This window comes from Methylobacterium sp. JK268 (assembly GCF_054052225.1).
On the sequence record NZ_JBSVZN010000019.1, the window covers coordinates 1 to 56767 of the forward strand.

Here is a 56767-nt window from a genome sequence, read left to right on the forward strand (position 1 = left end):
ACGCTCGCCCGCTTCTGCCGGGACAACCACGTCACCCTCGTCGCCCTGGAGGCCACCGGCGGCTACGAACAGCAGCCCTTCCGCCTGCTCTGGGCGGACGGCCTGCCCTGCGCCCTCCTCAACCCCCGCCAGGTGCGGCGCTTCGCCGAGGCCATGGGCATCCTCGAGAAGACCGACCAGATCGATGCCGGCGTCATCGCGCGCTTCGCCGAGGTGCGCCGGATCAAACCCCGGCCGCCGGCCAGCCCGGCTCAGGAGCGGCTCAGCGCCCTGGTCACGCGCCTGCATCAACTGGTCGAGGCGCGCACCGTCCAGACCAACCAGGGCCGCCTCGTCACCGAGCCGCAGGTGCGCACCTCGGTCGCCGAGATGGTCGAGCTGATCAACCGCCAGATCGCCGCGTTGGAGGAGGCGATCACCGCCCAGCTCAAGGCCGATCCGCTCTGGGTTGCCCTCGATGCGACCTTCCGCACGATCAAGGGCGTGGCCGACCGCACGATCGCCCGCCTGATGGCCGACCTGCCGGAGATCGGCACCCTCTCGGGCAAAGCCATCGCCAAGCTGGCCGGCTTGGCACCCATCGCCCGCGACAGCGGCCAGAGCAGCGGCCGACGCCCCGTGCGCGGCGGACGGGCCGACGTGCGCGCCATCCTGTTCGTGGTCACCAGCTGCGTGCGGCGCTTCGATCCCGACTTCATCGCCTTCGACCAACGGTTGCGCCAAGCCGGAAAGCCCCCAAAGGTCATCCGCATCGCTCTCGCCCACAAGCTGCTCGTGCGCCTCAACGCCAAGGCCCGTGATGTCCGCGCCCAACTCGCCGCCCAGACTTGACACGCCAGACAGTCGCTCACCTTCGAGCCGATCGCTTCGCGGTCGCTGCGCCGCCTCGTCTCGCCCCCTCCAAAGGGGGGCTCGACCCTCTCCCCGCACGCGGGGAGAGGGCATGCGCACCACCCGAAGTGTGAATCCGCAAGCCCACTCGGGAGAGGAGATGCCGCGCGAGCTGAATTCGCGTCGTTCGTTGAGACGATAGCCGTTCCAGAGATCAAGGCGCATTCCAGCGAGCCTTTGATATCCCCCGGATCGCCATCCTTTAGGCTGGGGAGGGTCTGAACGGTTGTTCCGCCGCCCGGATCGGGCCGGCGGGGCCAGCGGCAGCACGGCGAGCAGGAGCCCGAATCCTGCCGCTCGGTCAAATGATCCGGTCGCATCGGGACCGCAACCGCGTCGCGCCGAGCGTCTTGCCTTGGCCGTTCCGGGAGCCCATCTCCGCGCCATGCCCGACCTGCTCACGACCGACCGACCCACTTCCCCGCCCACGGTCGAGGCGGACGGGTCCGAGGCCGCGGACATCCCGATCGGCCTGTTCCGGGCCTGCGTGGCCCTGCGCGACTGGCTGCTGAGCGAGGGCGCGCGCATGCCGGAATCGGGCGACCTGCTCGCCGGCCTCGCGCTGCGCCTCAACGACCTCGGCGTGCCGGTCGACCGCGCCACCACGGCCATCGACGCGCTGCATTCGGAATATACCGGCGTCGGGCGCTTCTGGACGCGGGAGGGCGGCCTGTCGTTCCGGCTGTTCCCGCACGGGGAGGCCACCGACCGCGCGCTCGCGCGGAGCCCCTTCGCGCATATCTACGCCACGGGCGAGTGGCTGATCCTCGACCTCGACCAGACGCCCGACGACCGCTTCAGCATCATCCCGGAGCTCAAGGCGGCCGGCTACCGCCACTACGTCGCGATCCCGATCGTCTTCACCAACGGCACCAACAACGGCGTCACCTTCGCGACGCGCTCCCCGGGCGGGTTCACGGCGCAGAACCTCGCCATTCTGCGCTTCATCGTGCCGACCCTGTCGGCCGTGATGGAGATGCGCGGCCTCAACACCCGCCTCGACCAGGTGCTGCGGATCTATGTCGGCGACGGGCCGCACCACGCGATCCTGTCGGGCTCGATCCAGCGCGGCCAGGTCGAGCGGATCCGCTCCGCGATCCTGTTCGCGGACATGCGCGGCTACACGGCGCTCACCGCCGGGCTGACGCCGGAGGCCTCCGTCGAGCTCCTCAACACCTATTTCGACTGCCTCGTGCCGCCGATCGAGAGCGAGGGCGGCGAGGTGCTGAAATACATGGGCGACGGTCTGCTCGCGATCTTCCGCGAGAGCGGCGACGGGCTCGGCGGCGCCGCGCAGAGCGCGCTCACGGCCGCCCAGACGGCGTTGCGGCGGATCGACGAGGCCAATGCCGCCGGGCGCTTCCCGTCGCCGATTGCCGCCGGCATCGCGCTCCACCACGGCGAGGCCGCCTACGGCAATGTCGGCTCGGGGGCGCGGCTCGACTTCACGGTGATCGGCCGCGACGTCAACCTCGCGAGCCGGCTCGCCAAGCTGAACAAGCAGCTCGGCGAGCCGCTGCTGATGTCGCGGCCCTTCGTGGAGTTCCTGTGGGGCGACCCCGAGCCGGTCGGATGCCACGCGATCGACGGCTTCCCGGAGAGGGTCGCCCTCTACCGGCCGGCACGGGGCGGTTGACGCCCGCCCCGCGAGCGCCCACATTCCGGCCGTTCCAGGGAGATCCCCGACAAGGGGCTGAGACACCGATGGACCGGCCGCCCGGCCGGTTAGCGCGGAAATCCTTCGAACCTGATCCGGCTCATACCGGCGTAGGGATTGGACGGGGTCCGCGGACCCGGGCGCTTCATTCGATCGGCGGCGCAGATCCAATCTCGACGGGCGACCGTGGAGACGAGGGTTCACGCATGTCATCGCCATCCCCGATCGGCCGCCGCCGCGGCGCGGAGGAGGATCCCGCCACCGACCGTCTGCCCGAACGGGCGGACGTGGCGGTGGTGGGAGGCGGGCTGATCGGGCTGTCGATCGGCTGGCGCCTCGCCGCGGCCGGCCTCGCCGTCGCCGTGCTGGAGAAGGGCCGGGCGGGGGACGGGGCGAGCCTCGCGGCCACCGGCATGCTGGCCGCCGCCGCCGAGCTCGAGCCGGGCGGCGACGCGCTGCTGCCGCTCTGTCTCGAGAGCCAGCGCCTCTGGCACCCGTTCCGCGACGAGCTGGAGGCCGCCTCCGGCCTCTCCATCGACTACCGGCGCGAGGGCACGCTCGTGGTGGCGCTGGGGCGCGACGAGGTCGAGCGCCTGCGCTTCCGCCACGACCTGCAGCGCCGGTCCGGCCTCGACGCGGCCTGGCTCTCCGGGCCGGAGGTGCGCGCCCGCGAGCCGTTCCTGCGCCCGACCGTCACCGCCGGCCTGTTCTGCCCCGCCGACCACCAGGTCGATCCCGCCCGCACGATGGCGGCCCTGCGCCGCGCCCTGCGCGCGGCCGGCGGGCGCCTCGTCGAGGATTGCCCGGTCGAGGGCCTGGAGCGGGCCGGGGGCCGCGTCGTCGGCGTCGCGACTCCGGCCGGGATTCTGCGGGCCGGAACGACGATCCTCGCCTCGGGGGCCTGGGCGGGCAGCGGCAGCCTCGCCCCGGACCTCGCCCTGCCGGTGCGCCCGCTCAAGGGTCAATCCATCGCGCTGAAGGTCACGGGCCGCAGCGGCCGGCTCGACCACGTGGTCTGGACCGAGCAGGTCCACATGGCGCCCAAGGGCGACGGCCACCTCATCGTCGGCGCCACCGTCGAGGAGATCGGCTTCGACCCGAGCCTCACCGCGGGCGGGCTCTTCGCCCTGCTGGAGGGCGCCCGGCGGGCGCTGCCCAGCGTCGAGGAGATGAGCGTCGCGCATGTCTGGTCCGGCTTCCGCCCGACCTCGGACGACGACGCGCCGATCCTCGGCGAGGCGCTGCCGGGCCTCGTCCTGGCGGTGGGCCACCACCGCAACGGCTACCTGCTGGCACCGGTCACGGCCGCCGCGATCGCCGGCCTGATCGCCACGGGCGCGCTGCCGCCCGTCGCCGCCCCCTTCGGCCCCGCCCGCTTCGCGTCGCCGACGGCGCACCTCCGGAGCCTGCCATGAAGCTCACCGTCAACGGCGAGCCCCGCGAGAGCGCGGCCGCCACCCTCGACGCCCTCTGGCGGGAGGAGACCGCCGACCTCGACCTCGCCGGGCCGCAGGGCTTCGCCATCGCGCTGAACGGCGCGGTGGTGCGCCGGCCCGACTGGGGGACGACCCGCCTGAGCGAGGGCGACCGCGTCGAGATCGTGCGGGCCATGCAGGGCGGCTGACCCTTTCAGCGTGACAGGAGTATCCCCATGAGCGTCACCCCCTTCGAGCGCGACGACGACCCGCTGGTCATCGCCGGCACGCCCCTGCGCTCGCGCCTGCTGATCGGCACCGCCGGCTACCCGACGCAGGCGATCATGGCCGAGGCGGTGCGGGCGAGCGGCGCCGAGGTCGCCACGGTGTCGATCCGCCGCGTGTCCCTGCGCGGCCACGGCTCCGACACGGTCTCGCTCCTGGCGGGCACCCGCTTCCTGCCGAACACCGCCGGCTGCGAGACCGCCCGCGACGCCGTGATGACGGCGGAGCTCGCCCGCGAGGCGCTGGGCACCAACTGGATCAAGGTCGAGGTCATCGGCGACCGCGAGACTTTGTACCCGGACGCCGCCGAGACCATCGAGGCGACGCGCCAGCTCGTCGATGCGGGCTTCGTGGTGCTGCCCTACTGCAACGACGACCCGGTCGTGTGTGCCCGCCTCGCCGATCTCGGCGCCGCCGCCGTGATGCCGATGGGCTCGCTGATCGGGTCGGGCATGGGGGTCGCGAATCCGGCGAACCTCGAACTGATCTGCCGCCGCTCCCCGGTGCCGGTGATCGTGGATGCAGGGATCGGCACCGCCTCCGACACGGTGATTGCCATGGAGCTCGGCGCCGCGGCGGTGCTGCTCAACACGGCGGTGGCGAAGGCGGACGATCCCGTCCGGATGGCCCGCGCCATGCGGCACGCGGTCGAGGCGGGCCGCCTCGCCCACGGCGCCGGCCGCATTCCCCGGCGGGCCCGGGCCGAGCCGTCGAGCCCGCAGCTCGGCCTGGTCGGCTCGTGAGCGCGCTGCCGTCCCGGCTCCTCCTCGTCACCGACCGGCACGGGTCGCAGCGGCCCCTCGCGGCCCGGGTCGCGGCGGCGCTGGCGGCCGGCGCGCGCTGGATCTGGCTGCGCGACCGCGACCTGCCGGAGGCGGAGCGGGCGGCCCTGGCCGAGGATCTGGCGTGGCATGTCCGCGACGCGGGCGGGGCGCTGACGATCGGGCGAGACGTCGGGCTCGCGGCGCGGGTCGGGGCGGCGGGCGTGCAGGTCGCGGGGGCGGAGGCGGTGATCGCGGCGCGGGCGCGGCTCGGGTCGCGGGCGCTGGTCGGGGTGTCGGCGCATTCCCTGGCCGATGTCGCGGCGGGGCGGGAGGCCGGCGCGGACTACGCGACGCTGAGCCCGATCTTCGCCACCGCGAGCAAGCCCGGCTACGGCCCGGCGCTTGGGCTGGCGGCGCTTGCGGAGGCGGCGCGGATCGGGCTGCCGGTGGTGGCGCTCGGCGGCATCGCGGCGACGAATGCGGGCGCCTGCCTCGACGCTGGGGCGTCCGGCATCGCCGTTATGGGCGGCGTGATGCGGGCGGCGAGTCCGGGGGAGGCGGTCGGAGAACTGCTCGCGATCAGCCATTTTAAATGAATTTTGATATCAAAATAGTATTTGTGTAAATCCGAATGTAAATTATTGCCTTTGCGCATTATCGAATTCTTATTCTTCACATCGCTTCACTCATCCTATGAAATCAAACTTACACAAATTCCGCTACAATAAATGCCGCCGATGAAGATGTGATCCCTACAATGAATTTGCGCGGTGCCGGATTGAAATCCGAAATCCGATCAATCATTTTGGAATGTGAAATATCGACTTCGTTCCGGCGCGGATCCGGCGGGCAATTGTATCATTGGCGCAGCACAAGCGAATAACATATTAATTAGTCAGATTATTATCCAAATGCGTTGGAAGATGGCCAACAATGATAATACCTTCATCCTCATACCACGTAAAGTAAATCCGAAACATATTCCTTGGATCGGTTCCACCACCTCGTTTTACATGCAGGTCGCACCAAAATTTTTCGCCGTTGTAAATGACCGAATAAGCAGGATATCTTTTTATATCGCCGCTCTGAGAGAAGCATTCCGAGATTGTTATACCTAGTAGCCTAAGTTTTTCTTCCAGCTGCAATCGTAATTCACTATCAAAATTGCGTCGCATTGACACATAGAAATCATCCATTGCAAACAATGCGTCTCCGATTTCTTGCGGATTTCTATATATTCCGTGCCTCTCAACTTCCTTGATTGCTTTTGGCGCAATCCAGATGTTTGGACTAAGATTTTCTTCCATCCACTCTCTGAAATTAGCTAAATCGTCTAACGGCTCTCGACTGATGGTCGCACCGCTATTTTCGAGCGTGTTTCTTAATGTGTTTATCTGAGATTTGTAACGATGGATTTCCGCCCTCATTTCAGAAAACTGGCGCTCGAAGGCTATCCTATCGGCTTCAGCGTCTGACAACCATTGATTATGCTCATTCCTAAGATCGTCCAACGCTTTACGTAAGCTAGAATTCTCCTCCTCGAAGAGTCTGGCCATTTCGGCATCAGAACTATTGCTACGTAGTGTGCTGAGCTCATTCTGAGCAACCGCCTGTCTGACTGCCTCGAAACGCGGATAATCGGTAGTTCCCTTGTTAATGCTATGAAGAAGAACATGAGAGGTGATAGCAGCATTGCCCCACGCAGCTGTACGGCCCGGTGTTGGAAGCCACAAAGGATGTGAGTATGGGTCAGCTTTATCAAATTGTAGATTAGTGCGAAAAAGGCGAACCGCACCATCAAAAACGGCCAACTCTCGCCCGGTATATTTCCTAAACTCACCATTTAATCTGCTGCTAACGCCAACAACATGTGCCGCACCACATACTGATCTGGCCAATGTATTTAAATTAGTGACCGGGACTCGGCTGATTGCCTCACCCATGACAACTACCGGCAACTTTCTCGCAGGATTTTCAATTAAAGCGACCAGCCATTCAAGATCGGTGTCATTATTGATGTAAATAGGCTCACTGCGAAGCAGAACTCCATCTGCCTTGCAAATAATACTATTTACAATATTTCTTACAATACGAGGTATACTCGGGACAAAAGGATCATCGGAATTTCGCGTCATATTGAGAAGTCTTGCGCCAAAATGAGCCTCGCCATTTCGACTTGCGACTGTGATTTCAGTTATCCAAGTGCGACCCAAAGTCGACTTGTCCGGATCATCAACTGTCGACGACCAAATCTTCACGTCTGAAAAATTAAGCGATACGGCGCGAGCCGGCTGAGTACCGCCGCCACCCACATCAAATGGCTCTCCGTTACTCGCCTCTCTGGGGATCGCTGGGTTTAAAACTCTCATCCACTCAGCGGATAAAGCGACAGCCCCATCAAAGGCATTTTCTCCTTCGATAGCAAAGGCGACACTTGATACCGATCTTACAATATTATTCGGCGACCTACTCTGCTGTAGCAAACTCGTTGCAGTCATGGCGAAACGAGACCCTTATGCAAATGCCTGATTATCTCATACGTCGTTTTGAATGATGCACCTAAACAGGCAAACTTATCAAGATGCCCAGAAAAAAATCGGGCCACATCAGTACTTTGCGTTGATTATAGAAATCCCAAAAATGACGCGTCTTGTACGTGGCATGCACAAAGGGAGATAAAAATCGCGAATGCCAATCTCAGTATCTATATTCAAATTTTTACAAAGGTCGAATATTTATTGAAATTTCGACAAAATCGCGCAACGCAAGTGTCAGGAAATTCAGTTGCGTCAAAATAGTCAAAAATGAAGATGCTGTTCGACTGAGAACCTAATTTCATCTGCGAGTAATATATTATCAGGTTAGAATAATAGGCTTGTGATTTTTGTGAGTTTACGAGTCAAATGCAGGCAAATCCAATTATCTTTGCATCATTTTCGCCTACAATCAGTGACGAGCGCGTCTGCAATCGTTCCGAACCCCTCGGTCAGCGGTTGGCTCTAAAATTCTCGCCTCACCCCTCGCCCGGCGGCCCGTAGGGCGGGCGCGGGATCGCCCGGTGCGCCGCCCGCAGCGCCGCCGACCAGCGCTCGCGCAGGTCGTGGAAATACGGCTCGCCGGCCTCGATCCGATGTATCACCTCCATCCGGCAGGTGTTGCGGCGGATCACCACCAGGTCGATCGGCAGCCCGACCCCGAGGTTCGACCGCATGGTCGAATCCATCGAGATCAGCCCGACCTTCAGGGCGTCGTAGATGTCGGTCTTGAAGGTCACCGCCCGGTCGAGGATCGGCTTGCCGTATTTGTGCTCGCCGATCTGCAGGAAGGGCGCGTCCTGGCTGCAGGCCATGAAGTTCCCGGCCGAGTAGATCATGTAGAGCCGCATCGGCCCGTCGCCGATCTGGCCGCCGAACAGGAACGACACCTCGAAGCGCAGCTGCGCCGCCTCGAACCCCTCGCGCTCGATGGTCCGCACGCGGCGGATCGCCCGGCCAATCAGCTGGGCGGCCTGGAACATCGTCGGAGCCTCCAGGATCGTCTCGAGCGTCCCGGTATCCGGGTTGGGAACCCCCTCGGTCAGGAGCGCCACCACCGACTGCGTCACCGACAGGTTGCCGGCGGAGGCGAGCGCCATCACCCGCTCGCCCGGGACGTTGAACAGGTGCAGCTTGCGGAAGGTCGAGATGTCGTCGAGCCCCGCGTTGGTGCGGGTGTCGGCGATCATCACGAGACCCTCCTCGACCAGGATCCCGACGCAGTAGGTCATGGCTCAGCGCTCCCCCGGCGACGGCCGGCGCAGATCCGCACCACCCTCTCAGAGGCGTCGGACCGGGTCCAGAGATGAAGGGCGGCGCGGCCCCGCGCGGCGCGAGGCCGGTCCGGTCAGCGCAGACCGAGGAAGCGCTGGACCCGGTCGAGCCAGCGCCGCCCGGCGGGTTCCACGGACTCGGCCACGAGGGCGCCCGCGATCACGGAGGCCGACATGGCGAAGAGATGCGCGAGCGGCAGGTCGAACGGAATGGCGGTCATCGGCGTCGTCTGAGCGGCGGAGACACCCACCGTCGAGGCGGGGCCGCGCCAAGGCAAGGTCCGCGACCGGCGGCGCGGCGGAATAAGAGCGCCCGTCGCAATTCCGCCACGGAAGCGGCCGTCAGGACTGGGACTGTCCTTGCGATGGACCGTCGGACGCGCGCTGCGACTGCATCTGGGCCTGCGCCTGGGCCCGGGCCTCGTCGACCACGACCCGCACCGTCAGGGTCTCGGTGCCGCCGCCCATCCGGCTGCCCCGCACCGGCGCGGCGTCGAGGTAGTCGAGCCCGATCGCGACCCGCAGATGCGCCTCCGTGACCGAGATGCCGAAGCAGGGATCGAACCCCACCCAGCCGAGGTCGGGCACCCGCGCCTCGACCCAGGCGTGACCCGCCTCCTGCGCGGGGGTGCCCTCCCGGTAGTAGTAGCCGGAGACGTAGCGGACCGGGATCTCCAGGTGACGCGCCGCCGCGATGAAGACGTGGGCGAGGTCCTGGCCCACGCCCTTGCGCAGGGCGAAGGCCTCGGCGGCGGTGCTGTTCGAGTGCGTTGGGCCGCCCGGCGCGTAGGCGACCTCGCGGTGGATCCCGTCCACCAGGGCGTGGAGCCGGGCCAGGGTGTCGGTCTCGCGCCCCACGGCGTCCTCCGCGAAGGCGCGGATCGCCGCGTCGGCGACGGCGAAGCGCGATTCCCGCAGGTAGAACGGATCCGGCAGACGCTCGACGGCGCCGCGGATGACCCCGTGGGTCTCGCTGGTCTCGACCTCGCCGGTCACCCGCAGCACCAGGGCCTCCTCGGGGCCGTCGGCGCTGAAGACGTGCACGACGTTGCCGAACCCGTCCTCCCGGCGGCCGAGCCGCCCGTCCGCGGTCGGCTCGATCCGCCAGGAGCGGACGTGCTGGCCGTCATGGCCGCGGGGGGTGAGCCGCAGCATCTGGATCAGGCCGCGGGCCGGCGAGTCGTACTCGTAGGCCGTCTCGTGAACGACGCGGATGCGCATGGTGTCCCATGGGAAGGCGTGGAGATCCGGGGAAGGGGCGCGGGCGGGAACCCGCGCCGCGGATCCGTCAGACGAGGTACTGCTCGGCGATGGCCGCGCCGAGGCGGTTGTTGTCCTGGATGAAGCCCTGGATGAACTCGTGCAGGCCGCCCGCGAAGACGCTCTCGACGGTGGCGCCGTCGAGCTTCGCCCGCATGGTGCTGGCGAGCCGCTGGCTCGGCCCGCGCCGGCCATAAGCGTCCGCCACCAGATCGAGGTGGCGCACCAGCATCTCGTAGCAATTGGCGAGCGAGCGCGGCATCTGCCGGTTGAGGATCAGCAGGTCCGCCACCAGCCAGGGCTTGATGCTCTCCCGGTAGACCCAGTGATAGGCCGTGAGCGCCGAGACCTCGCGCAGGATCGTGGTCCACTGGAAGTAGTCGAGGGTGCCCCCGACCCGCTCGGTCTCCGGGAGCAGCACGTGGTACTTCACGTCGAGGATGCGGGCGGTGTTGTCCGCCCGCTCGATGGCGACGCCGAGCCGGGTGAACCAGTAGGCGTCGTTGCGCAGCATGGTGCGGTAGGCCGAGCCGTCGAAGGCCAGCGACACGCCCTTCACCCAGTCGAGGAAGCGCGCGAATTCCTCCCGGCTGAGGTCGCGCCCCTCGTAGGAGCGCATCGTCAGCCACGCCTCGTTGATCGATTCCCACATCTCGACGGTGAGCGCCGTGCGCACCGCCCGGGCGTTCTCGCGGGCGACTTGCAGGCAGGAGCGGATCGACGAGGGGTTGTGCGGGCTGAAGGCGAGAAAGTCCCGCACCGTGTGCTCGTTGACGCTGTCGTAGAGCGGCTTGAACACCTCGGCGCTGCCCGCCGACGCGAGGGCCGAGTCCCACTCGTTGCTCTCGCCGCCGCCGTAGCTCGCCGGGAGCGCGGTGAGCCGGAGCGCCGCGTCGAGGATGCGGGCGATGAAATCCGCCCGCTCGGTGTAGCGGGAGAGCCAGTAGAGGTTGTCGGCGGTGCGGGAGAGCATGGGGAGCGCGGCGCTTCAGGAGAGGAGAGGGTCATAGGCTTGACGGGACGCCCCGTCACGCATCGAGCACCCAGGTGTCCTTCGTGCCCCCGCCCTGGCTCGAATTCACCACCAGCGAGCCCTCCTTCAGGGCGACCCGGGTGAGGCCGCCCGGCACGATGCGGATCTCATCGGCCCCCGCGAGCACGAAGGGCCTGAGGTCCACGTGGCGCGGCGCCACCCCCGAGGCCACGAAGGTCGGGCAGGTGGACAGCGCCAGGGTCGGCTGAGCGATGAAGCCGTCGGGCGCGTGGCGCAGCTTGCGGCCGAACTCCTCGATCTCGCGCTTCGTCGCGTGCGGCCCCACCAGCATGCCGTAGCCCCCCGAGCCGTTGACCTCCTTGACGACGAGGTCGCCGAGATTGGCCAGCACGTGGGCCAGCGCGTCCTTCTCCCGGCAGCGCCAGGTCGGCACGTTGTGCAGGATCGGCTCCTCGCCGGTGAAGAAGCGCACGATCTCCGGCATGTAGCTGTAGACCGCCTTGTCGTCGGCGATGCCGGTGCCGACCGCGTTGGCCAGCGTCACGTTCCCGCTCTGATAGGCGCTCATCAGCCCCGGCACGCCGAGGACCGAATCCGGCCGGAAGACCAGCGGGTCGAGGAAGTCGTCGTCGATGCGCCGGTAGATCACGTCCACCCGCCGCGGCCCCTCGGTGGTCCGCATGTAGACCACGTCGTCCTTGGTGAAGAGGTCGGAGGCCTCGACCAGTTCGACGCCGAGCTTGTCGGCCAGGAAGGAGTGCTCGTAGAAGGCCGAGTTGAAGCGGCCGGGGGTGAGCAGCACCACCGTCGGGTCGCGGGCGGCCCGCATCGGCGCGAGGCTGCGCAGGGTCGCGAGCAGCGCGTCCGGATAGGCCTCCACCGGCGAGACCCGGTGCTTGGAGAACAGTTCCGGGAAGAGCCGCAGCATCACCTCCCGGTTCTCCAGCATGTAGGAGACGCCGGACGGGGTGCGGGCGTTGTCCTCCAGCACGAAGAACTGGTCCTCGCCGGTGCGCACGATGTCGATGCCGGCGATGTGGACGTACTTGCCGTGCGGCACCTCGAAATCCCGCATCTCCAGCCGGTAATGCGGGTTGCGGTAGACGAGGTCGCCCGGGATCACCCCGGCCCTGATGCATTCCTGCGGCCCGTAAATGTCGGCCAGGAAGGCGTTGAGCGCGGTGACCCGCTGCTTGAGGCCCCGCTCCAGGAACCCCCATTCGGGCTTGGTGAGGACGCGGGGAATGATGTCGAACGGGATCAGCCGCTCGGTCGATTCGTTGTCCCCGTAGACGGCAAAGGTAATCCCGATGCGCCGAAAGAACAGCTCGGCCTGGCTGCGCCGGGTGTTGAAGTGTTCGGGCGGCGTCGAATCGAGCCAAGTCTTCAGCGCCGCGTAGGCATTGCGGACCGAAGCCTGGTCGTGCGCGCTCCCGGGAAGACCGTTCATCTCGTCGAACGCGCTGAGCGGCATGGGCGTCCCTCTCTTTGGCCCGAAAGCTAGACGCAAGACGGGGGCCAAGGCAAAGGAAATGCGCTGAGACCGCCGGGGGTTCTTGCGACACGTGCGGGAACGCGGCGCCTCGGGCGCTGAAGGCGGCACCGAAACTGCACAATCCGCAGGCAGATCGGATTCGCCGGCCCGCCGGACCTCCCCGCGGGCGGGGGCGAGGGGCTCAGATCAGCTTCAGTCCCTTGAAGCTCGCGTGGCCGTCGCGCCCGACGATGATGTGGTCGTGGACGACGATCCCGAGGGGGCCGGCCGCCGCGACGATGTCCCGGGTCATCTTGATGTCGGCCTGGGAGGGGCTGGGATCGCCCGACGGGTGGTTGTGGACCAGGATCAGGGCGGTGGCCGAGACCTCCAGGGCGCGCCGCACCACCTCGCGGGGGTAGACCGGCGTGTGGTCGACGGTGCCGCGCCCCTGCACCTCGTCGGCGATCAGCCGGTTGCGCTTGTCGAGGAAGAGGATGCGGAACTCCTCCCGGGGCGCGAAGGCCATGGCGGCCCGGCAGTAATCGATCACCGCGCTCCAGGAGGAGAGGAGCGGGCGGTCCGCGACGGCGCCGCGGGCGAGGCGCCGGCCGGCCGCCTCCAGGATCTTCAGGTCCTGGACGACCGAGGCTCCGATGCCGTCGACCTCCAGCAGCCTCTCCGCCGGGGCGCTGATCACCTCGGCGAAACTGCCGAAGCGGGCGATCAGCGCCTTGGCGATCGGCTTCACGTCCCGGCGCGGGATGGAGCGGAACAGTACGAGTTCGAGGAACTCGTAGTCCGGCAGCGTGTCGCCGCTCGCGAACCGGGCGCGCAGGCGATCGCGGTGGCCGTGATAATGCGGCGCGGCCTCGGCGGGGGGCGGAACCGCGGCCTCCGCGAGGGCGCCCGGCCGCTCCGGAGGCGCTCCGCCACCCACGGCGACGCCCTCAGGCGGGCTGGTGCGGGAGGTCGAGGCCCTTCGGCGACAGGGTGAAGATCTCGACCCCCGTCTCCGTCACCGCCACCGTGTGCTCGAACTGGGCCGAGAGCGAGCGGTCGCGGGTGACGGCGGTCCAACCGTCGGAGAGCACCTTCACCTGCGGCCGGCCGAGATTGATCATCGGCTCGACGGTGAAGAACTGGCCGGGCCGCAGCACCACGCTGTAGCTCGGCTCGACGTAGTGCAGAATGGTCGGGGCGTCGTGGTAGATGCGCCCGAGGCCGTGGCCGCAGAAGTCGCGTACCACTGAGCAGCGCTCGGCCTCCGCGAAGGCCTGGATCGCCGCGCCGATATCGGTCGTGGTGGCGCCCGGCTTGATCGCCGCGATGCCGCGCATCATCGCCTCGTGGGTGATCTCGCACAGGCGGGCGGCGCGGCGGGGCACCTCGCCCACATAGGCCATGCGGCTCGAATCCCCGTGCCAGCCGTCGACGATCAGGCAGATGTCGAGGTTGACGATGTCGCCCTCGCGCAGCGGCTTGTCGTTGGGGATGCCGTGGCAGACGACGTGGTTGATCGAGGTGCAGATCGATTTCGGGTAGCCGCGGTAGAACAGCGAGGCCGGGTAGGCGCCGTGATCCATCGCGAAGGTGTAGGCGAGCTTGTCCAGGGCCTCGGTGGTGACGCCGGGCGCCACCGCCTCCATCAGCAGGTCGAGCGCCTCGGCGGTGAGCCGGCCGGCCTTGCGCATGGCCGCGAAGGCCTCGGGACCGTGGATCGGCGGTTCCTGCCGACGGCCGCTCTCGGCCGTCCTCTGCTCGTCGCGACTCATGGAACCGGATCCGGCTTGCTCGGCACGTGGACTTGCGGGCGTGAGGTCGATGTAGGCGCTTCCGAGGCGGAAGCCAAGCGCGCCGCGCGCGAGCGTGCCCTGTCCCACCGTCAGTGCGGATCGACCCAGCGGGTGGAGGCGGCCGGCGCGGCGCGCTCCGCGATGCGGGCGGCCGGCGCCTCGCGGGGAGGGGCCGTCCCGTGCGCGGAGGCGGCGCGGCGGGACGCGACCCGGCGGGGCGCCCGGTGCCGGACGTGGCGGGACCGCGCCCGCGCGGTCTCGCCCCAGGCCGCGCCGACGAGCCCGCCGACCACGGCGCCGATCGGCCCGGCCACCACGGCGCCGGCCACCACGCCGGCGCCGGCCCCGATCGCCGTGCTGCTCTGGGCGGAGGCCGCCTGGGGCGTCGCGAGCGCCGCGGCGAGCAGCACGCGGGTGAGCCAGGTCGTCACGCGGGTCGTCATGGAATCCTCGACGCGTTGCGGGGGCGCAGCCCTCGCAGGCGATCGTGACGGCAGCGGGGCAGGGCTCTCGGCGCGTCAGCAAGGCGCTAGAGGCTGTTATGGCCTCTAGGCGCCCCCGGCGGGAGCGGCTAGAGGGTGGCCCGAGAAGCCAGGCTCCAGGCAGGATCCCCGCGATGGCAGACAAGGCCGTACCCCACTTCCACAACCAGGACGGCGCGCGCGTCATCCACGTCGGGTCGAAGGAGTTCATGTGCATCGGGGCGCTGCCGCCCTTCGACCACCCGCACGTGTTCCTCGACATGGGCGCGGAGAGCGAGATCATCTGCCAGTACTGCTCGACGCTGTACCGCTATCGCCCGGACCTGAAGCCGGGCACCGCCGACCCGGCCGCCAGCGTCTGGGACGACCGCGCCCGCCTTGCCGCCGAATAGGCCCGTCCCGGACCGGCCGGGGCTCGCGGTCGCGGTCGCCGGGGCGGGGATCGGCGGCCTGACGGCGGCGCTCGCCCTGGCGGCGCGCGGCCACGCGGTGACGCTCGTCGAGCGGCGGACCGCCTTCAGCGAGGTCGGGGCGGGGCTCCAGCTCTCCCCCAACGCGAGCCGGATCCTCACCGATCTCGGGCTCGGCCCGGCCCTGCGCCGGGCGGCCACGGAACCGCCGCGGGTGCGCATCCGGGGGCTGGCGAGCGGCCGGGATCTCGGCGAGGTGGCCCTCGGGCCCGCGATGCGCGAGCGCTTCGGCGCGCCCTACTGGGTGATCCACCGGGCCGACCTGCAGACCATCCTGCTCGACGCCGTGCGCGGGCGCCCGGGGATCCGGCTCCTCATGGGCCGCCGGGCGATCGCCTGCGCGGAGGAGGGGGCCGGCGCGCGCCTCACGGTGGAGAGTGCGGGCGGCCGGGCCGAGACCCTGGACGCCGACCTCGTCGTCGCGGCCGACGGCATCCGCTCGACCCTGCGCGCGCGGCTGGACCGCCGCCCCCTCAGGCCGGCCGGCGTGGCGGCGTGGCGCGCGACGCTGCCGCGCGCCCTGGCGCCGGAGGCCCTGCGGGGCGACGAGACCGGCCTCTGGCTCGGGCGCGGCCGCCACGTGGTCCACTACCCGATCGCCGGCGGCGACCTGATCAACCTCGTGGCGGTGCTGCCCGACGCCCGGGACGAGGCGGATTGGGGGCTGCCCGGCGACCCGGCCCGGCTGCGGGCGGCCTTCGCGGACGCCGCCGAACCGCTCGCCGGCCTCCTCGCCCGCCCGGAGACGTGGCTGCTGTGGACGCTGGCGGACCGGCCGGCGGCAAGGCGCCTGGCCGGGGGGCGCCTCGCGCTGCTCGGCGATGCGGCCCATCCGGTGCTGCCCTTCCTGGCGCAGGGGGCGGCGCTGGCGATCGAGGACGCGGCGGTGCTCGCCGCCGCCCTCGGGGCGGCCCCGGTCCCGGAGGCGCTGGCGGCCTACGCGGCCGCCCGCCGACCCCGGGCCCGGGCGGTACAGGACGCGGCGCGGCGCAACGGGCGCGTCTACCACGCGGGCGGGCTCGTGGCCGCGGCGCGCGACGCGGTGATGCGGCGCCTCGGCCCCGCCCGGATGACGGAGCGCTACGCGTGGCTCTACGGTTGGACGCCATCCGGCGCTTGATCTGCGCCCCGCCGCCGGAGTAACCCGGACGGGCGCGGACGTGGCGGAACCGGTAGACGCACGAGACTTAAAATCTTGCGGCCGCAAGGCCGTGCGGGTTCGAGTCCCGCCGTCCGCACCACCTCTCGGCGCTGCGTCGCGGATCCCGCCGGCCGGGACGCGCCCGTTCAACGCCGACCCCAGGCCGTGTGATGGCGCACACCGTGGAATGCGCTCGGCGCGCCCATGTCGCATCGTTGGGCCGCGCGATGCGGCTGTCCGGGCGGCCAACGGCTTCGCCCGGCCCAGATCATCGAGAGACCAATGCGAGATCTCTGTCGGTTTCTGATCCACAAATCCTAGAGTGATTACGGATCTCTGACTGTTTTTTATTTCTGCTGAGATCAAAACCGACTTGAACTGATCTTTTCATGCGGTCAAATGATTGATTATTTTTGAAATTTATGACTGATACAAGTAGTTGCGTTATCAAATCACTCAAATCAAATACGGCTCACGGTTCCCAAATCGCGGCGTATTCGATCCATCACAGCAACACATCAGCCTCATTCATCGTGAGACGTCCATCTTTTCGGCGGCCAGCGGCGTCGAATACGATACGCTTGGGGCGCAGCCCGGGTCCAATAACTCGACCAGCTTCCGAACTCCTTAATCCGACGTTTGGAAGTCCAAATTTCAAGATACTAACATACGTCAGCCATCCCGCCTGTCAGTCCGCGGCATTCACAGGGCCGAGACCGCCTGCGTAGTGCACAACTCTGCCCACTTCGCGCCCAAAAGCTTGCAGAGTGTTTAATGATGGCTTAATGTGCCATATCGGTGAGGTCACAATCGGAGAGCTTACAGCATCATCTGTAAGTTGTTGGCGACACCTGCAGGCTCAGACCGCCCGCAGATGAGACAGGCTTGCGAAGAACGGCTCGAGAGCGACGCCATACGACTTGCTCCGAGTTGATAAAAACTCCGATCCCCAACGTCTGGACACAATCCCGGCCGCGGCACTCCAGTGTCGTCGCCATGCATGCCTCAACTATCAGTTGCAGGGGAGTATCGACGTGGGCAACATCGATCGACGCATTCTCGGTCTCTACGCAGGGTTGGTGAGCAACAAGACCAACACCGACGACGACGCGCTCGCAGCCCTCGGACCCGACGGACTCGCGCCGGGCCAGGACCTGACCGACTGGGCACTGCTCCCGCCGCTGCCCTACGAGCCGGCGGACACCGCCTTCGGATCCGGCAAGGCGCCCGAGCAGGCGCCGCTACCCGCGCTCTCCGCCAAGGCGGCAGCGCCCGGACCGGACACCGCGCCCGCCATCGCCGGGGCCCCGGGAGTTGCCGCGCCCGAGGCCGGTCACCCGGAGGTCGCGCCCGCCGACCCGGCCCAGCCGCCGAGCTTCGGCGCGTCCGTCGGCCCGGCCGCCGCCGGCGACCCGGTCGCCCCGTCGCTGCTTCCCGTCGAGGCCGCGCCGGTCACCTCCGCCCCCCCGGTGGCTGGGACGACCAAGGCCAGCGGCGACGGCGCGGCCGCCTCCGCCGGTGGAGCCGACGTCGCCGCCATCCTGGCGCCCGCCGCCTCCAATCCCACGGCGGCGCAGGATGCCGGGACCGAGTCCGACAGTGGGGCCGCTTCCGCGGCGCAGCAGGACGTGTTCCCGGTGCCGCAGCAGTCGGCCGAAGCGGCGACGCTCTCGCCCGACGCGGCGGCCGCCCTGATCACCGGCGACGCGCCGCAGGATGACGCCACGGGGCCCGACAAGCCCGATCAGCCCATCGCGGCGAGCGACCCGGGCCTGTTCGCAGATGGCCCCAAGGATGACGGCACCGCAACCAATCCGTCGACCTCGGCCGGGCTGCACATCAACCTCATCGCGGACGACAACAACGTCAACGCGCCGGCCGGGTGGGCCGCGGCCGTCCGCCAGGCGGCCGACATCATCGAGCAGAATTTCAGCGACCCGGTCACCATCAACCTCCGCTACGGCTACGGCTCATTCCGCAACGTCATCGACAACAGCCTGACCGGATCGGGCGGCGCCTACGCCAACAGCGACGCCGGGACGACCGGGAACTACACGACCGTGACGGGCTGGCTCGTCAACGACCGCACCACCGCCGACGATTTCAGCTCGTACAACGCCCTGCCGAACAACAGCTCGTCCTTCCCCGGCGGCGCGAACAACTTCTACGTCCCGAACGGGGAACTCAGGGCGCTCGGCCAACTCGCCAACAACTCGACCATCGACGGCTCCGTGGCTTTCGGAACGGGGATCAGCCTCAGCAACATCATCCCGGTCGCGCTGCACGAGATCACCCACGCGATCGGGCGCCTGACGATGCACTACACGCCGGGCGGCCTTCCGGTCATCGCCGACTGGTTCCGCTTCGGCTCGGCCGGCAACTTCCAGTGGACGGAGGGAAGCAGCAGCGCGTCGCCCTCGTATTTCTCGATCGACAACGGTGCGACGCGCCTGTTCGACTTCGGGCAAACGTCCGACTACAGCGACTATCTGAATTCCGGCGTGCAGGGCAGCGACGATCCGTTCAACGAATTCTACAGCGGCAGCACCCTGCACTCGCTGACCACGGCCGACCTGCGGGAGATGGACGTCATCGGCTTCAACCGGGTCGACGACTACGTCCAGAACCACACCACCACGGGCGTGATCGCCGTGAACGGTTCGTCGACCGGCACGATTTCGCCGGGCGGCGACCACGACTGGTTCCGCGTGACGCTGGCGGCCGGCACGCATTACCGGTTCGACGTGCGGGGCTCTGCCGATGGGGGCGGGACCAACCCGGATCCCACCCTCAGCCTCTACGACGGCGCCAGCAACCTGATCGCCAGCGACGACGATTCGGGGGTCGGCCTGAACGCGAGGCTGTTCTACACCCCGACCTCGTCCGGGACCTACTACCTCGACGCTGGCGCCTTCGGTAGCAACACCGGCACCTACACGGCGTCGGTGACCACGGACGACTACGACAACACGCCCCTGACCACCGGCTCCGTTGCGGTCGGCGGCAGCGCGAACGGGAGTATCGAGGTTGCGGGCGACGAGGACTGGTTCCGGACGCAGCTCGTCGCCGGCCACAACTACGTCATCAACCTCCGGGGCAGCCCGACCGGCGCCGGGACCCTGAGCGACCCGGTCCTCACCCTCTACAACAGCGCAGGCGCGACGCTGACATCGAACGACGACGGCGGCTTCGGGCTCGAGTCGCAGCTCGCCGTGCACGCCAATTCCAGCGGCACCTACTACCTCGGCGCGCGGGGCTTCTCGACGCGGACCGGAACCTACCGTCTCGAAGTCAGCGACACCGGCACGACGAGCCGGTTCGAGTCGCCCCACGCGGGCCTTGCCGCCCTGACGCAGAACAACGGCGGCTGGACCACCGAGGACCGCTACCCCCGCGTCCTCGCCGATGTGAACGGTGACGGGCAGAAGGACATCGTCGCCTTCGGCGAGACCGGAATCTACGTGGCGCTCGCCACCGGCGGCGGCAATTTCGCCACCCCGACCTACACCCCCTCCACCTTCACCCCGAGCGGCGGCGGCTGGACCAGCGACACCATCTACCACCGCGAGGTCGCCGACGTGAACGGCGACGGCAAGGCCGACATCGTCGGCTTCGGCAATGCCGGCGTCTACGTCGCGCTCGGCAACGGCGACGGCACCTTCGGGGCCGAGACCTTCGCGGTCGCCAATTTCGGCGCCAGCAACGGCTGGACGTCCCAGGACCGCTACCCGCGCCACCTCGTGGACGTGAACGGCGACGGCAAGGCCGACATCGTCGGCTTCGGCGAGAACGGCGTCTACGTCTCCCTGGCCACCGGCGGCGGCAACTTCGCGGCCCCGACCTTCACGCCCTCGACCTTCACGCCGAGCGGGGGCGGCTGGACGAGCGACACCACCTACCACCGCGAGCTCGGCGACGTGAACGGCGACGGCAAGGCCGACATCGTGGGCTTCGGCGAGGCGGGCACCTACGTGGCGCTGGGCAACGGCGACGGCACCTTCGGGCCGGAGACCCTCGCGGTGTCGAATTTCGGGGAGGGCAGCGGCGGCGGCTGGTCCTCGCAGGACCGCTACCCGCGCCACCTCGCGGACGTGAACGGGGACGGCAAGGCCGACATCGTGGGCTTCGGCGATGCCGGGGTGTACGTGTCCCTGGCCACCGGGGGCGGCAACTTCGCGGCGCCGACCTTCGAGCTGGGCGATTTCGGCGCGACGGCGGGCGGCTGGAGCAGCGACGACAGCTACCGGCGGGTGCTGGGGGACGTGACCGGGGACGGGCGGGCCGACATCGTCGGCTTCGGCGCCAGCAACGTCCTGGTCGCAGCCTCGCACGACTACTTCGCGGTGGGCTGAGCGGAGCGCCGCGGCGGCGGCCGCCGCCACCGAGAGAACGGGCGGGCTCCGATCGCGACGCGGTCGGAGCCCGCGCCTCGTGGAAGGCCCCGCGCGAGCACGCCGCGTCCCGGCCCTATCCGGCCCATCCGAAAGAGGCTACGTCTTCCGAGAGATGTCGCGGGCGAGGCCGGCCGCGATCGACGGGCCGAAGGCGCGACCATGACGGCAGCGGAGATCGAGGCCCTGACGAAAGCCCGGGAGCAGCTCGCCCGGAGCCGGCTCGCCCTGGCCCGGACCGTCGCCGCCTCCCAGGTCCTCGACCTCCCCAGCGTCCAGGCCCTCACGACCGTGATCGCCGCCATCGAGAGCATCGATCGCGTGCTCCTAGATTCCGGGCACCCCTACATGCCGGGCTCGCTCTTCGAGGACGCCGCGTCCTAGAGCAGTATCCGATCACGTTGCAATCGGACGCTGCTCTGGGTCTGTGAATTTTTGCGCATTCCCTGCGACGAACCGGCATCCACTCTGTCGGAAAATGCTCTCGAGGCTGCCACGGCCCGGGAGGAGCGCAGCGCGGCCGGAACGAAGCGGTCCCGGCCGGGTTGTCGGCTCGGCCTCACGCAGATCACGGCAGGGTGATGAACCGACCCGACACGGCCGTCCGCGCGAAGCGGGACAGCATCGTCACCCTCGTCCTCGACGCCGTGGCGCAGACCAGCGACCTCGTGACGATGCATCTCGACCTGCTCGGGGCCGAGCTCGACGGGATCGGGCGGAGCCTCAGGCTCGTGGTCTCCTCCGTCGGCGGCGTCGTGACCCTCCTGTGCTGCGGGGGCTTTCTGCTGCTGATGGCGGCCGTCAAGGCGCTCGCGTGGCTGACCGGGTCGGAGGTGCTGGGCGCCATCCTGGTCGCGGCGCCGTTCGCCGCCGCGGCGGTCGGCCTCGCCGCCTGGGGGATCGGCAAGATGCACGCGGTCGGGCACCGGGCGCGCTGAACCGCGATCGCCTCGCGGTCGCCTGCGGGATGCCCTACCGGGTGTTTCGGACCTGACCGACGCGGCGAGATTCCCGATGCACGACCCCATCGCCTTCCTGGGCACCCTGGAGCCCGACGACGAGGCGGCGTTCCTCGCGGCCCTGGCCGCGGCGCTGCCCGAGGAGACCATCCGTCCCTTCGCGCAGCTGAGCGCGACCGAGCGGGAGACCGTCGCGATCGCGATCGTCGCCAATCCCGATCCCGGAACGGTCGCGCGGCTGCCGCGCCTCGCCTGGATCCAGAGCCTCTGGGCGGGCGTCGAGCGCCTCGTGCGCGATCTCGGGCCGACGGGCGTGCCGATCGTCCGCCTGGTCGATCCGGAACTCGCCCGAACCATGGCCGAGGCGGTCCTCGCCTGGACCTACTTCCTGCAGCGCGACATGCCCGCCTATCGCCGCCAGCAGGAGTCCGGGCTCTGGCACCCGCGCCCCTACCGGGCGCCCGCCGAGATGACGGTCGGGCTGCTGGGCCTCGGCGCGCTCGGGACCGCCGCCGCGCACCGGCTCGACCAGGCGGGATTTCAGGTCGCCGCCTGGACCCGCACGCCCCGGTCGGCCCCCGCCCCGCTGACCGCCGACCGGGCGTTCAGCGGGGCGGAGGGCCTCGCGCGGCTGCTCGGGCTGAGCGACATCGTGGTCTGCCTCCTGCCGCTCACGGCGGAGACGCGCGGCCTGCTGGATGCGCCGCGATTCGCCGCCATGCGGCCGGGAGCCGCCCTGATCAATGTCGGGCGCGGCGCGATCGTCCGGACCGACGCGCTCCTCGCGTCCCTCGATGCCGGGCACCTCTCGCACGCGGTGCTCGACGTGTTCGAGGTCGAGCCCCTTCCCGCGACCTCACCCCTGTGGCGGCACCCGGGCGTGACGGTCCTGCCGCACGTCACCGGCCCGACGACGCCCCGCACGGCGGCGGCCGTCGTCGCGCAGAACGTCCGCGCCTACCGGACGACCGGACGGGTGCCCCCGGCCGTGGACGTCACGCGGGGCTACTGATCCGCCTGTCGGTCAAAGCGGATCAGGTGAGGATCCGCCTGGTTGCGGCCTCCTCCTGTCCGGATCGCCTCGTGGCGCCGCACGCGTCCGGCCGGGGCGGAGCGTGATCCCGCAGGCCGCAGGGCCGCCCCGCGGGACGGCGGCTATCGCGGCCCGGCGGGTCCCGCCGCCGGGAGCGGCAGACCGACCGAGTCGGCGGCGGCCTGGGAGCGGGCGTTCCGCAGCCACCAGCCCCAATCCTCCGGGACGAGCGAGAAGGGATCCGGGTGGCCGAGTTCCCGCGCCGCCCAGACCGGCCAGTGCGGATTGGCGAGGGCGGGACGGCCCAGGAAGACGAGGTCGATGAGGTCCTGGCGGATCGCCCGGTCGGCCTCCGCCGGGACGCCGAGGTTCCAGCTCACGCCCACCGGAATGCCGACCTCGCGCCGGACGCGCGCCCCGCGCTCGACCATGAACGACATCCGTCCGAAGGGTGGATCCGTCATCTCGTCGGTGTTGAAGCCGAGGCTGAGGTCGGCGAGGTCGAGCCCGTGCTCGCGCATCATCGCGATCGCCACCACCGCCTCGTCGAACTGCACGCCGCGCGCGTTGAGGTCGTCCGACCCCAGCCGCATCGTCAGCGGCAACCGCTCCGGCCAGACCGCCCGCACCGCGTCGAGGGCCTCCAGGTGGAAGCGCAGCCGGTTCTCGAGGGAGCCGCCGTAGCGATCGGTGCGCCGGTTGGCGATCGGCGAGAAGAAGCTCGCGCCGAGATAGCCGTGCGCGAAGTGCATCTCCAGCCAGCGGAAGCCCGCCTCCAGGGCGCGCCGGGCGGCCTGCGCGTAGGCGCGGTGGAGGTCGTGGATCTCCGCGACGGTGAGTTCCTCGACCGGCTGGGTGAACTTGCCGCCGTAGGGGATCGGCGAGGGGCCCTTCACCTGCCAGCCCTCGGGATGGTCGGGCGGGAGCTGGATGCGCCCGAGCCAGGGGCGCGTCTCCGAGCCCTTGCGGCCCGTATGGCCGAGCTGGATCGCCGGCACCCCGCCCATCTCCGTGACGATGGCGCAGACCCGGGCGAGGCCCTCGACCTGCGCGTCGTCGTAGATGCCGCCGCAATGCACCGTCGTCCGGCCCTCCGGCACGATCGCGAGCTGCTCGGGGAAGACGAGCCCGAAGCCGCCCGCCGCGCGCGAGCCGTAGAGCATCACGTGGAAGTCGCTCATGTGCCCGTCGCGGGAGCGGTGCATGGTCATGGGCGACATCGCGATGCGGTTGCGCAGCGTGACGTCCTTGAGCGTGAAGGGGCTGAACAGGTCGGGCATCCGGCACCTCGGGCATGGGCGGGCGCCCGGGCGGCGCCCGCCGACGGGCCTTGAGGGAAGGCAGAGTGGTGCACGATCCCGCCGCGCGCCAGACCGTCTCCCGCCATGCCCGCCCGGGCGCGCAACCACCGGGCCGCGCCAACTCTTGTTAACGAACGCCGCGCGCAACGACCGGCGAGGGAGACACGCCCATGACCACGATGACGGCGCAGACCGGCCGACCCGCGGGCACGCGGCCACCCGAGGGCCCGGCCGAGGCCGTCGGCGGCCTCGCGCGGCTCGGCATCCGCTTCACCGCCTGGGCCGAGCGCTGGTTCCCGGACGCCTTCATCTTCGTCGCGATCGCCGTCGTGATCGTGGCGCTCGGCGCCCTGGCCATCGGCGCCCCCGCCTCCGCGGTCGCCAAGAGCTTCGGGGACGGGTTCTGGAGCCTGATCCCCTTCACGATGCAGATGGCCTTCGTGACGATCGGCGGCTACGTCGTGGCCACCGCGCCGCCGGTGCAGGCGATGATCGATCGCCTCGCCCGAATCCCGCGCACGGGGCGGGGGGCGGTGGGCCTCGTCGCCATCGCGACCATGCTGTCGTCCTTCCTCAGCTGGGGCCTCAGCCTGATCTTCGGCGGCCTCCTCGCGCGGGCGCTGGCCCGTCGGACCGAGCTGCGCATGGATTACCGCGCGGCCGGCGCCGCGGCCTATCTGGGCCTCGGCGCGACCTGGGCGATGGGCCTGAGTTCCTCGGCCGCCCAGCTCCAGGCCAATCCGAAGAGCCTGCCGCCGAACGTGCTGCCGATCACCGGCGTGATCCCCTTCACCGAGACGATCTTCCTCTGGCAGTCGATGCTGATCGCCCTCGTCCTGTTCGGGCTCTCGGTCGTGATCGCCTACGTGTCGGCCCCGTCCCCGGCCGGCGCCGTCACCGCGCAGGATCTCGGTGTGGACGTCGCGGCCCGGGAGGAGCGGCGCGGTCCACCGGCGCAGCCCGGCGAGACGCTGGAGCACTGGCCGCTCCTGACCCTCTTCCTGGTCCTCATCGCGGGCGGCTGGATCTGGCAGGAATTCGCGCGGCAATCCTGGATCGTCGCGATCTCGAACCTGAACACCTACAACCTGTTGTTCCTCACCCTCGGCCTCCTGCTCCACTGGCGCCCGCGGCGCTTCCTGGACGCGGTCGCCCGGGCGGTCCCGGCCACCTCCGGCGTCCTGATCCAGTTTCCTCTCTACGCCGCGATCAGCGCGATCCTCACCGGGGCCAAGAACCCGGCGGGCGACACGCTGTCGGAGGCGATCAGCCACGCCTTCGTGAGCGTCAACACGGCCGGCACCTACCCGCTCTCGATGGGCGTCTACTCGGCCGTGCTCGGCTTCTTCGTGCCCTCCGGCGGCGGCAAGTGGCTGCTGGAGGCGCCCTACGTGATGCAGGCGGCCAACGAGCTGAAGGTGCATCTCGGCTGGGCCGTGATGATCTACAACGCCGCCGAGGCGCTGCCGAACCTCATCAACCCGTTCTGGATGCTGCCGCTGCTCGGCATCCTCGGCCTCAAGGCGCGCGACATCGTCGGCTTCAGCTTCCTGCAACTCCTCGTCCACCTGCCGGTGGTGCTGTTCCTGCTCTGGGCCCTGGCCTTCACGCTGACCTATCACCCGCCCGTCCTGCCGTGAGGAGCGCGGGCGCCGGTCACGCGCCGAGGACCGCGGACAGGCGGGCCACCGCCTCGCGGGCCAGGGACGGGCTGATGGCGAAGCAGAGGCGGAGGAACCCCTCGCCCGCCGGGCCGAAGGCGGTGCCGGGCGCGACGCCGACCTTCGCCTCGCGCAGGAGACGGAGCGCGAGGTCGAGGCTCGGCTCCCGGCCCGCCACGTGGACCATCAGGTAGAAGGCACCGTCCGGCACCGCGACGGTGACGCCGGGCAGGCGCGACAGGCCCGAGACCAGGATCTCGCGGGCCTCCGCGCAGCGCCCGACCATGGTGCGGATGAAGCCGTCGCCCTCGTCGAGGGCGGCGACGGCCGCGTGCTGGACGAAGGTCGGGATCGAGGTCGTGTTGTACTGGCCGAGCTTGGCGAAGGTCGGGGCGAGGCCGGCCGGGAAGACCAGCCACCCCGCGCGCCAGCCGGTCATGGCCCAGTTCTTCGAGAAGGTGTTGGTGACGATCAGGCGGTCGTGCTCGGTGCAGATCTGCAGGAAGGACGGCGCGATGGCGTTGCCGTAGGTGAAGTGCGCGTAGACCTCGTCCGACAGGATCCACAGGCCGCGGGCGCGGGCGAGGTCGCGCAGGGCCGTCATCTCGGCCTGAGGCATGATCCAGCCGGTCGGGTTCGAGGGCGAGTTCACCACCAGCACCCGGGTGCGCGGGGTCAGCGCCGCCTCGATGTCCGCCAGCGGCAGGCCGAAGCGCCCGTCGGGCATCACCCGGTAGGGCACCGTCACGGGCACGCCGCCCGCGATGCGAACCGCCTCGGCGAGGTTCGGCCAGGCCGGGGAGGGGATCACGACCTCGTCGCCGGGCTCCAGGAGCGCCTGCGCGGCCTGCATGATCGCGTTCATGCCGCCCGCCGTGACGGCGAAGCGCTCGGGCGGGACGGCGACGCCCCAGTGGCGGGCATGGTAGGCGCTCAACGCCTCGCGCAGGCGCGGCAGCCCGAGCGAGGTGGCGTAGCGCGTGTGGCCGTCCAGCATGGCCCGGTGCGCCGCCTCGACGATGAAGGGCGGCGTCGGCAGGTCGCCCTCGCCGATCCACAGCTTCACCACCTCGGGGTCGTCCCGCCCGCGATCCGCCACGAGGCCGATCTGGCTCGTGCCGAGGCCGAGGATGCGCGGGGAGAGGTCGGCGGCGCGGTCGGCCGCCGGCGCGGGAAGGTCCGCAAGGCTCATGGCTGGGATCGGTTCCTGGTTCGGGATGCCGCCGGGCGGCGGCGAGGCGCACGCGTCCGACGCCTTGCGTCGGTCGGGGCGCGTCGCGGGGCCGGTGCATGCAGGATGCGAGCCGGCCGCGCGAGAGAGGGGTCAGGCGGGCGTGAGCACGTGGATCACCCGCGAGGCGACGAGGTCCTTCGTGCGCGCCGCGTAGGCCGCCATGTGCGGCGCGGCCGCGTGCGCCCGCAGGGCGTCGAGGCTGGCCCAGGTCTCGATCACGACGAAGCTGTCCGGCCCGAGCGGCGTCTGCAGCGGCCCCACCCCCTGGGCGTCGATGGCCGGCGCGTAGGCGATGCAGCCGTCCTCGGCGTGGACCGCCGGCATATTGGCGCGAAAGGCCTCGAGCACCGCCTCCCGCTGGCCGGGTTTGGTGGTGATGATGGCGAGGACGTGGATCACGGCGATTCCTCCGATTCGGGGTCGACAGGGTGAGGGTCCCGGCGGCACCGATCAACGGATCGGCGCGGCGTCGGGCCCGCGATGGGGGCGCAGGGTCAGTCGCCAGCGGATGGCGGCGCCCCGCAGCACGAAGCCCGCCGCCGTGCCGATCAGGGCCGGCCAGGGATCGGTCAGACCCGCCGCGACAAGAACCACGAACAGGCCCGCCGCGGCCAGCGCCGCCGTCACGTAGAGCTCGTGCCGGATCAGCACCGAGGGCACGCCGGCCGCGACGTCGCGGATCACGCCGCCGAGGCAGGCCGTGGTGATCCCGGCCGCGGCGGCCGAGATCGGCGCGACGCCGAATTCCAGCGCCTTGCCGGCCCCGTAGACCGCGTAGGCGGCGAGGCCGGCGGCGTCGAGCCATTCGAGGGCGCGCTGCGGCCACCAGCGCAGGGGCAGCGCCCAGGCCGCGACGGCCACGAGGAGGCAGAGGACCACCGGGGCGGGGTCCCGCATCCAGAAGACCGGCGCGCCGATCAGGAGGTCGCGCAGCGTGCCCCCGCCCGTCGCCGTGACGAGGGCGAAGAAGCAGGCGCCGACGATGTCGAGCCGCTTGCGGATGGCCGCGAGCGCGCCGGAGGCCGCGAACACGGCGAGGCCGGCGACGTCGAGCCAGGGCAGGAGCGTGGCGAGGGCGATCGGCCCGGCGGTCACTCCCCCGCCTCCCGCAGCCGCGGCAGGAACCACGCCAGCAGCCCGATGGCCGGCAGGAAGGAGCAGAGCCGGTACACGGCGTCGATGCCGTAGCGGTCGGCGAGCGCCCCGAGGATGGCCGCCGCGAGGCCGCCCAGGCCGAAGGTCAGGCCGTAGAAGAAGCCGCCGACCAGCCCGACCCGGCCCGGCATCAGTTCCATGGCGTAGATCAGGATCGCCGCGAAGGCGCTCGACATGATCAGGTTGATGACGATCGTGAGGTCGCCCGTCCAGAACAGGCCGGCATAGGGCAGGGCGAGGGTGAAGGGCAGCGCGCCCAGGATCGAGAACCACAGGATGCGGTTGCGGCCGATCCGGTCGCCCAGGATGCCGCCGCCGAGCGCGCCCAGCGCCGAGGAGGCCAGGAACAGGAACAGCATGACCTGGGATTGCTGGATCGAGAGGCCGAACCGGCCCATCAGGTAGAAGGTGTAGAAGGACGAGAAGCTCTGGGCGTAGGCGTTCTTCGAGAACAGCAGGATGATGAGGATCGTGAAGGGCACGACGACCGCCGCGCGGGGGCGCCCCGGGATCGGCCCGGCGGCGCCGGCCGCCGCCTTGGCCGGGCGCGGGGGCGCGATCTGCGCGTAGCGCCCGGCCGTCCAGGCCATCAGCCCCATGGCGGCCAGGGCCGCGATGGAGAACCAGCCCAGGCTGTGCTGGCCCAGCGGCACGATGATGAAGGCCGCCAGCAGCGGCCCGAGGGCACCGCCCGCCTGGCCGCCCACCTGGAAGATGCCCTGCGCCAAGCCCTGCCGCCCGCCCGAGGCGTTGCGCGCCATGCGGGTCGCCTCGGGATGGAAGATCGAGGAGCCGAGGCCGACGCAGGCCGAGGCGGCGAGCAGCAGCCCGTAGCTGCCGGCGAAGGCGAGGCCGAGCAGACCCGCCAGGCTGAAGGCCATGCCGACGATCATCGAGTGCGGCATCGGGTGCTTGTCGGTGTAGAAACCGACGGCCGGCTGCAGGAGCGAGGCCGCGAGCTGGAAGGTGAGCGTGATCAGCCCGATCTGGATGTAGTCGAGCCCGTAGGTCTCCTTGATGATCGGGTAGATCGCCGGGATCAGCGACTGGATCATGTCGTTGAGCAGGTGGGTCACGCTGAGGGCCACCAACACCGAGAGGGTGGCCTGGCGGGGCGGACTCAGTGCGGCGACGGCGCTCATTGGACGTTCGCTCCCCCTGAAGCGGCGTCGACGTTCCGTCGCTCCGGGGCCTTCGGCCCCGCACTGCCGCATCGCGTGATTGGTCTTCGGCCGAACTGGCCGGCGCATGTGTCCCCGGCCCGGCGCGCCGACGCAAGCGCCAAGATCGCGGTGCATGATTGCGTCGGCCGCAGGCCCCGTGACCCTGACGGGTCGGACCGCGTCCGCGCGTCGTTCACGGCAAGACGGCCCGCGGCCGCCTCGCGGGACAAGCATCGCCCCGATTCCGAGTTCCCCACTCTTGCCGGTAAGTGCGTGACCCGACATCGGACGTCAGTTTCCGCCCGAATTCCGGTGGAACATCGGCAGAAAACGAAACTTGTCCCGTCATCCCACCCGAACAGGATGATGCGATGCGCTTCCTCGTACTTTGCGCGACCTCGGCGTGCGTTTCCACTTTGCTCCTTGGCGGCACCGTCTCGGCGCAGACTGCCGCACCGATGAGACCCGACGTGGAATCGACGGGATCGACCGTCACGGTCCAGCCGAACACGACCGGCAACGATGTCGACGTGGTGATCGCCCGCGGCGCCACCGGGGCGGACACGATCACGACCGACTCGGCGGCCGGCAGCAATGCGCGCCTGCCGGAGCGCCGGATCCCGAACGGGAGCGCGAGCGGCGCCGGCGGCCAGTAGGGTAGGCACCCATCCCGGCGCAGCTGCGGGTTCACGCGTCGCTGTCCGACACCGAGCGGTTGAGGGTGAAGCCCGATCTCCCCTCCCCGCAAGCTTGATCGCTCTCGGGCAAGCCCGAGAGCGACTGGGGATAAGAGATCGCGGCTCATTCTCGATCGGGTCGGGTCGGAATGGGAAACGTGAGCCCGCGAGCCCGTACGGGGGAGGGGATCCCGCACCTCACCGTGCGGCCACCGGTCACCCGCCGCCGCAGGACGCTTTTCACGTCCCACGCAACATGTGCGCACACGGCCGGCTGCCACCGAGGGGGACGGGGGCGGATCCCCCGGCATCCGCGCTGCCGAGTGGAGCGCGCCGCCGCCTCGACGGAATCGCGGCTCAAGGGAGCCGGCCGCAGCCGGAGTCTCGGCGTCCTTCGATTGAGGCCGTGGTCCGCTTCCTGTATAGCCGGTCGATACACGCCGAGAGTTCCTCACCGCGGGTCCCGGCCGTTGGGTCAAGCGGCTCGCGAGAGGCCCCAACGCCGCCGATCGAGGGACGTCACCCGCCTCCGGACGGACGAGGAACGTGGCACGATCGCCTTTGAACGGAATGCCTCATCGTCAGGCGAGAGGTTCCGTTGGGAAGGCCCTCCGCGCTGAACACCGAAGCAGCGGGAATGGTCATGAACGTAGACGTGTTGTTCTCCTGCATCTTCGCAGAAGATATCGATTTCCTGAAGCTCTACATTCAGAATTTCCTGCACTTCACCGACGACGCCTGCGGCCTCGTGATCAACCTGGGCCGGGATGACGACCTGTCGCCGCTCGGAGACGTCCCCCCGCGAATCCGCATTCATGTCGGGGCCACACCTCGGAGCAAGGTCGGGCCGACGCTGCTGATCGGCCACCTGGAGAACCTCGACCTTGCCGAGAGGCAGGGCAGCACCTTCGCGTATTTCTGCACGCTGGCCTCGAACGCCCTGTTCGTGCGCAGGACGCGGGCCTGCGACATCCCCGGTGCGATGACCCTCGGTGCCGGCGACCCCTTCGCCTGCAGCATCGATCGCCTCCCGGACGATTGGCACTGGCCGAGCGTCGCGAGCGACACCGCCTTCGTCGCGTATTGCCGCTCCGCCGGGTTCGCGTCGCTGCGCATGTCGCAGATCGAGGGCCTGTGCGCGTCGCGGTCCGATTGGAACCGCATCGCCGCGCATCGTCCGTTCCTGGACGACGCCGCCCGGAGGGAGGTGCAGACCTTCCCGTACGAGGAGATCCTGCCGGCCACCGTGCTGACGGCGCACCCGACCGTGCGATTCGGCATCCTCTGCTACAATTTCTGGGAACGGTTCGCGACCAGCGGCGGCGCGGTGCGGTTCGACGACCTGTTGCGGCCGGCCGAGAGCCGGGATGCCCCGTCCTCGATGCGGGGGACCCGGGTCTGCGCCATGAAGCGCTTCCAGCGCGACCCGGCGGATCCGCTCACGGCCTTCCTCTGCGGCAGTGGTGCGGCCGCGCATCTCGACGCGATCCACGACATCGCCTCACGCGGGCCGGACGATCCTGTCGGGCTCTTCTACCGGGAAGCGCTGCAAGCCCTGCTCACCCACCGCGAGGCCGTCGACCTGTTCTCGCTCTGGAGGGCGAACGGGTCGGCGGAGGCGATCTGCCTCTACGCCGACGCGGCCTGCCCGCCAGCCCGGCGGATCGAGGCGCTGCCGGCGCCGGCCGGGAACGCCGCCCCCTACCTCTATTTCGAGGGCGTAACGGACGTCTACGGCATCGCCATCGACGTGGCGTGGGACGGCCGCTCCCACGTCCTGAGGTCGCGGTGCCGCCCCGCCGGATCCGGCGGCGATCTCGGGATCATCGTCGCCTATCTCTACGTGCCCGCCTATGCCGCGACCGGCAGCACCGTCATCGTGACCGCGCGGAGCATCGACCGGTCCGGCGCCGCAATCCCCGCTCTCGGGCGACTGACCTACTGCTACAAGGGGCAGTACGCGGTGCTGCAGGAACTCGCCGACCCGGCGGAGGCTCTCGACGCGCCCGCTCCCGACCGCAAGACCTTCCGCGGGGACCTGCCGATCGCCGCCGTGGACGGCAGGAGCGAGGTCTATGTCGGGGTGCCGATCGTGTCCGGCATCGAGGCGGAATTTCGCGTCGCGGTGCGGCGGTCGCCGATCCCGGACGCCGGCTGACCGCGGTCGCGGCCCTCTTGCGCGTGTCACCTGCACCGCCCGGGATGCGGCGCGATCCGCGGCACCCCGGTCCCGCAAGCCCTCGCCGAAGGTCGGCGGGGCGAGGTGCCGGCCCATGACCCCGCGCCATCGTCAGTGATCGGCCTCGACTCGTCTTGGCGGGTGAGGCGAGATGGGCCGATGCGTCCGGCTGCACAGCCGCCCTTGCCCAAGGGGATCTCGGCGGACCTTCCGGAAGATGCGGTCTCACTCCGCGTATCGTCTTGGCCAATGGCGCGAAACGGGATAAGGGATCGTTCATCGGGCCGCGATGGCCTGCACACGCCTGAGCGAACGCTCGGTCAATCAAAAGACCAATTGTCCGAATGCACGACGTGAAGACGGCGGTATCGTCATGCCCGTAGAGATGGCGATAGCATCGGAGGGGCCGCATATCACGGCGCCGCATTACGCATTCGTCGTTCTCGACCGGCTGGTGCAGAATCTGAACCTGTCGGCAGCGAGCCGACACCACGTGGTCCTCTCCGAGCGCGACCTCGCGGCGCTGCAGGGCTTCGAAGATTCCGAGACTGGCCCCGCGAACGACCCGCGTTTCCTGGCCCGCCCGGTGATCGGGATCGTCCTGGACCGAGCCTTCACCGAGGCTCACCCGGAGGCGATCGGCAGGCTGCGGCAGATCGCGCCGAGGATCGACGGCACCGACGCGATCTACGACGCCTCCGCGGGTGTCGACGGCATCCTCGACTGGCAGCTCAGCCGGACCCTCGGGCTCTCGGGGCGGTTCCTGGCGGATCTCAGCGCCGGCCACGTCGAGGCGGGGCGGCTGCAGCAGATCGTCTACGAGCAGTTCGAGGCGCTGCAGGAGGCGCAGCGCTACGTCGAGCAGGCCACTACGCCACCGCCCCGCCTCGGCGTGTTCCTGCCGCCGTCCGGCGCCGTGCTGCGTCCGTCGGAGGTCGTCGGCCTCACCGGCGTCGCGCAGAACTCCAAGCGGGAGTTCCGCGCGGTCCACGCCTTCGAGCTCCACCTGGCCGAGATCGATCGCGGCGCCCATGCGGCGGTGCAGGTCGGGCTGCGGGCGGCCCATTCCCGGACTCGTCTCGGCACCTGGACCCTGGCGGCCTCGGACCTCGACGCCGGGTGGAACCGGTTCGACTGCCCCTTCGCCGCGCAGCCCCTCGACGAGCCGGTCGAGATCGAGATCCACTGGCAGGCGGATGCGCCGCCGCCGATCGCGATCGGCCTCGGCGAGATCACCATGGATCCGCGGATCGGCTGCCGCCGCTCGGACGGCACGGTGGACGAGCGACCGATGGCGGTGCGCATCTACGCGGGCGTGCCGGGGCTGCGCCTGCCGTTCCACGGCTGGGGCCGCCTCGCGGATGGCGACGCCGCCCGGGATCGGCCGAGTCGGGTGAGGATCGACGAGTTGCTGGCGCGCGCCGCCTACGGGGGCGGCCTGCCGGAGCCGCGCGCGGACATGCTGCGCTTTGTCAGCACCGAGGCGGGCCTGCTCGTGCATCCGGCGGATCGCGCGACGCATGTGGCGGTGATCCGCAACGTGCGGATCGACGACGTGCGCGCGCTGGTGGCGGATGTCGCCCTGGCCCATCCGGACGCCTCCACCACGGAATTCGGCCTGTTCGCCGCGCCCGCGGCGGCGGCCGTGCGGCTGCGTCGGCCCGCGTCGCGCAGGGCCCGGCGGCGCTGGCTCGGACCGGGAGGCGGGGCGCGGACGGGAGCCGGCGACGGGAGCGCCCAGGATCTGGACGGGCAGGCCGCGTGGATGCGGCTCAATGCGGGCGAGCAGGGGCAGGTCGTGTTCGAGGTGCCCGGCAGCCTCGGCGGCTGCTTCGACATCTACCTGGCGACGCGCGAGGCCGGCGAGGGCACGCGCCACGCCCTGGCCCATTTCCTCCACCTCACCGCGATGCGGGGGAAGCGCCCGGCGTGACGACGAATCCCTCTCCCGACCCGTCGGCGCGACCGCCGGCCCATCGGGACCTCCCGCGGCTGGCGGTCGTCGTCCCGGTCTTCCGGCACAGCGGCCTGGTGCGGGAGGCGATGTATTCCCTCGCGCGCCAGGATCGGTTCGACGACGTGGACGTGATCTTCGTCGACGACGGCTGCCCGGATCGTCAGACCTACGCGACGCTGACCTTCTTCAGCGCGCGCTGGCGCAACGTGCACTACATCCGGCAGGCGAATGCGGGGCTCAGCGCGGCGCGCAACCGCGGGATCGAATTTGCCCTCCGGGCGCTGCCCTGGGCCGAAGGGATCTACTTCCTCGACGCCGACAACGTGCTCGCGCCCTACAGCTTCGCGGCGATGCGGGAAGCCCTCGCCACCCATCACGACGCCGACTGGTTCTATCCCGACATCCGCATGTTCGGGTTCCGTCTCTTCAACGACTACAGCGGCAGCTTCAACGCCTACGCGGCGGCGGTGGTCAATATCTGCGAGGCCGGAAGCCTGATCCGGCGCCGGATGGTCGAGACGGGCCTTCGCTTCGACGAGACCATGCGGCAGGGCTACGAGGATTGGGACTTCTGGCTGTCGGCGATCGAGCGCGGCTTCCGCGGGCGCCACCTGCCGGCGCTCGGCCTGTCCTACCGGAAGCGCGCCGAGAGTATGCTGGCCGATTCCGCCCGGGCCGACGGCCAGATCCGGGCCTATTTGCGCCGCAAGCACCGGGACCTCTTCCAGGTCAACACCTTCGTGCAGCTGGAGCACGACGAGCTGCCGCGCTTCGCCGTCGTGCTCTCCGACGAGGCGAGCGTCGAGATGGCGACGGATCTCCAGCGCGGGGGCGCGCGGATGAGCCGGCAGGCCTACGAGACGCGGGTCTGGCAGGCGATCCGGGAGCCCGCCTTCGCCTCGGCGGGCCAGTACGCGGTCACCACGTCGGGACGGACGCTCGCGCTGCTGCGCCGCCTCGGGCTGACGCGCTGGGTGACGATCGAGGCCGAACGGGCGCTCGCGTCCCACGGCTTCTTCGCCCTGACCCTCACGGCCTCGGACGGCGACGCGATCCAGGTGCGGCGTGCCCAGGGCTTCTCGTCCCGCGCCCACCTGTTCGCCGCCGGCCGCCGGCTCCTGCACCGGATCGCGACGGACGAGGGGGAGGATTGGATCGCCGGCCTCGCCGGAGGCGGCGACACCTACGACGTCGTCGCGCTCGACATCGCCCTACCGGGGACGCTGCTGGGGGGCGAGGGCCTCAAGGACGTGGCGGTGCACGACTTCGTGCAGCTCTGCCGTCACCTGCGCTGCCACGATTTGCGGGGCCGTCCGAACAATCTGGTCGAGGACGTGTATCTCGGGTCGCGCGCCCTCGACGAGATGATGCCGCGCGCGCGCACGCAGTTCGACGGGGCGATGCTGCCGCCGATCGCGGCCCCGCGCGAGGGCCGCCTGGCTTTCCTGCTCCCGCATTGCGACTTCGGCGGCGTCGAGAAGGTGACCTTCTGCCTGAGCCGGGAACTGCGCCGGCTGGGCTTCCACACCAGCCTGTTCCTGATCGGCAGCGAGGTGATCCACCGCGCGCACCACGCCGCGGAGGCCTTCGACGACGTCTACGCCGTGGACGTGCGGGACCGGATCGCCGCCTGGCACGGGGGATCCTTCCTGGGCACGCGCGTGCCGGAGATCCGCGACGAGGACTGGGCCCGTGACTTCGCCAACCTGCTGACGACGTTCGAGCTCGTGGTGAGCTGCCACTCCGCGGAATCCCTCGGCCTGTTCAGCGCCCTGCGGCGGCGCGGCGTGACCACGGCGACCTACCTGCACCTCTTCGACAAATCGAGCATCGGGGGATATGTCGGCCATCCGACGCTCGCGCTCGCCTACGAGCACGCGATCGACCTCGTCCTGACCTGCTCCGAGATGATGGCGGTCGACGCGGCGGGGCTCGGCATCCCGCGCGCGAAGATGCTGCCCCTGCCCAACGCGCCGTCACTGGCGGCGGACAGCCGCGCCGAGGCCGAGGCGCGGCGCGGGCGGGACGGGCCGCTGCGCCTGCTCTATCTCGGCCGGCTCGACACCCAGAAGGGTCTCGACCGGCTGGCGGACATCATCGACCAGGTCGACGAGGATCCGGACTACGAGATCCGCCTCGTCGGGAAGGCGGTCCTGACGGACGGCAACCTCGTGCTGAGCCGCCACGCGCACCTGATCGAGCCGCCGATCTACGACGACGCGGCCCTCGCCGAGGTCTATCGCTGGGCCGACGTGCTCCTGCTCCCGTCGCGCTACGAGGGTCTGCCGCTCAGCGTGCTGGAGGCGATGGCCCACGGCGTCGTCCCGATCGTCGCCGAGTGCGGCGCCGTCGCCGAGGCGGTGGAGAGCGGCGTCGACGGTTTCATCGTTCCGCAGGCCAGGTGCGTCGCGGGGTTCCTCGCGCATCTGCGCGCCCTCGCGGCCGACCGGGAGCGCCTCGCCGCAATGGGCCGCCGAGCCGCCGCCCGGGCCGGCGCGCGGTCCTGGAGCCGCCTCGCCGAGCGGGTGCGCGATCGCCTGATCGCGATCCGGGCGGCGGGCCGCGAGGCACGGGAGGCGGAGGCGTCCGCGCGACGGCGCGCCTGACCCCGATCCCACGGACCCGCCGCGGCCGGCCGGGCGCGCATCAGGCGAGCGGGTTCTCGCCCGCGGGCCGGTCGTGCAGGTGACAGGCCGCCTCGTGGTCGGGGCCGAGCCGGCGCAGGGGCGGTGCCTCGCCGCGGCAGCGCGGGAAGGCGAAGGGGCAGCGGGTGTGGAAGCGGCAGCCCGTCGGCGGGTCGATCGGGCTCGGCACGTCGCCCTCGAGCACGATGCGGTCGCGGGCGGCCCCGGGCTGCGGCACCGGCACGGCCGAGAGGAGGGCGGCGGTGTAGGGGTGCTTGGGCGCCGCGAAGATCCGCGCCCGCGGGGCGATCTCGACGATCTGCCCGAGATGCATCACCGCCACCCGGTGGGTCATGTGCTCGACCACAGCGAGGTCGTGGCTGATGAACAGGAGCGCGAGGCCGAGGTCCTGCTGGAGGTCCTGCAGCAGATTCACCACCTGCGCCTTGACCGAGACGTCGAGGGCCGAGACCGCCTCGTCGCAGACGATCAGGTCCGGCTCCGGCGCGAGCGCCCGGGCGATGCCGATCCGCTGGCGCTGGCCGCCGGAGAATTCGTGGGGAAAGCGGGACGCCGCCTCGCGGGGCAGCCGCACGGTGTCGAGGAGCGCCGCGACCCGCGCGTCGATCGCGGCGGCGCCACGCGCGAGGCCGAAATTGCGCAGGGGCTCGGCCAGGATCTCGCGCACCCGCATGCGCGGGTTGAGGCTGGACACGGGATCCTGGAACACGACCTGGATCCGGCGGCGCAGGGGCCGCATCGCCCCCGCCGGGAGGTCGTCGATCCGCCTCCCGTCGAGCACGACCTCCCCGGCGCTGGGCGCGAGGAGGCGCAGGACCATTCGGCCCAAGGTCGACTTGCCGCAGCCCGATTCCCCGACGATCCCCAGGGTCTCGCCCCGGCCGAGGGTGAAACTCACCCCGTCCACCGCCCGCACCGCGCCGCCGCGGACCGGGAAGTGCTTGACGAGGCCGCGCACGGCGAGGAGCGGCGGGCTCATGCGGCGCGCGCGCCGACGGGAGCGTGGTGGCAGGCCGCGAAATGCCCGGGTGCCTTCTCGACCATCGCCGGAGCCGCGCTCCGGCACAGGTCGGTGACGGAGGGGCAGCGTGCGGCGAAGAGGCAACCGGCGACGCGGATCCTCAGGTTCGGGACCTGGCCCGGGATCTCGGCGAGGCGCGCGCGGGTGCCGTCCGGGGAGGCGCCGAGCCGCGGCACCGCGCCGAGCAGGCCGCGCGTGTAGGGATGGCGCGGCCGCGCGAACAGGGCGGCGACGGGCGCCTCCTCCACGGTGCGGCCCGCATACATCACCACCACCCGGCTCGCGACCTCGGCCACGATCCCGAGGTCGTGGGTGATGAGGATGATGGCGGCCCCGACGCGGCGCTGGAGGTCGCGCATCAGGTCGAGGATCTGGGCCTGGACGGTCACGTCGAGGGCCGTGGTCGGCTCGTCCGCGATCAGGAGCCGCGGGCTGCAGGCCAGCGCCATCGCGATCATCACCCGCTGGCGCATCCCGCCCGAGAGCTGGTGGGGATAGCCGCGCAGGCGCCGGGCCGGCTCCGGGATGCCGACGAGACCCAGCAACGCGACCGCTCGCGCCGCCGCCGCGGCCCGGTCGAGGCCCTGATGGAGGCGCAGGGTCTCGCCGACCTGCCGCCCGAGGGTCAGGACCGGGTTCAGGCTCGTCATCGGCTCCTGGAAGATCATCCCGATGGCGTTGCCGCGGATCCGCCGCATGGCGCGCTCGGGCAGCGCCAGCAGGTCCTGGCCCTCGAAGCGGACGGCACCCGCGACGCCGACGATCCGCTCCGGGAGCAGGCGCAGGATCGCGTTCGCTGTCACCGACTTGCCGCAGCCCGATTCGCCCACGATCGCCAGGGTCTCGCCCGCCCCGACCCGGAACGACACCCCGTCGACCGCCCGGAGGATCCCGTCCCGGGTGCGGAAATGGACGCGCAGCCCGTCGACGTCGAGGAGGGGCATCGGCATCACGGCCGCTTGGCCATGCGCGGGTCGAGGGCGTCGCGCAGACCGTCGCCGACGAGGTTCACGGCGAGCACCGTCAGCGAGAGGAACAGGGCCGGGAACAGCACGAGGGTGGGCTTCACCTGCCAGAGGGCGCGGCCCTCGGCCATGATGTTGCCCCAGGACGGGGTGGTCGGCGGGGTGCCGGCCCCGATGAAGGACAGGATCGCCTCGGTGATCATCGCGGAGGCGCAGATAGAGGTCGCCTGCACGCTGAGCGGCGCGAGGGTGTTGGGCAGGATGTGGCGCCAGAGGATGCCCGCCACGGTGCTGCCGCTCGCCACCGCCCCGTCCACGAAGGGCTGCTCGCGCAGGGACAGGACCACGCCCCGCACCAGCCGGGCGACCCGCGGAACCTCCGCGACGGCGATCGCCGCGATGACGTTGCCGACCGAGCCGCGGGTCAGCGCCATCAGGGCGACGGCAAGGAGGATGGGCGGGATCGCCATCAGCCCGTCCATGACCCGCATCACGACTCCGTCGAGCCGGCGCAGGAAACCCGCGACGAGGCCGATCGCGAGCCCGATCCCGGAGGCGAGGGCGGCGACGGAGAAGCCCACGAGGAGCGAGACCCGCGCCCCGTAGATGACCCGCGAGTAGAGGTCCCGCCCGAGCATGTCGGTGCCGAACCAGTGCTGCGCCGAGGGCAGCCGGGTGCGCCGGGCCGGCGAGAGGGCGGTCGGATCGACGGTGAAGAGCCAGGGTGCGAGGAGCGCGCAGGCGAGCATGCCGAGGAGGATCGCCGCGCCGACCGCCACCGCCGGATGCCGGGCGATCAGCCCGGGCAGGCCGCGGCGGCGGCGCGGGGGCGGCAGGATCTCCGGCAGGTCCGGGGCGACGGCCTCGGCCGCGAGGGAGGCGGTCAATAGCGGATCCTCGGATCGAGCAGGACGTAGAGGAGGTCGATGGCGAGGTTGACCAGCACGTAGCCGGCGCTGAACAGCAGCACGACGCCCTGGATGACCGGGTAGTCGCGGCGCAGGATGGCGTCGACGGTGAGCCGCCCGAGCCCCGGGATGACGAAGACGCTCTCGGTGACGACGGCGCCGCCGATCAGGAGGGCGATGCCGAGCCCGATCACCGTCACGATCGGCACCGCGGCGTTCCTCAGCGCGTGCACGAACAGGATCGCCCGCTGCCCGAGCCCCTTGGCGGCGGCGGTGCGGATGTAGTCCTGGCCCAGCACCTCCAGCAGGGTCGCCCGGGTGATGCGGGCGATCAGCGCGACATAGACGGAGCCGAGCGCGACCGAGGGCAGGATCAGGTGCTGCAGCCAGGGGCCGATCCCGGCCGCGAGCGGCGTGTAGCCCTGCACCGGCAGCCATTCCAGCCGAAGCGCGAAGACGTAGGCGAGAAGGTAGGACGTAACGAAGACCGGCAGCGAGAAGCCGAACACCGCCAGCGTCATGATCAGCCGGTCGAGGAGGCTGCCGGCCTTCCAGGCGGCCACGACGCCGAGCGGCACCGCCACCGGGATCGCGAGCGCGAGCGTCACGCCCATCAGCGACAGCGTCGGCTCGACGCGCTGGCGGATCAGCGCGGTGACCGGCAGGGCCGTGAAGATCGAGGTGCCGAGATCGCCCTGCAAGATGTGCCCCGCCCACTCGCCGAAGCGCACCAGGAAGGGCCGGTCGAGTCCGAGGGTGGCGCGGATGCGCGCGACGTCGTCCGGACTCGCCTGGTCGCCCGCGATGATCGCGGCCGGGTCGCCGGGCGCCAGCGAGAGGAGGCTGAACACGACGAGCGCGACGACCGCCATCACCGGGATCGTCGCGAGCACCCGTCGTGCCGCATAGGCCAGCATCGCGCCTCCTCGCCCTCGGGCGGATCCCGCCACGCCCCGATCGAAGGGCGGACGCCCCCGGGTGATCCCGCCCCCGTCTATGCCACGCCTGGTCGCCGGGGAAGAAGCCCGTCGGCGAGGAGGTCCCCTCTCGGATGGCAGCTCGATCGCAGCCCCGGGCGCCGCGGCCTCGAACCCGCGGCGGAGTCTGCTTCTCGGGAGCTGGGGCGCGGATCGGGCGGCTCCGCCTTCTGGAGCCGGCACGGCGGAGACGCATTCGGAGCCGAGACCACGATTTGCCCGAAGGCGAGATCGGCCTCGTGCACGCGTCCGGGATGCTTGTGCAGCAGGTAGCCCAGATCGGTGGCCGGATGATGGGTGGTGGCGACGGAGAGGTACACGGGGAGGGGCCGCGGGAGCGAGGGTCGGGCGCTGGCAGATCGGCGTCCGGCGCACGGGAGTGTCCCACGCCGCGGCGGCACTGACATCCCCGCACCGACCGCCCGCGCCCCGCCATCGGCCGTCATCGTGAAGACTTCACGAAGAAACGGGCGCCGGGCAACGGGACACCGCCGCCGCTCCGCGCCGGATCTCGTTGACCGACAAGCTATTCTGTGAAACCTGCCGCGCCCGGGAACAGGGGAGCACGATGTCGGAGAACGATACCCTCGCCCAGGCGCTGGCGGATGTGAGCGAGCGGCGGGCGGCGCTGGAGGCCGAGTACGAGCGCATCGGCGCGGAACTGGCGAAGCTGCGCCTCGCCGAGAACGCGCTGCGTGCGATCGTCGACAACACCACCCTCCCGGCCGCGGGCCTCGCGGCCGCCGGACCGCTCCTCCCCGGGCTCCCGGCGGCGCCGGTCCAGGCGCGGACCAGCGGCCGCGGCAGCCGCGGCCCGCGGGCGAACTCGGCCAAGGGCCGCCTCAAGACCCTGCTCGAGACCTGCGGCCCCCAGGGTCTCACCAACGCGCAGATCGCCCGGCAGCTGCCGGATGTCGCTCCGGGCACCCTGAACACGTATCTCAGCGTCATGGTCGCGAGCGGCGAGGCCATCCGCACGGGCGACTTCTACACCTCGGGACGCCCCTCGGCCGAGACGGCGGACGAGACCGACGAACCGGAGGACGAGCAGGGCGAGGCGCAGGAGGACGAGGACGCCGAAACGCTGGGATGAGGCGCCCCGGACATCCGGCGGTTCCGGCATGGCCGCAGGCATTCCGCTATGCTACATGACCCTGCGAGAGGGGACGACGAAGGGGGCTCGATGGACGTCGAGGCGCTTCTCAGCGAGGTTCGCCGGCGGATCGCCGAGCTGGAATTGCGCTCGACCGCCCAGGCCGAACGCGTGGCGGAGTTGAACCGTCGCGGCGAGGAGGCGAGCACCGCCGAGGCGCAGCTCTGGGGCGCCATCGACGCCCTGACCGTGCTCAGGGGAGCACAATGGGCCCTCCAAGACCTGCGCGCCGCCGAGGCGAGCGACGGCGACGCGCTCGGCCACACGGCCGAAGCCGTCGAGGCCAGCCAGCAGGCCATTGCGGGGCGGCGGCACGGCGACGTGTTCCTGACCGCCTCCGACGAGTCGCTCGTCACCCTCGTGCGGGAGAAGATCCGCGTGAGCGCCCGCGGACGATGACACTCTGTCCCGCCGCGCCGCAGAGAGCAGGGCGGGGATCATGGTTCCTCCCGTCACGCTACCGCTTGCGGAACACTTGAAGAACGCTTAACCTGTTCGCGATTTGTTTCGTATCGCGCGTCGGCGCAGGCGATGAGAGTGACCCATGCTCACCCGTAAGCAACTGGACCTGCTGCGCTTCATCCAGCAGCGGATGCGCGAGACGGGCGTGCCGCCATCCTTCGACGAGATGAAGGACGCCCTCGACCTGAAGTCTAAGTCGGGCATCCATCGTCTGATCACCGCGCTGGAGGAGCGGGGCTTTCTGCGCCGCCTGCCCAACCGGGCGCGGGCGATCGAGGTGATCCGCATCGCCGAGACCGCGGCAAGCGCGCCGGGCGAGGTCGTCCGCTTCACGCCGAGCGTGGTCGAGGGCGGCCGGGCGGGGGCGCCGGTCAAGCCTGCCGCGATGCCGGTGGCGCTGCCCCTCGACGAGGGCGTTCGCGCGGTCGGCATCCCGGTCATGGGCCGGATCGCTGCCGGCACGCCGATCTCGGCGATCCAGAACCAGAGCCGCACCCTCGCGATGTCCCCGGACATGCTCGCGGGCGGCGAGCACTACGCCCTGGAGGTGCGCGGCGACTCGATGATCGAGGCGGGCATCCTCGACGGCGACCTGGTGGTGATCCGTCGTCAGGACACCGCCAATACCGGGGACATCATCGTCGCCCTGATCGACGACGAGGAAGCCACGCTCAAGCGCCTGCGGCGGCGCGGCTCCTCGATCGCTCTCGAGGCCGCGAACCCGGCCTACGAGACCCGCGTGCTGGGGCCGGACCGCGTCCGCATCCAGGGACGTCTGGTGAGCCTGATCCGCAAGTACTGATCGCTCGCATTTGGTCGGAACGCCCACGAGCCCGCGCGACGGCGATGGCCGCGCATCGCGGCCCCCCGCCGAACCCGTCATAATCTCGCGCGATCAGCTTACGGGAGTGTCGGACACCCGCGGCGGAAGGCGCGGCGGGATTTGGAAAGGTCATCTGCGGCAGGGCGGCCGGAAACGACTGCTTCGTCGTCGGTGCCGGCGGTCGTGTTGGTCGGATATCGAACCAACCCGGCCGACGCCAAGGGATGTTTAACGTCCCTGTGCGGTAAAATCAGGTCTGACCGGCGGGTCAAGGCGGTGGCACGGCCGCTCGTGAGGCCGGACTGCGGGATCTCGCCATGGCGGACGGTTTCATCCTCCTGATCGCGGATGCGTTCGCACCGGCGCGTCGCCTCGCGGATGGCCTCGCGCGGCTCGCCCCCTGCCTGACCGTCGGACTGGAGGACCCGCTGCCGAACGGGCAGGCGGCCGTTGCGGTGGTGCCGCTGGGTCGGGCCGAGGTCGCGGATCCCGCGCGCCTGCGACGGTCCGTCAGCCTCCTGCGGGCGCGGGGAATCGCCGGCCTCGGCCTGGCGCGGGATCAGGCGACCCTTGAGGTCGCCCGGGAGATCGGGTTCGCCAAGCTCCTGCCGGCCTCGGCGCCCTGGACGACCATCGCCGCCGCGGTGACGCACCTCCTCGCCGCGCACAAGGCCGCCCGCGCGAGCGGGCCCGATTGGCTGGTGCGGGCGCGGGCCGCCGAGGCCGACCACCTCGTCCACCGGGTGTTCGCGGCGGCCGCCGATGGGGCGCCGCCCTCGCCGCAGGACGTCGACACCGGCACCGAGATCGTCCTCGACGCGGTCAGCGAGGGCGGGATCCGCGCCTGGCTCGACGTCATCCGCCACCACCAGGTCGGGGTCTACCAGCATTCCCTGGGCGTCGCCGGCTACGCGGGGGCGCTGGCGGCCCGGCTCGGCTTCCGGCACCGGGACGAGCTCCGCCTCGTCCGGGCGGCCCTGCTGCACGATGTCGGCAAGTCGCGGATCCCCCTCGCCATCCTGGACAAGCCGAGCGGCCTGTCGGAGCAGGAGATGGCCGTGATGCGCACCCATCCGGTTCTGGGCGCCGACCTGCTCGCCGGGCAGCCGGGCTTCGACGCCGAGACCCTCGACGCCGTGCGGCACCACCACGAGCTGCTCGACGGCTCCGGCTATCCGGACGGGCTCGCGGGGGCGGCGATCGGCGACCTCGTCCGCCTGGTCACGATCTGCGACATCTTCTCGGCCCTGACCGAGCGGCGCCCCTACCGCTCCCCGATGCGGGCCGCCGAGGCCTGGGGCGTGATGGAGGCGATGGGCCCGAAGCTCGACGCCGACCTGCTCGCCGCCTTCAGGGTCGTCGCGCTCGCATCCGAGACGGCGGACGCCACCTGAGCGGGGCGGGCGGTCGGGGGGACCGCGCGGCTCGCGCGGGGGACGGGTCAGGCCCGAAACCCCTCGAACACCATCTGGTCCGCGTGGGCCCGCGCCCGCGCCATCTGCTCGGGCGTGCGCACCGTCCAGGTCATGACCGGCCGCCCCCCGAGGAGGCGGGCGAGATGCGTCGGCGCGTTCGGCAGGTCGTCCACCCGCCAGGACAGGAAGTCCGGCCGGCTCTCGGCGAAGTGCAGGAGCTGGGCGAGGCCCGTCCGGGCCGCCTCGCTGAGGCCGGCGTAGGAGGGGTCGTCCTGGCGGCTCTCGGCCACGATGCCGCGCGGCAGGCCGGGCGCGAGGTCGGCCAGCGCCCCGACGATGGCGGGATCGAAGCTCTTGAGCGCCACCGGCCCCGCATAGGCCGCCACCACCGCGGCGACGCGCCGGGCGAGGGCGAGGTCGCCGTCGAACCGGGACTTGACCTCGATGACGAGCGGCGTGCGCCCGGCGATCCGGGCGAGGAAGTCCGGCAGGGACGGGATGCGCTCGGCGCTCCCCGCCACCGCGAGAGCCGCGAGAGCGGCGGCGTCCCGCTCGCGCACGCGGCCGGGCTCGCCCGCGAGGCGGCCGAGGCCGTCGTCGTGAAAGACCATCGCCTCGCCGTCCCGGCTGAGCTGCACGTCGCACTCGATCGCGTAGCCGCCGGCAATCGCCGCCTCGGCCGCCGCGATCGTGTTCTCGGGGATCCCCGCGGCGCGGTCGTGGAGCCCGCGATGGGCGATCGGGCGGGCGGTCAGCCAGTCGGGGGCGAGCGGCGGGTTCATCGGACCTCGAACATGCCCTCGACCTCGACCACCGCGTCGAGGGGCAGTTCGGCGACGCCGACCGTCGAGCGGGCGTGGCGGCCCCGCTCGCCGAGCACCTGCACCATGAGGTCGGAGGCGCCGTTCATCACCCCGGCCACCGCGGTGAAGCCCGGTGCCGCGTTGATGAAGCCGCCGAGCCGGATGCAGCTCACCACCGCGTCGTCGAGGTTGCCGACCGCCACCTGGAGCTGGGACAGGAGGTTGAGGGCGCAGAACCGCGCCGCCTCGACCGCGGTCTCGGGGCTGACCTCGGCCCCGACCTTGCCCTTGTGGCGCGCGTCGAGCCGGCCCTCCGGACCGAGGCAGAGCTGGCCCGACACCACCACGAGGTTCCCCGCCCGCCGGAAGGGCACGTAGTTCGCCACCGGGGCGGCGGCCGGGGGCAGCACGTACCCGAGGTCCTTCAGGCGGTCCAGCGTCGCGCTCATGCGGTCTCTCTCCCGTGTTCGCGGATCGGTCGCGGCTCTCTGGCCTAACCGGGGCCGTGCTGGCAACCCTGCCACAGGCAAGCGACGGTTTGGCGTCGGACCCGACGGGGGGGACGCAGCGTTGACCGGAGCGGCCCGCGTCCCTAGTATTCGCGCGCGTGCCGCCCTCTGAGGCGGCGCTTTCTTTTTGGCCGCCCCCCGCGGGGCGGCCGCGACGGAGACGGGATCGTGACGTCCGCCCTCTTGCCGACCTATGCCAGGGCCAAGGTGTCGTTCGAACGCGGGGAGGGCGCGTGGCTCGTCGCCCGCGACGGGTCGCGATACCTCGACTTCGGCGCCGGCATCGCCGTCAACGCCCTCGGCCACGCCCATCCGCACCTCGTCGCGGCGCTCACCGAGCAGGCGCAGAAGGTCTGGCACGTCTCGAACCTGTTCGAGATCCCGGAGGGCGAGCGCCTCGCCCAGCGCCTGATCGACGCGACCTTCGCGGAGGTGGTGTTCTTCTCGAATTCCGGCGCCGAGGCGAACGAGGCCGCCATCAAGATGGCGCGCAAGTACCACGCGGCGGGCGGCCATCCGGAGCGCTTCCGGATCGTGACCTTCGAGGGCGCCTTCCACGGGCGCACGCTCGCCACCATCGCGGCGGGCGGGCAGCAGAAGTACATCGACGGGTTCGGCCCGAAGGTCGAGGGCTTCGACCAGGTGCCGTTCGGCGACCTCGACGCGCTCAAGGCGGCCATCGGCCCCGAGACCGCCGCCCTGATGATCGAGCCGATCCAGGGCGAGGGCGGCCTGCGGGTGGTGTCGCCCGAGTGGCTGCGCACCCTGCGCGGCCTCTGCGACGAGCACGGCCTCCTGCTGATCATGGACGAGGTCCAGACCGGCATGGGCCGCACCGGCAAGCTCTTCGCGCACGAGTGGTCGGGCGTGACCCCGGACATCATGTCCGCCGCCAAGGGCATCGGCGGCGGCTTCCCGATGGGCGCGTGCCTCGCCACCCGCGAGGCGGCCCGCGGGATGGTGGTGGGCAGCCACGGCACCACCTTCGGCGGCAACCCCCTCGCCATGGCGGTGGGCAACGCGGTGCTCGACGTGATCCTGGCGCCGGGATTCCTGCAGCGGGTCCGCGACACCGGGCTCCTGCTCAAGCAGCGCCTCGCCGAACTCAAGGACCGCCACCCGCGCGTGATCGCCGAGGTGCGCGGCGAGGGCCTGATGATGGGCCTGCGCTGCGTCGTGCCGAACACCGAGTTCGCGGCGGCGGCGCGGGCGGCGCATCTCCTCGTCATCCCGGCGGGCGACAACGTGGTGCGGCTGCTGCCGCCCTTGACGATCGGCGAGGCCGAGGTCGGCGAGGCGATGAACCGCCTCGACGCCGCCTCCGTCTCCCTGGAGGATGCGGGTCGGGGGGCTGCCGAGTGATGAACGCCCCCCTGAGGACCGGTCAGCGGCACTTCCTCGACCTCACCGACCTGTCGCCCGGTCAGCTCCGCACCGTCCTCGACGCCTCCGCCGATCTGAAGAGCCGCCGCCGCAAGGGCCATCCCCCGGCGGAGCGGCCTCTCGACGGGAAGGTGCTGGCGATGGTGTTCGACCGCCCCTCGACCCGCACCCGCGTCTCCTTCGACGTGGCGATGCGGGAACTCGGCGGCGAGACCCTGATGCTCACCGGCAAGGAGATGCAGCTCGGCCGCGGCGAGACGGTCGCGGACACGGCGCGCGTCCTCTCGCGCTACGTCGACGCGATCATGATCCGCATCCTCGACCACGAGATGATGCGGGAACTCGCCGCGCACGCCGAGGTGCCGGTGATCAACGGGCTCACCAAGGTCTCGCATCCCTGCCAGATCATGGCGGACGTGCTGACCTTCGAGGAGCATCGCGGCCCGATCAAGGGCCGCACCGTGGCGTGGTCGGGCGATTCCAACAACGTGCTGGCCTCCTGGGCGCACGCGGCGGCGAAGTTCGACTTCCGCCTCAACGTCGCGACCCCGCCGGAACTCGCCGTCCCGCCCGACCTGATCGCCTGGGCGCGGGCCGAGGGCGCCGACATGCGCGTCACCACCGATCCCTTCGAGGCGGTGGCGGGCGCCGACGCGGTCGTGACCGATTGCTGGGTGTCGATGGGGGACGAGGACGAGGCGCACCGCCACAACCTGCTGATGCCCTACCAGGTCAACGGCACGCTGATGCAGGCGGCCGCCAAGGACGCGATCTTCATGCATTGCCTGCCCGCCCATCGCGGCGAGGAGGTCACCGCCGAGGTGATCGACGGGCCGCAATCGGTGGTGTTCGACGAGGCCGAGAACCGGCTCCACGCCCAGAAAGGCATCCTCGCCTGGTGCCTCGGCGCCGTCGAGGCGTGAAAAGCCGGAGCCGCGTCCCCATATGGGTGCGACTGGCCGGTCTCCCGACGCGGCGGTTCCACCCTCGCGCACCTGATCCGCCCGCCGGCCCGCCGACGGGGTGAGGGGGGCGGAGCCGCGCCGCCGGGAGACCATCGATCCGTTCGAGCGCGCCGGGGCGGCCCCTCCCGTCCCGGCCCCGGAGAGGACATGACCTCCGACACACCCCTGAAGACCGACTTCGCCGAGGACGGCCGCGACGACGTGGTGCTGCCCTTCGCGGTCGAACCCCTCGACGTGCGCGGCCGCATCGTGCGGCTCGGCCCCTCCGTCGACACGATCCTGCGCCGCCACGGCTATCCCGACCCGGTGGCGCGGGCGCTGGGCGAGGCCGCGGCGCTCACCGTGCTCCTCGGCTCCTCCCTGAAGTTCGAGGGCCGCTTCCAGCTCCAGACCAAGACCGACGGCCCGGTCGACATGGTGGTGGTGGATTTCGAGGCGCCCGACCGCCTGCGCGCCACGGCCCGCTTCGACGCGGAGCGGCTCGGGGCGCTCGAGGCCGGCCGCCAGGGGACCGGCGACCTCCTGGGCGCCGGCCACCTCGCGCTCACCATCGACCAGGGCTCGGCGGCGAGCCGCTACCAGGGCGTCGTCGCCCTCGACGGGCAGGGCTTCGAGGAGGCGGCCCACCAGTATTTCCGCCAGTCCGAGCAGATTCCGACCCGGGTCCGCCTCGCGGTGGCCGAGCGGCTGGAGGAGGGCTCGCGCAGCTGGCGGGCCGGGGGCCTGCTGGTTCAGTTCCTGCCGCAATCGCCCGAGCGCGCCCGCGCCGCCGACCTTCCGCCCGGCGACGTCCCGGAGGGCCACGCGCGCCTCGACGAGCGCGGGGTGCCGGAGGACGATGCCTGGGTCGAGGCCAAGTCCCTGGTGTCGACGACGGAGGACCACGAACTCGTCGACCCGACCGTGTCGAGCGAGCGGCTGCTCTACCGGCTCTTCCACGAGCGCGGCGTGCGGGTGTTCGGGGGCCAGGCCGTGCACGAGGCCTGCCGCTGCTCGCGCGAGCGGGTGATGGGCATGATCCGCCGCTTCTCCGACGAGGAGCGCCGGGACATGGTTGGCGACGACGGGCGCATCGGCATCACCTGCGAGTTCTGCTCGCGCCACTACGAGCTCGACCCGGCGGAGGTCGAGGCCGAGATCGCGGGCGGCGCGCGCCACTGACCGCGGACGATCCCCGGGGAGAAGTCGGGGCCCGCCTGGAACGGGCGGGCCCGTCTGGTAGTGTCCGGCCGATGATCATGGACAGCGACGTCGCCCGGCGCCCGATGCGGGACGAACCCCGAGAGACCGCACCGGAGGCCGCCGAGGAGAGCCCGGCCGCGCGCGGCCGCCGCGCCGCGCCTCCCCCGGAGGCCGGCGCCTCCCCGATGATGGCGCAGTACATCGAGATCAAGTCGGCCAATCCGGGCTCGCTCCTGTTCTACCGGATGGGGGATTTCTACGAGCTGTTCTTCGAGGACGCGGAAGTGGCCTCGCGGGCGCTCGGGATCGTGCTCACCAAGCGCGGCAAGCACGCGGGCGCCGACATCCCGATGTGCGGCGTGCCGATCGACCGGGCGGACGATTACCTGCAGCGCCTGATCGCGCTCGGGCACCGGGTGGCGGTCTGCGAGCAGACCGAGGATCCGGCCGAGGCCAAGAAGCGCGGCTCGAAATCGGTGGTGCGCCGCGAGGTCGTGCGCCTCGTCACGCCGGGCACGATCACGGAGGAGCGGCTCCTCGACCCGGCGCGCGCGAACCTGCTGGTGGCACTCGCGCGGCGGCGCGCCTCGGAGACCGGCTGGACCTACGGCATCGCCGCCGTCGACATCTCGACCGGGCGCTTCACGCTCTCGGAGGTCGACGGCGCAGGCCTCGCCGCGGAGATCGCCCGGCTCGACCCCCGGGAGATCGTGGTGGCGGAGGCGATCCACGCCGATCCCGACCTCGCCCGGCTGTGGCGCGACACCTCCGCCTCGGTGACGCCGCTCGGGCGCGGGGAGGCCGACCCGGCCTCCGCGGAGCGGGCGCTGAAGGAGCAGTTCGGCGTCGCCACGCTGGAGGGCTTCGGCGCGTTCGGGCGCGCGGAGGTCGCGGCGGCCGGCACCGTGCTGCACTACATCGCCCGCACGCAGCTCGGGGCGCGGGTGCCGCTCAGCCCGCCGGTGCGCCACGCGACCGGAGGCACCCTCCTCATCGACGCGGCGACGCGGGCCAACCTCGAACTCACCCGCACCCTGTCGGGCGAGCGCACCGGGAGCCTGCTCGCCGCCATCGACCGCACGGTGGGGGCCGCCGGGGCGCGGCTGCTGGCCGAGCGCCTCGCCAGCCCCTCGACCGACCTCGCCCTGATCCGCCGCCGCCAGGAGGCCGTGGCCTTCCTGGTGCAGGAGGGGAGCCTGCGCGCGGAGCTGCGCGCGGATCTCGCCCGCGCCCCCGACATCGCCCGCGCGCTGTCGCGGGTCGGCGTGGGGCGCGCGGGCCCGCGCGACCTCGCGGCGCTTCGCGATGGCCTCGACGCGGCCCGCAGCCTCGCGACCCGGCTCGCCGGGGCGGGCGCGCTGCCGGCCGAGATCGGCAAGGCGGCGCGGATCCTGGCGGGCGTCGGCGAGGGGCTGACCGAGACGCTCGCGCGGGCGCTCGCGGACGAACTGCCCCTGGTCAAGCGCGACGGCAACTTCGTGCGCGAGGGCTACATCGCGGATCTCGACGAGGCGCGGGCGCTCCAGCGCGATTCCCGCCGCTTCGTCGCCGGCCTCCAGACCCGCTACGCCGAGGAGACCGGCTGCCGCACCCTGCGCATCAAGCACAACAACCTGCTCGGCTTCTTCATCGAGGTGCCGCAGGCCATGGGCGAGACCCTGCTCAAGGATCCCTGGCGCGGCACCTTCGTGCACCGCCAGACCATGGTCGACGCGATGCGGTTCACGAGCGTGGAACTGGGCGAACTCGAATCGCGCATCGCCAATGCGGCGGGGCGGGCACTCGCCCTCGAACTCGAGGCGTTCGACGGTCTCACGGCCGCCGTGATGGAGCGGGCGGACGCCATCACCGCCGCGGCGACCGCGCTCGCGGCCCTCGACGTGGCCGCCTCGCACGCGGAACTCGCGGTCGAACTCGACTGGGCGCGGCCGATCCTCGACGAGAGCCTGACCTTCCGGGTCGAGGGCGCCCGCCACCCGGTGGTGGAGGCGGCGCTCCGGCAGGCGGGCGAGCCCTTCATCGCCAATGCCTGCGACCTCTCGGGCGAGCGCGCGGGTGGAGGGCGCGAGGGCGGCCGGATCCTCGTCGTCACCGGCCCGAACATGGGCGGCAAGTCGACCTTCTTGCGCCAGAACGCGCTGATCGCGGTGCTCGCCCAGATGGGCGCCTTCGTGCCGGCCCGCGCGGCGCATCTCGGCCTCGTCGACCGCCTGTTCTCGCGGGTCGGCGCGGCGGACGACCTCGCGCGGGGCCACTCGACCTTCATGGTCGAGATGGTGGAGACGGCCGCGATCCTGAACCAGGCGACGCGCCGCTCGCTGGTGGTGCTGGACGAGATCGGGCGCGGCACCGCGACCTTCGACGGGCTGTCCATCGCCTGGGCCTGCCTGGAGCACCTGCACGAGGTCACCGGCTGCCGGGCGTTGTTCGCGACGCATTTCCACGAACTCACCGGTCTCGCCAAGCGCCTCGAGCGGCTGTCGAACGCCACCCTGAAGGTCACCGAGTGGAAGGGCGACGTGGTCTTCCTGCACGAGGTGGTGCCGGGCGCCGCGGACCGCTCCTACGGGTTGCAGGTGGCGCGCCTCGCGGGTCTGCCGGCCTCGGTGATCGCGCGGGCCAAGGTGATCCTGGCGGATCTCGAGAAGGGGGAGGGTGGCCGCGGCCGGCGGGCGCCGGCGGAGCTGCCGCTCTTCGCCGCGATGGCCCCCCCGCCCGAGCCGCCGCCGCCGGAGCCGAAGGCCGACCCGCTGCGGGATCTTCTCGCCGGGCTCGACCCGGACGCCATGTCCCCGCGGGAGGCGCTGGACGCGCTCTACCGGCTCAAGGCGGCGGGGGAGGGGAAGGGGACGGGAGATCCCGCGTAAGGGCCCAAGTCGATCAGCAAGTCTAAATCGAACGCTCCCGCAAGGCATTGTCGTTGCTGGGAATATTGAAGCACCCAGTTGTGGAGATCATGGCGCGGGGAACCCCTCTCCCGAGTGGGAGAGGGGCAGGGGTGAGGGACGGACGCTTCAGCAAGAAAGCGGGACCGCGCCGCTGGCAGATCCACGGTTCAGTTTTCTTGCGGAAGCCGAGCCACCCTGCACGATCTTCGATCGCCCCTACCCCTCTCCCGCACGGGAGAGGGGATCCCGCGCCCGACCTCGCAAGCGCCGGAAACCTCTCAAATCTATGAATATTTCCAGCACCGAGACACGGCGTGTGAACACGTGAGCCCCGCGCGCGGGGAGAGGAGAAACCCGCGCCTCGTCCGGTGACGTGTGAAGTTGCGGATGATGGGCCACGCGATCAGGTCAGAAGGCGCGACTCACGCCTCGCCGATCTCCAGCACGACCCGCGCCCGCGTGCCCGGGGCCAGCGTGTCCCAGTCGAGGGTGCCGCCGAGCTGGCGCACCAGCATCCCGACGAGGCTGAGGCCGAAGCCCTCGGGCTCGCCGGCCCGGGGCGTGAAGCCGATCCCGTCATCGGCCACCTCCAGCGCGAGGCAGGTCCCGTCCGCGACCGCGCGCAGGCGCACGCGGCCGCTGCGGCCCTCCGGGAAGGCGTGGCGGGCCGCGTTGGCGGCGAGTTCGTGGAGCAGGAGCCCGAGCGGCACCGCCTGCGCGGCCGGAACCAGCACCGGGGCGACCTCCACGGCGAAGTCGATGAGGCCCGGCGCCGACCCCGCCACGACGTCCTCCGTCACCTCACGGGCCAGCACCTGAAGGTCGAGGCGGCGCTCCTCGTCGGAACCGGCCAGCAGGCGCTGCACGGCCGCGAGCGCGGCGATGCGCTCGGCCATGCGGTCGAGAACCGCCCGCGCCCCGGGCTCCGTGGAGCGCCGCGCGCGCAGAAGGACCAGGGAGGCCACGACCTGGAGGGTGTTCTTCGCCCGGTGATCCACCTCCTTGAGCAGCGCGGTCCGGCGCTGGAGCGCCGCCTCCAGGGCGGCCAGTTGGTCCTCGGGCGCGCAGGCCGGCAGGTCCGTGATCACCGCGAAGGCGTACCGCCCTCCCGCCGCCGTCGTCACCGGGCTCGTCGCCACGGCGAGGCGCAGGGGCTGCCCGTCCTTGCGCCGCGCCTCGATCTCCGCCCGCTGGCTCAGGCCCCGCGTGGCGGCCGCGCGCAGCCGGGCGGCCGCCATGCGGCCGGTGCCGGGCGCGCGCAGCAGCGCGCAGTCGCGGCCGAGCAATTCGTCGGCAGAGTAGCCGGTGAGCCGGCAGAACGCCGCGTTGACGAAGGCGATCGGGTGGCCCGGCGTCGCCGCCTCGGCGAGGACCATGGGCACGCTGCTCGTGCGGATCGCCGCCGCGAAGGCGTCGTCCAGCCCGGGCGCTCCGGCACCCGGCTCCTTCCCGGTGGTCCTGGTCGATCGGCGGGTCGCCCCGGCCATCGCCTTCTCCACTGTGGTCGCCGCGCGACGGGCTCGCCCGGGAGCGGTCCTCGCCGGAGCACCCCGCGGGGATTACTCAACTTTTCCACGATATCATCGTTGTGACAACCGTCAGTTCTGTCGTCCGATGCGAGATCCCCATCCCGACGATCACCCTGAACGATCCCCGTCGAGGGCAACGTGGAGCGGCCCAGCGGGGTCCGTCCGCCGCGGCGTCAACCTTTCGGGAACCATCTTCCGGCCTCACTCGGCCGGCAGGGTGACGCGCGAGGACGGAGATCGATGAGCACCGACTGGTTGGAGCGCACCCGGCAGACGCTGCGCGACGTCGCCCGCGACCGCCGGAAGGCGCTGATGCTGCTGCTCGGCTTCGGGGCGGGGCTGCCGATCCTGCTCGTCTTCGCGACCCTGTCGGCGTGGCTGCGCATGGCCGGCATCGAGCGCTCCAGCATCGGCCTCCTCAGCTACGTCTCGCTGGCCTACACGCTGAAGTTCCTCTGGGCGCCGGTCATCGACCGCGTCGACCTGCCGGTCCTGGCGCGGCTGCTCGGCCGGCGCCGCGCCTGGATGCTCGCCGCCCAGCTCGTCGTGGCGGCGGCGCTCCTCGCCATGAGCCAGGGCGATCCGGCGCGCTCGCTCAGCTACATGGTCGCCTGCGCGCTCACCATCGCCTTCGCGTCGGCGACGCAGGACATCGTGGTCGACGGCTGGAGGATCGATTCCGCCCCGCCCGAGCGCCAGGGCATGATGCTCGCGGCCTACCAGCTCGGCTACGCGCTCGCCCGGATCTGCGCGGGGGCGGGGGCGCTCCTCGTCGCCGACGCCTTCGGCTGGGCGCCGGCCTACGCCACCATGGCGGTGCTGATGGGGATCGCGGTCGCCGGCTGCCTCGCGGCACCGAAGGTGCAGGCGGTGGACCCGCCGGCGGGGCGCGGCTGGCGGCAGGCCCTGCGCGAGGCGGTGCTCGATCCCTTCGCGGACCTCGCGCGCCGCTACGGGCGCGGGCTCACCCTGATCCTGGCGCTGATCACGCTCTACCGGATGCCCGACATCGTCTCGGGCATCATGGCGAACCCGCTCTACGTCGACATGAAGTACTCGCTCACCGAGATCGCCACGGTCTCGAAGGTCTACGGCGTCTGGATCGGGATCGCCGGGGCCTTCGCGGGCGGGATCGCGGTGAGCCGGCTCGGGCTCCTGCCGGCGCTGCTCGTCGGCGGCATCGCGGCGGCGAGTTCGAACCTCATGTATGCCTGGGTGGCGCTCTCCGGGCACAACCTGCCGCTCCTCGTCGGCAGCATCAGCGTCGAGAACTTCGCGGGCGCCTTCGCCGGCACGGTGCTGATCGCCTACATGTCGAGCCTGACCTCGCCGGCCTTCGCGGCGACCCAGTACGCGCTGCTCTCCTCGCTCTACGCGCTGCCGGGCAAGTGGGTGGGCGGCTCCTCGGGCTTCATCGTCGACGCGGTGGGCTACCCGACCTTCTTCATGATGACCTCGGCCGTGGGCATCCCGGTCGTCGCGCTGTGCCTCGCCCTGCGCTTCCTGCCGCAGCTGCGTCCGGCAGCGCCGCCGGCCGCGGCCGGGATCGGCGAGGAGGGCGCGGCGCAGGGGGCCTGAGCGTCACACCGACCAGGGCCCATCCCCCTGGTCCGGCGCGGCGGGCACGAGGTCCGGCGGCACGGGCCGCGAGCGGCGGTTCTCGTCGATCGCCACGAAGGTGAACAGGGCCTGCGTGACCTTGATCGTCTCCTCGCTCTCGCGGGCGCGGCGCCACGCCTCGATCTGGATGCGGATCGAGGAGCGGCCGACCTGGACGATCCGGGCGTAGAGGCTGACCTCGTCGCCCACCAGCACCGGCTGCAGGAAGGTCATGCCCTCGACCGCGATCGTGGCGCAGCGCCCCCGGGCGCGGCGCGCCGCGACGTTGCCGGCCGCGAGGTCCATCTGCGCCATCAGCCAGCCGCCGAAGATGTCCCCCGCCGGGTTGGTGTCGGCCGGCATGGCGATGGTGCGGATGACCGGGGCGCCCCAATCGGGCACGGAGGCGGCGGGATCGGTGGCCATGGGCGCGGCGTCCTGTCGGGGCATCCTCGATGAGAGTCATTCTAGACCGACTGTCTTCCCTTGGGCGACTGCCGAACGTGGCCGCTGGCCCTTGCGGAACTCATGGCACCGTCTCCACCTTTCCCTCACCCGTCCCCGTCCCGAGGTTGATGCCGTGAGAGAGATCGTCGCCCTCGACACCGTGCCGCTCCCCGCTTCGCCCCTTCCGCCGCCGCCGATGAGCGACGAGGACCGGGCCGCCCTGCGGGAGGCAGTGGGCGTGCTGGAGCGGCCGAGCTTCGCCGCGCGCCTCGCCGCGGTGGCGGGCGCGCCCCTCGACATGCTCGGCCGGGCGCTGCCGGCCACCGTCACCGAGACGATCACCCACGCCACCGAGAGCGTCATGAAGGCCTCGCTCCGGGCGGCGCTGTCGACGCTTCCGCGCAAGGCCGACGGGACGGTCGCGGTGGTCGCGGCCGAGGCGCCCGAGCGGTCCTCGCTGCGCGCCCGTGCCCTCGAATGGCTGGAGCGCTACCCGCCGGGGGATCGCGGCCACCGGGCGCTGGCGGCGGTGTCGGGCGCGGTGGGCGGCGCCTTCGGCCTCGCCACGATCGCCGTGGAACTGCCGGTCTCGACGACCCTGATGCTGCGCTCGATCGCCGAGATTGCCCAGCGCGAGGGCGAGGATCTGAGCCAGCCCGACGCGGCGCTGGCCTGCCTCCAGGTCTTCGCGCTCGGCGGGCGCGGCGGGGCGGAGCCGAGCCCCACGGACAGCGGCTACTTCGCCGTGCGCGGGGCGCTCGCCAAGACGATGTCCGAGGTGGCGCGCTACGCGGCGGGACGGGGGCTCCTCGACGAGAGCGCGCCGGCGGTGATGCGCTTCGTGGCGCAGGTGGCCTCGCGCTTCGGCCTCGTCGTCTCGCAGAAGGTCGCCGCTCAGGCGGTGCCGGTGATCGGCGCGGTGGGCGGCGCGGCGGTGAACGCGGCC

The 56767-nt window shown here is 71.1% G+C and carries 50 protein-coding genes and 1 tRNA gene (1 of these 51 cut by a window edge); 28 read left to right on the forward strand and 23 right to left on the reverse strand.

Annotated features, from left to right (window positions below; all coding sequences use genetic code 11):
• The 6 genes from ACW9J6_RS20130 to ACW9J6_RS20155 form a co-directional block, all read left to right on the forward strand.
• Window positions 1-831, forward strand: an 831-nt coding sequence (locus ACW9J6_RS20130; RefSeq protein ID WP_457115101.1) for an IS110 family RNA-guided transposase, incomplete at its 5' end; no start/stop codon positions are given.
• Window positions 832-1276: 445 nt separating this feature from the next.
• Window positions 1277-2527, forward strand: a complete 1251-nt coding sequence (locus ACW9J6_RS20135; RefSeq protein WP_457118431.1) for an adenylate/guanylate cyclase domain-containing protein — start codon at window positions 1277-1279, stop codon at window positions 2525-2527.
• Between the two features lie 227 nt (window positions 2528-2754).
• Window positions 2755-3963 (forward strand): glycine oxidase ThiO, encoded by a 1209-nt coding sequence (gene thiO, locus ACW9J6_RS20140; RefSeq protein ID WP_457118289.1) that lies wholly within the window; start codon window positions 2755-2757, stop codon window positions 3961-3963.
• Complete coding sequence (thiS, locus tag ACW9J6_RS20145) at window positions 3960-4172, forward strand: sulfur carrier protein ThiS (RefSeq protein WP_457118290.1); 213 nt, start codon at window positions 3960-3962, stop codon at window positions 4170-4172. Before thiO ends, thiS begins: the two co-directional genes overlap by 4 nt.
• Before the next feature lie 27 nt (window positions 4173-4199).
• Window positions 4200-4991, forward strand: coding sequence for a thiazole synthase (gene thiG / locus ACW9J6_RS20150; RefSeq protein WP_457118291.1), 792 nt, complete (start codon window positions 4200-4202; stop codon window positions 4989-4991).
• The gene (locus ACW9J6_RS20155) at window positions 4988-5608 is read left to right on the forward strand and encodes a thiamine phosphate synthase (RefSeq protein ID WP_457118292.1); all 621 of its coding nucleotides are present in this window, start codon (window positions 4988-4990) and stop codon (window positions 5606-5608) included. Before thiG ends, ACW9J6_RS20155 begins: the two co-directional genes overlap by 4 nt.
• Window positions 5609-5899: 291 nt before the next feature.
• Here ACW9J6_RS20155 and ACW9J6_RS20160 read toward each other — a convergent pair whose 3' ends face one another.
• The 9 genes from ACW9J6_RS20160 to ACW9J6_RS20200 all read right to left on the reverse strand — a co-directional run bounded on the left by ACW9J6_RS20160 (window position 5900) and on the right by ACW9J6_RS20200 (window position 14787).
• Entirely contained in the window at window positions 5900-7510 is a 1611-nt protein-coding gene (locus ACW9J6_RS20160) for a hypothetical protein (RefSeq protein ID WP_457118293.1), read from the reverse strand.
• Between the two features lie 515 nt (window positions 7511-8025).
• Window positions 8026-8778 (reverse strand): peptidase, encoded by a 753-nt coding sequence (locus ACW9J6_RS20165; RefSeq protein WP_457118294.1) that lies wholly within the window; start codon window positions 8776-8778, stop codon window positions 8026-8028.
• A 116-nt stretch (window positions 8779-8894) separates the two neighbouring features.
• The gene (locus ACW9J6_RS20170) at window positions 8895-9041 is read right to left on the reverse strand and encodes a hypothetical protein (protein ID WP_457118295.1); all 147 of its coding nucleotides are present in this window, start codon (window positions 9039-9041) and stop codon (window positions 8895-8897) included.
• A 121-nt stretch (window positions 9042-9162) separates the two neighbouring features.
• Entirely contained in the window at window positions 9163-10041 is an 879-nt protein-coding gene (locus tag ACW9J6_RS20175) for a transglutaminase family protein (protein WP_457118296.1), read from the reverse strand.
• A 67-nt stretch (window positions 10042-10108) separates the two neighbouring features.
• Window positions 10109-11053, reverse strand: coding sequence for an alpha-E domain-containing protein (locus tag ACW9J6_RS20180; RefSeq protein ID WP_457118297.1), 945 nt, complete (start codon window positions 11051-11053; stop codon window positions 10109-10111).
• A 55-nt stretch (window positions 11054-11108) separates the two neighbouring features.
• On the reverse strand, window positions 11109-12548 hold the full coding sequence (locus ACW9J6_RS20185; RefSeq protein WP_457118298.1) for a circularly permuted type 2 ATP-grasp protein: 1440 nt from the start codon (window positions 12546-12548) through the stop codon (window positions 11109-11111).
• Window positions 12549-12750: 202 nt separating this feature from the next.
• On the reverse strand, window positions 12751-13488 hold the full coding sequence (gene radC / locus ACW9J6_RS20190; RefSeq protein WP_457118299.1) for a RadC family protein: 738 nt from the start codon (window positions 13486-13488) through the stop codon (window positions 12751-12753).
• Window positions 13489-13498: 10 nt separating this feature from the next.
• Complete coding sequence (map, locus tag ACW9J6_RS20195) at window positions 13499-14323, reverse strand: type I methionyl aminopeptidase (RefSeq protein WP_457118300.1); 825 nt, start codon at window positions 14321-14323, stop codon at window positions 13499-13501.
• Between the two features lie 110 nt (window positions 14324-14433).
• Window positions 14434-14787 (reverse strand): DUF456 family protein, encoded by a 354-nt coding sequence (locus ACW9J6_RS20200; RefSeq protein WP_457118301.1) that lies wholly within the window; start codon window positions 14785-14787, stop codon window positions 14434-14436.
• A 173-nt stretch (window positions 14788-14960) separates the two neighbouring features.
• On the opposite strand from ACW9J6_RS20200, the gene ACW9J6_RS20205 reads away from it, so the two are divergent.
• The 7 genes from ACW9J6_RS20205 (at window position 14961) to ACW9J6_RS20235 (ending at window position 22799) form a co-directional block, all read left to right on the forward strand.
• Complete coding sequence (locus tag ACW9J6_RS20205; RefSeq protein ID WP_457118302.1) at window positions 14961-15218, forward strand: zinc-finger domain-containing protein; 258 nt, start codon at window positions 14961-14963, stop codon at window positions 15216-15218.
• Window positions 15205-16416: an FAD-dependent monooxygenase gene (locus tag ACW9J6_RS20210; protein ID WP_457118303.1), complete on the forward strand. Its 1212-nt coding sequence runs from the start codon at window positions 15205-15207 to the stop codon at window positions 16414-16416. The genes ACW9J6_RS20205 and ACW9J6_RS20210 overlap by 14 nt, the downstream gene beginning before the upstream one ends.
• Window positions 16417-16450: 34 nt before the next feature.
• Window positions 16451-16537, forward strand: a tRNA-Leu gene (locus ACW9J6_RS20215).
• Window positions 16538-17471: 934 nt separating this feature from the next.
• Entirely contained in the window at window positions 17472-20789 is a 3318-nt protein-coding gene (locus ACW9J6_RS20220; protein WP_457118304.1) for an NF038122 family metalloprotease, read from the forward strand.
• A gap of 201 nt (window positions 20790-20990) precedes the next feature.
• Complete coding sequence (locus tag ACW9J6_RS20225) at window positions 20991-21212, forward strand: hypothetical protein (RefSeq protein ID WP_457118305.1); 222 nt, start codon at window positions 20991-20993, stop codon at window positions 21210-21212.
• Between the two features lie 197 nt (window positions 21213-21409).
• On the forward strand, window positions 21410-21766 hold the full coding sequence (locus tag ACW9J6_RS20230; RefSeq protein WP_457118306.1) for a phage holin family protein: 357 nt from the start codon (window positions 21410-21412) through the stop codon (window positions 21764-21766).
• Between the two features lie 76 nt (window positions 21767-21842).
• Window positions 21843-22799, forward strand: coding sequence for a 2-hydroxyacid dehydrogenase (locus ACW9J6_RS20235; protein WP_457118307.1), 957 nt, complete (start codon window positions 21843-21845; stop codon window positions 22797-22799).
• A gap of 143 nt (window positions 22800-22942) precedes the next feature.
• Here the strand turns inward: ACW9J6_RS20235 and ACW9J6_RS20240 are convergent, their stop codons facing one another.
• A complete protein-coding gene (locus ACW9J6_RS20240) occupies window positions 22943-24100 on the reverse strand; it encodes an oxidoreductase (RefSeq protein WP_457118308.1) in 1158 nt (385 codons plus the stop codon).
• Between the two features lie 200 nt (window positions 24101-24300).
• Here ACW9J6_RS20240 and ACW9J6_RS20245 point away from each other — a divergent pair, with 200 nt between their 5' ends.
• Window positions 24301-25761, forward strand: coding sequence for a short-chain fatty acid transporter (locus ACW9J6_RS20245; RefSeq protein ID WP_457118432.1), 1461 nt, complete (start codon window positions 24301-24303; stop codon window positions 25759-25761).
• A 16-nt stretch (window positions 25762-25777) separates the two neighbouring features.
• On the opposite strand, the gene ACW9J6_RS20250 is transcribed toward ACW9J6_RS20245, so the two are convergent.
• The 4 genes from ACW9J6_RS20250 to ACW9J6_RS20265 all read right to left on the reverse strand — a co-directional run bounded on the left by ACW9J6_RS20250 (window position 25778) and on the right by ACW9J6_RS20265 (window position 29313).
• On the reverse strand, window positions 25778-26974 hold the full coding sequence (locus tag ACW9J6_RS20250; protein WP_457118309.1) for a pyridoxal phosphate-dependent aminotransferase: 1197 nt from the start codon (window positions 26972-26974) through the stop codon (window positions 25778-25780).
• Between the two features lie 132 nt (window positions 26975-27106).
• Window positions 27107-27415, reverse strand: coding sequence for a putative quinol monooxygenase (locus ACW9J6_RS20255; RefSeq protein WP_457118310.1), 309 nt, complete (start codon window positions 27413-27415; stop codon window positions 27107-27109).
• A gap of 51 nt (window positions 27416-27466) precedes the next feature.
• Window positions 27467-28111 (reverse strand): trimeric intracellular cation channel family protein, encoded by a 645-nt coding sequence (locus tag ACW9J6_RS20260; protein ID WP_457118311.1) that lies wholly within the window; start codon window positions 28109-28111, stop codon window positions 27467-27469.
• The gene (locus ACW9J6_RS20265; RefSeq protein ID WP_457118312.1) at window positions 28108-29313 is read right to left on the reverse strand and encodes an MFS transporter; all 1206 of its coding nucleotides are present in this window, start codon (window positions 29311-29313) and stop codon (window positions 28108-28110) included. The genes ACW9J6_RS20260 and ACW9J6_RS20265 overlap by 4 nt, the downstream gene beginning before the upstream one ends.
• A 491-nt stretch (window positions 29314-29804) precedes the next feature.
• Between ACW9J6_RS20265 and ACW9J6_RS20270 the strand changes: the two genes are divergently transcribed.
• From ACW9J6_RS20270 to ACW9J6_RS20285, 4 genes are all read left to right on the forward strand, one after another.
• A complete protein-coding gene (locus ACW9J6_RS20270) occupies window positions 29805-29990 on the forward strand; it encodes a hypothetical protein (protein ID WP_457118313.1) in 186 nt (61 codons plus the stop codon).
• Window positions 29991-30654: 664 nt separating this feature from the next.
• Window positions 30655-32169: a hypothetical protein gene (locus ACW9J6_RS20275; protein WP_457118314.1), complete on the forward strand. Its 1515-nt coding sequence runs from the start codon at window positions 30655-30657 to the stop codon at window positions 32167-32169.
• 475 nt (window positions 32170-32644) lie between these two features.
• Window positions 32645-34123, forward strand: coding sequence for a DUF6212 domain-containing protein (locus ACW9J6_RS20280; protein ID WP_457118315.1), 1479 nt, complete (start codon window positions 32645-32647; stop codon window positions 34121-34123).
• Window positions 34120-36753: a glycosyltransferase gene (locus tag ACW9J6_RS20285; protein ID WP_457118316.1), complete on the forward strand. Its 2634-nt coding sequence runs from the start codon at window positions 34120-34122 to the stop codon at window positions 36751-36753. The genes ACW9J6_RS20280 and ACW9J6_RS20285 overlap by 4 nt, the downstream gene beginning before the upstream one ends.
• A gap of 40 nt (window positions 36754-36793) precedes the next feature.
• Here the strand turns inward: ACW9J6_RS20285 and ACW9J6_RS20290 are convergent, their stop codons facing one another.
• From ACW9J6_RS20290 to ACW9J6_RS20310, 5 genes are all read right to left on the reverse strand, one after another.
• Window positions 36794-37771 carry an ABC transporter ATP-binding protein gene (locus ACW9J6_RS20290; RefSeq protein ID WP_457118317.1) on the reverse strand — a complete coding sequence of 326 codons (978 nt, stop codon included), beginning with the start codon at window positions 37769-37771 and terminating at the stop codon, window positions 36794-36796.
• On the reverse strand, window positions 37768-38757 hold the full coding sequence (locus tag ACW9J6_RS20295; RefSeq protein WP_457118433.1) for an ABC transporter ATP-binding protein: 990 nt from the start codon (window positions 38755-38757) through the stop codon (window positions 37768-37770). The genes ACW9J6_RS20290 and ACW9J6_RS20295 overlap by 4 nt, the downstream gene beginning before the upstream one ends.
• A 5-nt stretch (window positions 38758-38762) precedes the next feature.
• Entirely contained in the window at window positions 38763-39665 is a 903-nt protein-coding gene (locus ACW9J6_RS20300) for an ABC transporter permease (RefSeq protein ID WP_457118318.1), read from the reverse strand.
• Complete coding sequence (locus tag ACW9J6_RS20305) at window positions 39662-40603, reverse strand: ABC transporter permease (protein WP_457118319.1); 942 nt, start codon at window positions 40601-40603, stop codon at window positions 39662-39664. Before ACW9J6_RS20305 ends, ACW9J6_RS20300 begins: the two co-directional genes overlap by 4 nt.
• A 77-nt stretch (window positions 40604-40680) precedes the next feature.
• Entirely contained in the window at window positions 40681-41109 is a 429-nt protein-coding gene (locus ACW9J6_RS20310) for a hypothetical protein (protein ID WP_457118320.1), read from the reverse strand.
• A gap of 122 nt (window positions 41110-41231) precedes the next feature.
• Here ACW9J6_RS20310 and ACW9J6_RS20315 point away from each other — a divergent pair, with 122 nt between their 5' ends.
• From ACW9J6_RS20315 to ACW9J6_RS20330, 4 genes are all read left to right on the forward strand, one after another.
• On the forward strand, window positions 41232-41756 hold the full coding sequence (locus ACW9J6_RS20315) for a hypothetical protein (protein WP_457118321.1): 525 nt from the start codon (window positions 41232-41234) through the stop codon (window positions 41754-41756).
• A gap of 90 nt (window positions 41757-41846) precedes the next feature.
• Window positions 41847-42215 carry a hypothetical protein gene (locus ACW9J6_RS20320; RefSeq protein ID WP_457118322.1) on the forward strand — a complete coding sequence of 123 codons (369 nt, stop codon included), beginning with the start codon at window positions 41847-41849 and terminating at the stop codon, window positions 42213-42215.
• Between the two features lie 145 nt (window positions 42216-42360).
• Window positions 42361-43080 (forward strand): transcriptional repressor LexA, encoded by a 720-nt coding sequence (gene lexA / locus ACW9J6_RS20325; protein WP_457118323.1) that lies wholly within the window; start codon window positions 42361-42363, stop codon window positions 43078-43080.
• Between the two features lie 338 nt (window positions 43081-43418).
• Window positions 43419-44495 (forward strand): HD-GYP domain-containing protein, encoded by a 1077-nt coding sequence (locus ACW9J6_RS20330; RefSeq protein ID WP_457118324.1) that lies wholly within the window; start codon window positions 43419-43421, stop codon window positions 44493-44495.
• Window positions 44496-44542: 47 nt separating this feature from the next.
• Here the strand turns inward: ACW9J6_RS20330 and ACW9J6_RS20335 are convergent, their stop codons facing one another.
• Window positions 44543-45298 (reverse strand): glycerophosphodiester phosphodiesterase family protein, encoded by a 756-nt coding sequence (locus tag ACW9J6_RS20335; RefSeq protein ID WP_457118325.1) that lies wholly within the window; start codon window positions 45296-45298, stop codon window positions 44543-44545.
• Window positions 45295-45768: a RidA family protein gene (locus ACW9J6_RS20340; RefSeq protein WP_457118326.1), complete on the reverse strand. Its 474-nt coding sequence runs from the start codon at window positions 45766-45768 to the stop codon at window positions 45295-45297. The genes ACW9J6_RS20335 and ACW9J6_RS20340 overlap by 4 nt, the downstream gene beginning before the upstream one ends.
• 228 nt (window positions 45769-45996) lie before the next feature.
• On the opposite strand from ACW9J6_RS20340, the gene ACW9J6_RS20345 reads away from it, so the two are divergent.
• The 4 genes from ACW9J6_RS20345 to mutS all read left to right on the forward strand — a co-directional run bounded on the left by ACW9J6_RS20345 (window position 45997) and on the right by mutS (window position 52225).
• A complete protein-coding gene (locus ACW9J6_RS20345) occupies window positions 45997-47190 on the forward strand; it encodes an acetylornithine transaminase (protein ID WP_457118327.1) in 1194 nt (397 codons plus the stop codon).
• Window positions 47190-48134 (forward strand): ornithine carbamoyltransferase, encoded by a 945-nt coding sequence (argF, locus tag ACW9J6_RS20350; RefSeq protein ID WP_457118328.1) that lies wholly within the window; start codon window positions 47190-47192, stop codon window positions 48132-48134. The genes ACW9J6_RS20345 and argF overlap by 1 nt, the downstream gene beginning before the upstream one ends.
• A gap of 189 nt (window positions 48135-48323) precedes the next feature.
• Window positions 48324-49337 carry an Hsp33 family molecular chaperone gene (locus tag ACW9J6_RS20355; protein ID WP_457118329.1) on the forward strand — a complete coding sequence of 338 codons (1014 nt, stop codon included), beginning with the start codon at window positions 48324-48326 and terminating at the stop codon, window positions 49335-49337.
• Between the two features lie 71 nt (window positions 49338-49408).
• Entirely contained in the window at window positions 49409-52225 is a 2817-nt protein-coding gene (mutS, locus tag ACW9J6_RS20360; RefSeq protein WP_457118330.1) for a DNA mismatch repair protein MutS, read from the forward strand.
• Between the two features lie 443 nt (window positions 52226-52668).
• Here mutS and ACW9J6_RS20365 read toward each other — a convergent pair whose 3' ends face one another.
• Window positions 52669-53733, reverse strand: coding sequence for a sensor histidine kinase (locus ACW9J6_RS20365; RefSeq protein ID WP_457118331.1), 1065 nt, complete (start codon window positions 53731-53733; stop codon window positions 52669-52671).
• Between the two features lie 282 nt (window positions 53734-54015).
• Between ACW9J6_RS20365 and ACW9J6_RS20370 the strand changes: the two genes are divergently transcribed.
• Window positions 54016-55353 (forward strand): AmpG family muropeptide MFS transporter, encoded by a 1338-nt coding sequence (locus tag ACW9J6_RS20370; protein WP_457118332.1) that lies wholly within the window; start codon window positions 54016-54018, stop codon window positions 55351-55353.
• Window positions 55354-55356: 3 nt separating this feature from the next.
• On the opposite strand, the gene ACW9J6_RS20375 is transcribed toward ACW9J6_RS20370, so the two are convergent.
• On the reverse strand, window positions 55357-55800 hold the full coding sequence (locus ACW9J6_RS20375; protein WP_457118333.1) for an acyl-CoA thioesterase: 444 nt from the start codon (window positions 55798-55800) through the stop codon (window positions 55357-55359).
• A gap of 154 nt (window positions 55801-55954) precedes the next feature.
• On the opposite strand from ACW9J6_RS20375, the gene ACW9J6_RS20380 reads away from it, so the two are divergent.
• Window positions 55955-56767, forward strand: partial view of an EcsC family protein gene (locus tag ACW9J6_RS20380; RefSeq protein WP_457118334.1) — the 5' portion only. 123 nt of this gene lie beyond the right edge of the window; 813 of the gene's 936 nt are visible here — the first part of the coding sequence; the start codon lies at window positions 55955-55957; its stop codon lies off the right edge, out of view.

What these genes read in the sequence shown, in the direction of transcription:
- ACW9J6_RS20160 (WP_457118293.1), bottom strand. Translation starts at nt 7,510, where the DNA reads ATGACTGCAACGAGTTTGCTACAGCAGAGTAGGTCGCCGAATAATATT.
- ACW9J6_RS20355 (WP_457118329.1), top strand. Translation starts at nt 48,324, where the DNA reads ATGACCTCCGACACACCCCTGAAGACCGACTTCGCCGAGGACGGCCGC.
- ACW9J6_RS20235 (WP_457118307.1), top strand. Translation starts at nt 21,843, where the DNA reads ATGCACGACCCCATCGCCTTCCTGGGCACCCTGGAGCCCGACGACGAG.
- ACW9J6_RS20165 (WP_457118294.1), bottom strand. Translation starts at nt 8,778, where the DNA reads ATGACCTACTGCGTCGGGATCCTGGTCGAGGAGGGTCTCGTGATGATC.
- ACW9J6_RS20170 (WP_457118295.1), bottom strand. Translation starts at nt 9,041, where the DNA reads ATGACCGCCATTCCGTTCGACCTGCCGCTCGCGCATCTCTTCGCCATG.
- ACW9J6_RS20275 (WP_457118314.1), top strand. Translation starts at nt 30,655, where the DNA reads ATGAACGTAGACGTGTTGTTCTCCTGCATCTTCGCAGAAGATATCGAT.
- ACW9J6_RS20335 (WP_457118325.1), bottom strand. Translation starts at nt 45,298, where the DNA reads ATGAACCCGCCGCTCGCCCCCGACTGGCTGACCGCCCGCCCGATCGCC.
- ACW9J6_RS20240 (WP_457118308.1), bottom strand. Translation starts at nt 24,100, where the DNA reads ATGCCCGACCTGTTCAGCCCCTTCACGCTCAAGGACGTCACGCTGCGC.
- thiS (WP_457118290.1), top strand. Translation starts at nt 3,960, where the DNA reads ATGAAGCTCACCGTCAACGGCGAGCCCCGCGAGAGCGCGGCCGCCACC.
- ACW9J6_RS20375 (WP_457118333.1), bottom strand. Translation starts at nt 55,800, where the DNA reads ATGGCCACCGATCCCGCCGCCTCCGTGCCCGATTGGGGCGCCCCGGTC.
- thiO (WP_457118289.1), top strand. Translation starts at nt 2,755, where the DNA reads ATGTCATCGCCATCCCCGATCGGCCGCCGCCGCGGCGCGGAGGAGGAT.
- ACW9J6_RS20185 (WP_457118298.1), bottom strand. Translation starts at nt 12,548, where the DNA reads ATGCCGCTCAGCGCGTTCGACGAGATGAACGGTCTTCCCGGGAGCGCG.
- ACW9J6_RS20290 (WP_457118317.1), bottom strand. Translation starts at nt 37,771, where the DNA reads ATGAGCCCGCCGCTCCTCGCCGTGCGCGGCCTCGTCAAGCACTTCCCG.
- ACW9J6_RS20205 (WP_457118302.1), top strand. Translation starts at nt 14,961, where the DNA reads ATGGCAGACAAGGCCGTACCCCACTTCCACAACCAGGACGGCGCGCGC.
- ACW9J6_RS20250 (WP_457118309.1), bottom strand. Translation starts at nt 26,974, where the DNA reads ATGAGCCTTGCGGACCTTCCCGCGCCGGCGGCCGACCGCGCCGCCGAC.
- mutS (WP_457118330.1), top strand. Translation starts at nt 49,409, where the DNA reads ATGATCATGGACAGCGACGTCGCCCGGCGCCCGATGCGGGACGAACCC.
- argF (WP_457118328.1), top strand. Translation starts at nt 47,190, where the DNA reads ATGAACGCCCCCCTGAGGACCGGTCAGCGGCACTTCCTCGACCTCACC.
- ACW9J6_RS20340 (WP_457118326.1), bottom strand. Translation starts at nt 45,768, where the DNA reads ATGAGCGCGACGCTGGACCGCCTGAAGGACCTCGGGTACGTGCTGCCC.
- ACW9J6_RS20245 (WP_457118432.1), top strand. Translation starts at nt 24,301, where the DNA reads ATGACGGCGCAGACCGGCCGACCCGCGGGCACGCGGCCACCCGAGGGC.
- ACW9J6_RS20295 (WP_457118433.1), bottom strand. Translation starts at nt 38,757, where the DNA reads ATGCCCCTCCTCGACGTCGACGGGCTGCGCGTCCATTTCCGCACCCGG.
- ACW9J6_RS20330 (WP_457118324.1), top strand. Translation starts at nt 43,419, where the DNA reads ATGGCGGACGGTTTCATCCTCCTGATCGCGGATGCGTTCGCACCGGCG.
- ACW9J6_RS20370 (WP_457118332.1), top strand. Translation starts at nt 54,016, where the DNA reads ATGAGCACCGACTGGTTGGAGCGCACCCGGCAGACGCTGCGCGACGTC.
- ACW9J6_RS20365 (WP_457118331.1), bottom strand. Translation starts at nt 53,733, where the DNA reads ATGGCCGGGGCGACCCGCCGATCGACCAGGACCACCGGGAAGGAGCCG.
- lexA (WP_457118323.1), top strand. Translation starts at nt 42,361, where the DNA reads ATGCTCACCCGTAAGCAACTGGACCTGCTGCGCTTCATCCAGCAGCGG.
- ACW9J6_RS20230 (WP_457118306.1), top strand. Translation starts at nt 21,410, where the DNA reads ATGAACCGACCCGACACGGCCGTCCGCGCGAAGCGGGACAGCATCGTC.
- ACW9J6_RS20305 (WP_457118319.1), bottom strand. Translation starts at nt 40,603, where the DNA reads ATGCTGGCCTATGCGGCACGACGGGTGCTCGCGACGATCCCGGTGATG.
- ACW9J6_RS20315 (WP_457118321.1), top strand. Translation starts at nt 41,232, where the DNA reads ATGTCGGAGAACGATACCCTCGCCCAGGCGCTGGCGGATGTGAGCGAG.
- ACW9J6_RS20200 (WP_457118301.1), bottom strand. Translation starts at nt 14,787, where the DNA reads ATGACGACCCGCGTGACGACCTGGCTCACCCGCGTGCTGCTCGCCGCG.
- ACW9J6_RS20310 (WP_457118320.1), bottom strand. Translation starts at nt 41,109, where the DNA reads ATGACGGCCGATGGCGGGGCGCGGGCGGTCGGTGCGGGGATGTCAGTG.
- ACW9J6_RS20320 (WP_457118322.1), top strand. Translation starts at nt 41,847, where the DNA reads ATGGACGTCGAGGCGCTTCTCAGCGAGGTTCGCCGGCGGATCGCCGAG.
- ACW9J6_RS20135 (WP_457118431.1), top strand. Translation starts at nt 1,277, where the DNA reads ATGCCCGACCTGCTCACGACCGACCGACCCACTTCCCCGCCCACGGTC.
- ACW9J6_RS20180 (WP_457118297.1), bottom strand. Translation starts at nt 11,053, where the DNA reads ATGCTCTCCCGCACCGCCGACAACCTCTACTGGCTCTCCCGCTACACC.
- ACW9J6_RS20175 (WP_457118296.1), bottom strand. Translation starts at nt 10,041, where the DNA reads ATGCGCATCCGCGTCGTTCACGAGACGGCCTACGAGTACGACTCGCCG.
- ACW9J6_RS20265 (WP_457118312.1), bottom strand. Translation starts at nt 29,313, where the DNA reads ATGAGCGCCGTCGCCGCACTGAGTCCGCCCCGCCAGGCCACCCTCTCG.
- map (WP_457118300.1), bottom strand. Translation starts at nt 14,323, where the DNA reads ATGAGTCGCGACGAGCAGAGGACGGCCGAGAGCGGCCGTCGGCAGGAA.
- thiG (WP_457118291.1), top strand. Translation starts at nt 4,200, where the DNA reads ATGAGCGTCACCCCCTTCGAGCGCGACGACGACCCGCTGGTCATCGCC.
- ACW9J6_RS20225 (WP_457118305.1), top strand. Translation starts at nt 20,991, where the DNA reads ATGACGGCAGCGGAGATCGAGGCCCTGACGAAAGCCCGGGAGCAGCTC.